Here is a 54,823-nt window from a genome sequence, read left to right on the forward strand (position 1 = left end):
ACATCGCCTTGGTCAGCGCCGGCTGAAACCGGAGAACCCGATCACGCTGAGCAAAATCAGCGTGACGTGACGACTACCAGATGACGGCGAGCCCCGCGGCCGTCAGGGCCAGCGCACCCGCGACGTAGAACAGCGGGCGAGGGGCTTCCCCGCCTGACTTGCGCTGCCGAGCCCGGCCGATGCCCAGCACGGCACCGAGGGCGATCAGGATCACCAGCTTGATCTCGATCTTGGGGTAGTTGAGCACCACGCCGGCGGGCCAGGGGGCGGCCAACGCGAGTCCGGTCAGCAGCGACAGCACCACGCCGTAGTCCATCACCGGGGTGAGCTGGAAGCGCCGCGCAACGGCTTCGGCGACCAACGCACCGAAGGTCAACGCGAATCCGACGATGTGCAGCAGAACTATTACGTGCCGTAGTACCTCCACGTCGCTCAGGCTAGCCCCTGGCGGCGGCAAATGGTATTCCTTCGGCGACCTGGTGGTCGCGTCGTTCGCCGACCTGTCGGAGGGGTCTCTACCCTTACCGGCATGACTTCTTCGACAACTCGCCTGGCCGCCGTCGTCGCCGCCACCAGTGACCCGGCTGCCGCCGACCCCGCCGGCTCCCAGGTGGTCTTCCGTGCCTCGGCCGTCGCGCACGACGCAGTGGCCAGCACCATCACCATGGGCCGCTACAGCGTCGAGGTCGATGAACCACCGGCGCTCGGCGGTGAGAACACCGCACCCAACCCGGTCGAGTACTACCTGGGATCCCTGCTGTCCTGCCAGGTGGTCACCTGGCGGTACTGGGCCGAGAAGCTCGGTATCGCGGTCGATGAGATCACCGGGCGCGCCGAGGGCGACCTGGACGTGCGCGGATTCTTCGGCCTGGACGACTCGGTGCGCCCCGGCTTCAAGGAGGTGCGGGTGGTCGTCACGGTGACCGGGCCGGAAACCGAGGAGCGTTACCGCGAACTGCACGAGGTCGTCGAAAAGCACTGCCCGGTGCTGGATTTGACCACCAACGTCACCCCGGTGCGCAGCACGCTGGAAATCGGGTAGCGGCGATGATCTTCATTGTGGTCAAGTTCGCGGTCAAGCCGGAGTGGGCCGAGCGCTGGCCGCAGCTGGTGGCCGGCTTCACCGAGGCCACCCGTGCCGAGCCGGGCAACCTGTGGTTCGACTGGTCGCGCAGCCTGGAGGATCCGAACGAGTACGTGCTCGTCGAGGCCTTCCGCGATGGCGACGCCGGCAGTGCGCACGTCAACAGCGACCACTTCCAGCAGGCCATGTCCGACATGCCGCAGGCGCTGGTGTCGACGCCGAAGATCATCAGCCAGCAGATCGACGCGACGGACTGGTCGGAGATGGGCGAGCTGACGGTCTAGCGATTTCGGCGCGATAACTCCCACTGAGCGGGCGAAACCGCGCCGAAATCGCCTAACGCACGACGACGATCTCCCGGCCCAGCTGATAACCCGGGGTCAACGGCAAGATGTCGCCGCTCCAGAACGACCCGGGGTCGAACCAGTTCGAATTCTTGTCGGTCGACAGCAGTCCCATCTCCTCATAGGTGATGGCCACCGTCTCGGCGCAGTACGCGGTCTGCAACGCGACTTTGCTGTTGCGGGCCTTACGCCGCTGGCTGATCTCGTGAACCTTGCGGTCCAGGAACGGGATACCGCGGGTCCAGTCGCTGGCGGTCGGCAGCCGCCCCCGCAGCCACCGGCCGGTCAGCCGTGCGGTGGTGGGAAACGCGGTGCCGTCCATCCGCGCGATCGCCTGCAGCAGGTGGTTCTCCTGCTTGCGGGTGATGGTCCCGCTGAGCTGGCGAAACCAGCAGCGCTGCTCGTAGCGGCCCATCCACTGTTCGACGGCGGCCCGGGCGTCGTTGAGCTGCACTCCGCGGTGGTTGGTGCCGGTCCAGAAGTCGTGCAGCTTGTCGCCGAGCTCGGCATGCCAGATCAGCGGCGGCAGGTCATCGAGGGCCACCGTCATCCCGACGTGGTTCACCGGAGAGTTGGACAGCGTTTGGATGGCGCGGTCTGGGCCGGAGCGGCCCCGGAACAGCCAGATGTCGCCGGTGCGCGTCTCAGCCAGCGCCCGCTCCAAAGTCACGGTGTGTTCGTCCACGCTCAGCACCATAAAGTGTGAGCGTGCGCAGCATCTGGAAATGGATCGGCCTGGCGGGCGTGGTCGGGGTTGCCGCCGGGGGAGTGCTGGTGGCGCGGGACCAGCGACGGCGACGGGCCTACACGCCCGACGAAATCCGTGCCCGGCTGCATGAGCGGCTGGCCGAGGCCGGCGGCGAGGACTAGCGCGGACTATTCCGTGGTGACGTCGACGGCGTAGAGGCGGTGCGTGCCGGCGAAGCCCTTCAGCTCGGCGTCGCGGCCGGCGCCGACGGTGATGTCGTCGCATTCCTTGACGGCGTCGCGCACCGGTCCACTGATCAGGATCTGGCCGCCCTCGGCGGCCGCGGCCACCCGGGCGGCCATCGCGACGTTGCGTCCGAACAGGTCGTCACCGCGGCGCACCGAGCGGCCCATGTGCACCCCGATGCGGACCCGGATCGGGTGCTGCGGTTTGCGCCCGCGTCGCGAAGCCAGCGCGTGCTGGATGCCGATGGCGCAGCGCACCGCCTGGTCGGGCTGGGCGAAGGCGATCATGAAGCCGTCGCCCTGGCTCTTGACCACATGCCCGCAGTGTTGGGCGACCAATCGTTGCACCATCTCGTCGTGCCGGGCGATCAGCTTCACCCACGCGCGATCGCCGATCCGCTCGTTGAGCGCGGTGGACCCCTCGATGTCGGTGAACAGCACCACCACATGCCCGTTCGGGGTCATCCGGGCCAGATCGGGGCGCTCCACTTCGGCCCAGTCGGCGAGGTCTTCGATCGAACTGCGCACGGCCGCACCAAACCCCTGCTTGCGCACCAGGTTCGCGGTCTGCCACACCGTCTTGACGGCCTCACGTCCGCCGGCCAGCAGAAGGTTGCGGGTGTCGACCCGACCGCGCAGCGCATCGATCTCGGCTTGAGCCGTCCGTAACTGTCGGGTCAACACCGCCAGGGCGACGGCCTCGGTGACCGCCACCGCCGCCAGCACACCGGCCGCCAGCAGCGTCGGCGTCAGCCATCCGATCCCGAACATTCAGCCCGACACGAACTCGACGACGGCTGCGCTGAAGGCATCGTTGTCGTCGCCGGCCGCGGTGTGCCCGGCGTCGGACAACTCGACCAGGCGCGCGCCGGGCACCTTGGACAAGAAGTCGGCGACACCCTCGGCGCTGACCACGTCGGACAACTTGCCGCGGATCAGCAGGATCGGGATCTGCAGCCCCATGGCGGCGGCCTCGATCTTCTCGGTGCGCAGCGCCGGATCGTCGCCGGGTTTGGTCATCAGCGCCGGATCCCAGTGCCAGTACCAGCGGCCGTCGCGGAACCGCAGATTCTTCTTCAGCCCCTCGGGGCTGCGGGGCTTGGCCCGGTGCGGCAGGTACGCGGCCACCGCGTCGGCGGCCTGCTCCAGGGAGTCGAAGCCGTCGATGTGGCCGAACATGAAGTCGCGGATCCGGGCGCTGCCGTCCTTCTCGTAACGCGGCACCACGTCGACCAACACCAACTTGGTCACCCGCTGTGGCCCGGCCTCATCGGCCACCAGGATGCCGGTCAGCCCACCCATACTGGCCCCGATCAGCGCCACCGGCCGGCCGATCGCCTCGATGACGGCGACGGCGTCGGCGGTGAGCGTCTCGATGGCGTAGTCGGCGTTGGGTGCGCGGTCGCTGTCACCGTGGCCGCGGGTGTCGAGCGCGACGACGTGATAACCGCGGTCGGCCAGGATCTGGCCGGTCTTGTGCCAGGAGTGCCGATTCTGTCCACCGCCGTGCAGCATCACGATCGTCGGATGCTCGGCGGCCTCGGTGGCGCCCCGGTTCCACTCGTCGGCGACCAGCGTTACTCCGCCGACGCCGTCGTACTCGACGGTCTGGGCTGTGCGCATCTCAAGATGGTAGATAGTTTGAACGACAGGGCGGACAGAAACGCCTGCCCGGCCCGGTCTTGGGGGTATGTGATGACTGAACCGCGGTGGATCGACGTGTCTACGCCCGGAGTCGCGCTCAAGGCACTGAGTTGGGGGACACCGGGTGACCCGGTGGCGTTGTGCCTGCACGGGTTTCCTGACACCGCCTACGGGTGGCGCCGGCTGGCCCCGCACCTGGTCGCGGCCGGCTGGCATGTGGTGGCGCCGTTCATGCGGGGCTACGCGCCGTCGTCGATTCCCACCGACGGCAGCTACCACATCGGCGCGCTGATGGACGACGCACTGCGGGTGCACGCCGCCGTCGGCGGGACCGGTCGCGACGTGGTGATCGGTCATGACTGGGGCGCGATGGCCGCCACCGGGCTGGCCGCGTTGCCGGACAGTCCGTTCACCAAGGCGGTGATCATGTCGGTGCCGCCGCCGGCATCGCTGCGGGCGGTCCGCGGGAAAGACCGACTGACCCTGGCCGGCTATCTGCCGGCGCAACTGCTGCGCAGCTGGTACATCAGCTACTTCCAACTGCCGTGGCTGCCGGATCGGTCCGCCTCGTGGGTGCTGCCGCTGTTGTGGCGGCGGTGGTCGCCGGGGTATGCCGCCGAAGAGGATCTGCGGCACGTCGACGCGGCCATCGGAACGCCGGAGGGCTGGCGCGCCGCACTCGGTCCGTACCGGGCGCTGCGCAGTCTGCGGGCTCCCGATCGCTACGCCGACCTGCACCGGTACTGGCTGCAGCTCCCGCGGTTGCAGACCCTGTACCTGCACGGGCGCACCGATGGCTGCATGTCGCCGGGATTCACGCAGTGGGTGCAGCCGGCGTTGCCCGCAGGCAGTGCGGTGGCCGTCATCGAGAATGCCGGTCATTTCCTGCAACTCGAGCAGCCCGACGAGGTCGCCGATCGGGTGCTGCCCTTTCTGTCCCGATGAGCGGGGTTTGACCTGATGCGCGGACGCCCCATGACCGCGATCGACGCGCAGTTCTACTGGATGTCCGCGAAGATCCCCAGCGACCAGTTCCTGCTCTACGCCTTCGCCGGGGTACCGGCCGACCTCGACGACGCGATCGCAGACGTACTCGACCGATCCCGAACGATCCCGGACCTGGCCATCCGAGTCGCCGACGCCGGTGCGCTGCGCTACCCGCGGTGGGTGCCGCTCACCGAGCTCAGCGAGGACTTAGCCGCGACCCGGGCCCCCGGTGACAATTGGGCCGGTTGCCTGGATGCCGTCGCGCGCCTGACCGACGACCAGCTTGACGTCCGGGCGGCACCCTGGCGGTTGCACGTGTTCGCGCCGGTCCACGGCATTCCCGGGCACCGCGGTGCGGGCACGGTGTTGGTGCTGCAAGTGGCGCATGCCCTCGCCGACGGCGGGCGGGCTTCAGCGTTGGCCGCCTGGCTGTTCGGCCGGGCCGCACCGGTGCCCGCGGTGCAAACACCGGGCCGTGGCTTTCTGCCGTGGCGTGCGGTCGCCGCGGCGCGGGCCCACCGCAAGCGGGTCGAGGACACTGCGGCGGGACTCCTGCCGCCTCCAGTCGGCGACCGCCCGGCGCTGGCCACCAACAACCGGCCGGCCGGTGGCCGGACAGTGCGCACCCTGGTGCGGCAGCGACAGGAACTGCGCGGGCCGACGGTCACCGTGGCGGTGCTGTCAGCGGTGTCGGCGGCGCTGTCGGAGTATCTCGACGAACCCTGCGAGGATCTGGGCGCCGAAGTGCCGATGGCCAAAGCCGGTGAGCGCCAGGCCCACAACCACTTCGGCAGTATTCCGGTTGGCCTGTACCCGCATCTGGGCCCCGACACCCGCTGCGAACGGATCGCCGCCGACATCGCCGGAGGCCGGCTGCGCGGTCGCCACCCGGCCGCGGCCGCGGCCGATCGGGCCTTCGCCGCGACACCCGCGGCGCTGCTGCGCTGGGGCATCGACAATTTCGACCCCGACGCCCGGCCGGAGCGGGTCACCGGCAACACCGTGGTCTCCAGCGTGCACCGCGGCGCCAAAGACCTGCGTTTCGGTGCGGCACCGGTACTGCTGACCGCGGGGTTCCCGTCGTTGTCCCCGGCGATGGGCCTGACCCACGGGGTACACGGCATCGGCGACACCGTGGTGATCAGCGTGCATGCCGCCCAGTCGGCGGTCCGGGATATCGAGGTATATCTGCGATTGCTGGACGCTGCGTTGTAGTTTGAGCAGATGGTCACTGCTGCTGATGTCGCATTGCTGCTCCTGCGCCTGGTTCTCGGCCTGACTATGGCGGCGCACGGGTTCAACAAGTTCTTCGGCGGAGGCCGAATCCCCGGCACCGCGGGCTGGTTCGAAAGCATCGGGATGAAGTACGGCAAGTTCCAGGCGGTGACGGCTGCTACCGCGGAGATCGCCGCCGGGCTGGGCCTGGCGGTGGGTCTGCTGACCCCGATCGCCGCCGCCGGATTCGTGGCTCTGATGGCGGTGGCGGTGTGGACCGTGCACCGCGCGAACGGCTTCTTCGTGCTGACCAACGGCTGGGAGTACAACCTGGTGCTGGCCACCGGCGCCGTCGTGGTGGCGATGCTCGGGCCGGGCTACCTCAGCGTGGACCACCAGATGTTCTGCCATTGCTGGAAGAACGGCTGGCCGGGCCTGTGGATCTCGGTCGGTCTCGGGCTGGCGGGCGCCGTCGGCCAGCTGGCGCTGTTCTACCGTCCGGGTGCAGTCGACACGACCGGCGAGTAGGGCAGCCCGCTGCCGGCGTTCTCGTCGACGACCACTCGCCGGCCCAGAAACGGAAATGCCCGCTGCGGGCACGCCTCGCGTTCGCAGATCTTGCAACCCGCACCGATCGGTACCACGGTGGCGGCGTCACCCAGGGCGACGCCGGTGGAGTACACCAGCTTGTCGGCATGCGCCAGATCGCACCCCAGTCCGACGGCGAAAGTCTTGTGCTGCCCCAGATAGCCGCGCCCCTCGGGCGGCGTGGTGGTGGCGATCCAGAAGTACTTGCGGCCGTCGGGCATCTGCGCCACCTGAGTGATGATCCGGCCGGGTTGGCTGAACGCGTCGTGCACCACCCACAGCGGACAGCTGCCACCGACCCGGCTGAAGTGAAACGCGGTGGCTGACTGACGCTTCGAGATGTTTCCCGCCTTGTCGGTACGCACGAAGATGAACGGCACCCCGCGTCGTCCGGGCTGTTGCAGGGTCGAGAGCCGATGGCACACCGTCTCGAACCCGACCTCGAAGCGGCGTCCCAGCAGGTCGATGTCGTAGCGCAGGTCGGTTGCGGAACGCTGAAACTGCCGATACGGCAGCAGGAAAGCGCCGGCGAAGTAGTTGGCCAGCCCGATTTTGGCGACTTCGCGGGACTCCGGGCTCAACGATTGGTCTTGCGCCACGATGTCCGACATCAGCTGCTGTTGGGTGAGCAGTGCCAGTTGGGTGGCGATCTGGAAGGCCCGTTGCCCCGCCAGCAGCCAATGCGCGATGCGCAGCACCCGAGTCGCCGGGTCGAAGACCCGCTTGGTGCCCGCCGGCAGGTCGTCGACGATCGCGACGGTGATGTCGAATCGCTCGGCCATCAGCGTCGACAGCTGAATGTCCAAGCCGCCGAAGCGCATCCCGGTCTCGACGAACAGTTTCTCGGCGGCGTTGTCGAGTTCGCCGATGTAGTTGTTGCGGTCGTAGAAGAAGTCGCGGACCTCCTCGAACGGCATGGGCCGGGCCACCGACTGTGCCGAGTCGCCGGAGATCTGTGACCGGTACGACTCCAATTCCTCGGTGGCACCGCGCAGCTGGCGATGCATGGTCAGCAGGCTGTTGCCGATATCGGGCATCCGCGCGACGAGTTCCTCGATCTGGCTGTCGCTGGCGGCGTGTTCGCCGGCGGTTGCGGTGAACATGTCACGCAGGTCGGCCACCAGCCGGGCATCGGCGTCCCCGGAGAAGTACTGGGCGGGCAGGCTGAATCGGTCGGTGAGCGCCAGCAATACCGGCACGGTGATCGGCCGCTGGTCGTTCTCGAGCTGGTTGACGTAGCTGGTCGACAGGTTCAGCGCGCGTGCCAGTGCCACCTGGGTCAGTCCGCGCTCCTCGCGCAGGCGTCGCAGCCGGGCCCCGGCGAAGGTCCGGGTTGTGGTGGGTGCCATGTCGTGGAGCGTAACCTGCGGATGCATTCGCGAGGTTCGCAATTCTGGCCAACTTAGGACGCATTAATACGCATTTCCCATGCATATCGGTGTTTACCGGTCGTGCGTAGGGTGTGGAACATGCAGCTACATGACGTGAAGACCCGCCGCAGTGCCGATGACTTCCCCCGCTCCGAGCACCTCGCCTGGAAGATCGCACAGGTGGCCGCCGACCCGGTGGCCGTTCCCGACGACACCGCGGCAATGGTGATCAACCGGATCATCGACAACGCGTCGGTCAGTGCTGCCTCGGTACTGCGTCGGCCGGTGACGGTGGCCCGCCGGCAGGCTCAGGCGCACCCGTCGAAGCCAGGTGCCGCGGTCTTCGGTATCGAGGGCACCTACTCCGCCGAGTGGGCGGCCTGGGCCAACGGCACCGCGGTGCGCGAACTGGACTTCCACGACACCTTCCTGGCCGCGGAGTACTCGCACCCCGGCGACAACATCCCGCCGCTGGTAGCGGTCGCCCAGCAGCTCGGCCTCTCCGGCGCCGACCTGATCCGCGGCCTGGCCACCGCTTACGAGATCCAGGTCGACCTGGTCAAGGGCATCTGCCTGCACGAGCACAAGATCGACCACGTCGCGCACCTCGGCCCGTCGGTGGCCGCCGGGATCGGCACCATGCTGCGGCTGGACCCCGAGGTCATCTACCAGGCGGTCGGCCAGGCGCTGCACCTGACCACCGCCACCCGCCAGTCCCGCAAGGGCCTGATCTCGAGCTGGAAGGCCTACGCGCCGGCCTGGGCCGGCAAGGTCGGCATCGAGGCCGTGGACCGGGCGATGCGCGGTGAGGGCGCACCGGCTCCGATCTGGGAGGGCGAGGACGGCGTCATCGCCTGGATGCTGTCCGGCAAGGACCACACCTACCAGGTGCCGCTGCCCGGCCCCGGCGAGGCCAAGCGCGCCATCCTGGACACCTACACCAAGGAATACTCCGCGGAATACCAGAGCCAGGCGCTGATCGACCTGGCCAAGCGGCTGCGGGAGCGGGTCGGTGACCTGAGCCAGGTGGCCACGATCAAGTTGCACACCAGCCACCACACCCACTACGTGATCGGAACCGGCTCCGGCGACCCGCAGAAGTTCGACCCGGACGCCTCGCGGGAGACCCTGGACCACTCGGTGATGTACATCTTCGCCGTCGCCCTGGAGGACGGCAGCTGGCACCACGTGCGGTCGTACTCCCCGGAGCGTGCGCACCGGCCCGAGACCATCGCGTTGTGGCGCAAGATCTCCACCGTCGAGGACCCGGAGTGGACCCGGCGCTACCACTCGACCGACCCCAATGAGAAGGCCTTCGGGGCGCGCGCCGAGATCACTTTGGCCAGTGGGGAAGTCATCACCGACGAGCTCGCGATCGCCGACGCGCACCCGCTGGGGGCGCGGCCGTTCGAACGCAAGCAGTACATCGCCAAGTTCACCGAGCTCGCCGAGGGCGTGGTGACGCCTGCCGAGCAGGAACGGTTCCTCGCCGCCGCAGAAGGTCTGGCGGGGCTTTCCGGTGCTCAGCTCGGCGAACTCAACATCGTGGTCGAGCCCGCGGTGCTGAGCCAGTCGCCGGCGACGCCCGACGGGATCTTCCGGTGAGTGGGTTGCTCGGGGCCGCCGCGGTCCCGGCGGACAAGCGGGCGGACTTTCGGGCCGGACTGCAATCCGGTCGGCTGCAACGGTTCCCGGGGGCGTTCTCGCCCCTGGTCGCCAAGTTGGTTGCCGAGATCGGCTTCGAGGGCGTCTACGTCTCCGGTGCGGTGCTCTCGGCCGATCTGGGGCTGCCGGACATCGGGCTGACCACGCTGACCGAGGTGGCCGGGCGCGGCGCGCAGATCGCGGCCGCCACCGACCTACCGACTTTCATCGACGCCGACACCGGCTTCGGCGAGCCGATGAGTGCCGCCCGCACCATCACGGCGCTCGAAGACGCCGGGCTGGCCGGCTGTCACCTCGAGGATCAGGTCAACCCCAAGCGGTGCGGGCACCTCGACGGCAAGGCCGTGGTGCCGGCAGGCGAGATGGTCAAGCGCCTGCGGGCCGCGGTCGCCGCACGCCGGGACCCGAACTTCATCATCTGCGCCCGCACCGATGCCGCGGGCATCGAAGGGCTTTCGTCCGCGATCGACCGGGCCAAGGCCTACGCCGACGCCGGAGCGGACCTGATCTTCACCGAAGCGCTACGCGGGCCGGCCGATTTCGAACAGTTCCGCGCCGCGGTCGATGTTCCGCTGCTGGCCAACATGACCGAGTTCGGCAAATCGGAGCTGCTGACCGCCGCTCAACTGACCGACCTCGGCTACAACGCGGTCATCTATCCCGTCACCACCCTGCGGCTGGCCATGTTCGCCGTCGAAGTCGGGCTGCGGGAGATCGACACGGCCGGAACGCAATCCGGGCTTCTGGATCAGATGCAGCACCGCAGTCGGCTCTACGAGCTGCTGCGGTACGCCGAGTACAGCCAGTTCGACGACGACATCTTCAACTTCACGTTAGGAGCGTCCCAATGACGATCGCCCCCTCCGACGCCGCCTCAGCACCGGAAATCCGCAAGGGACTCGCGGGCGTCGTCGTCGACACCACCTCGATCTCCAAGGTGGTGCCGGAGACCAACTCGCTGACCTACCGCGGCTATCCCGTGCAGGACCTGGCCGCGCACTGCAGCTTCGAGCAGGTCGCCTACCTGCTCTGGCACGGTGAGCTGCCGACCGACGCCGAACTGGCACTGTTCTGCCAGCGCGAGCGGGCGGCCCGGCGGGCGGACCGGTCGCTGTTGTCGCTGGTGGAAAAGCTCCCGGAGAACTGTCACCCGATGGACGTGGTGCGTACCGCGATCAGCTACCTGGGTGCCGAGGACGCGGAAGAGGACGACCCGTCCGAGTCGGCGAACTTCGCCAAGGCGCTGCGGATGTTCGCGGTGCTGCCGACCATCGTGGCCGCGGACATGCGCCGCCGGCGCGGTCTGGACCCGATCGCGCCGCACAGCCATCTCGGCTACTCGGAGAACTTCCTGCGGATGTGCTTCGGTGAGGTGCCCGAGCCGGTGATCGTGCAGGCGTTCGAGCAGTCCATGACCCTCTACGCCGAGCACAGCTTCAACGCGTCCACCTTCGCCGCGCGGGTGGTCACCTCCACCCAGTCCGACATCTACAGCGCGGTCACCGCGGCCATCGGCGCGCTCAAGGGCTCGCTGCACGGTGGAGCCAACGAGGCGGTCATGCACGACATGATCGAGATCGGTGAGCCAGAGAAGGCCGCAGAGTGGCTGCACGGCAAGCTGTCTCGCAAGGACAAGGTGATGGGCTTCGGTCACCGGGTGTACAAGCACGGTGACTCCCGGGTGCCGACCATGAAGGCGGCGCTGGAACGGGTGGTGGCGGCCCGCGGCGGCCAGCGCTGGTTGGACATCTACCAGATCCTGGAGGCCGAGATGTTCGCGGCCACCGGGATCAAGCCCAACCTGGACTTCCCGACCGGGCCGGCCTACTACCTGATGGGCTTCGACATCCCGATGTTCACCCCGCTGTTCGTGATGAGCCGCATCACCGGGTGGACCGCGCACATCATCGAGCAGACTGCGTCCAATGCGCTGATCCGCCCGCTGAGTGCCTATTCGGGAAGTCCGCAGCGCGTCGTCGGCGCGGTCTGAGGTTCGCCCAGGGGGCTACCATCCGGGGATGTCGCAACTGTTCCCCGATTACCGCCCGCTTTGGGAGACCGACCAGCACCGCGAACTGCGCAAGCACGCCGCGGAGTTCCTGCGCAAGGAGGCCACCCCGCATCAGGAGCGCTGGGTCGCCCAACACGGCGTGGACCGCGAGTTCTGGAACAAGGCCGGTGACGCCGGTCTGCTGGGACTGGATCTGCCCGAGGAGTTCGGCGGAGCCGGCGGCGACTACGCCATGCACTCGGTGGTCCAGGAAGAACTGGTCTACGCCCACGACCAGTGCTTCGGCTTCTCGGTGCATTCGCCGATCGTGGCGCATTACCTGTACGCCTACGGCAACGACGAGCAGCGCAAACGCTGGCTGCCCAAGGTCATCAGCGGCGAGGCGGTGCTGGCGATCGCGATGACCGAGCCGGGCACCGGCTCGGATCTGCAGTCGGTGCGCACCACCGCGGTGCGCGACGGCGACCACTACATCATCAACGGCTCGAAGACGTTCATCTCCAACGGGACCCACTGCGATCTGCTGGTGATCGTCGCCAAGACCGACCCGTCCCAGGGGGCGGCGGGGGTGTCGCTGATCGTCGCCGAGACCAACGGACTGGCCGGCTTCGAGCGTGGTCGGGTGCTGCAGAAGATCGGCCAGCACGGCCAGGACACCCGGGAGCTGTACTTCACCGACATGCGGGTGCCGGTCGCCAACCTGCTCGGGGAGAAGGAAGGCCTGGGCTTCTACCAGCTGATGGACCAGCTGGCCCGGGAGCGGCTGATCATCGGGACGCTGTGCGCGGCGCTGGCCGAGGCCGCCGTACTGGAGGCCATCCGGTACTCCAAGGAGCGCGAGGCGTTCGGCCGGCCCATCGGCAACTTTCAGCACACCAAATTCGTGCTGGCCGAATGCAAGACGGACACGCTCGCGATCAAGACCCTGGTCGACTACGCGATCAGCCAGTACGTCGGCGGCAAGAACGACCCGATGACCGCGTCGATGGCCAAACTGTTCGCCGCGGAGAAATCCGATCAGGTGGTCGACAAGTGCCTGCAGATCTTCGGCGGCTACGGCTACATGGCCGAATACCCGATCGCCAACATGTACACCGGTTCGCGGGTGAACCGGATCTACGGCGGCACCAGCGAGATCATGAAGGAGATCATCAGCCGATCGCTGTGAGCTCCAGGTGCTCGAGCCGGCGCACCAGCAGGCTGGGCAACCAACGGCTGGCCTCCGCGACGGCGATGTGTGCGGTGCGTGCCAGCAGTTCGCCGATCACGATTCTGGCCTCCAGGCGCGCCAGGGCGGCGCCGACGCAGAAATGCGCGCCCTTGCCGAAGGCAAGGTGACTTTGCGGCGGCCGGTCTAAGCGGAAGTCGTTCGGCTCGGCGTAGCGCGACGGGTCCCGGTTGGCCGCCCCCCACAGCAGCAGCAGGCGTGATCCGGCCGGCAGGTCCACCCCGCCGAGGCTGGTGTCGCGGCGGACGTGCCGGTAGTGACCGCGAAACGGCGACTCGCACCGCAGCACCTCTTCGAGGAACGGGCCGATCAGCTCCGGTGACTCGCGAACCCGACGCTGAATCTCCGGGCGCGTCGCCAAAGTCCAGGCGGCCGAACCGATCAGCGATGCCGTCGATTCGCCGCCGGCGCTGAACAGGGTGATCATCATGACCTGGGCGGTGAGGGTGTCGAGGGCGCCGGAGGCGCAGGCGGTGGCCAGGTCGCCGAGCAGGTTGTCGCGCGGATCGTGCGCGGCCCGCCCGAAGTGGTCGCTGATATAGCCCGCGAGCTCCATGACGGCGACACCCGCGCTGGCGAGCTGGTCGGCGTCGACCAGCCCCTCCACCACTTGGGTGCCGGCGTAACCCCATGCCGCCAGCTGATCCACGTCCTCGTCGGGCACACCGATCAGCCGTGCCACGATCATCATCGGCAGCCGGTTGGCGACGGTGCTCATCCACTCGATGCGCCCATCGCGGACGCCGTCGTGCCATAGCTGGTCCAACGTCTCGGAGATGAACGGTTCCAAGGCACGAATCCGCTTGGCCGCCAGCTGCGGCACCAGCATCTTGCGGTGCGCGGCGTGTGCCGGGTCGTCGGCGGTGGCCAGCACATGGGTGGGGTCGCCGAGTCCGGGCATCGGGAACGTGGCCACCGTGCCGTCGGGTTGATAGAGCATCGTCCCGGTCAGGTTCGAGGAGAAGTCCTGCACTCGCGCCACGGCCTCGGTGACCGCATCCCAGCCGCACACGAGATAGAAGCCGGAATCACCGACCGGGTGGACGGGCGACTGCGTGATCATCCGCTCATAGAGCGGATACGGGTCCTGAATGCACGCGTCGTCGAACAGGCGCAGGCCCATCGGGTCTATTCGTACTGGCATGGCTCTAGGCTGCTCAGGGCGTGCTACCTGCGTCAATGCGCCGCGCAAAGTTGAAAGCCGCCGACGGAGCCGACCGCCGGGAATCGTCTCAGAGCGCGTCGCGGACCTGCAGACCCGGTGAGAATTCAGTCGTTTTCTGTCTCACGCTGAGATAAAGTTTCCAGGCGGAGGGAGCTTGCGATGGCGGGGCATGACTGGCTGGTGGGCGAGGACCGCCGTACCGCCGGCGCCGAACGCATCTACACCGCCGCGATGGACCTGGTGATTCGCGATGGGCTGGATGCCCTCGATATCGACGTCTTGGCCGCCCGGGTGCACTGCTCGCGGGCCACCATCTATCGGCATGCCGGCGGCAAGGCCGAGATTCGCGATGCCGTGCTGGCCCGGGCGGCCGCACGCATCGTGGACACCGTGCGGCAGGCGGTCGCCGGGCGCAGCGGGGCCGAACGGGTGGTGGCCGCGATAGCGGCGGCACTGCAGCGCATCCGCTCGGATCCGCTCGTCCAACCGATGGTCGGCTCGGTGCGCGGCGCACAGGAGATGACTCGACTGGCCGCATCGCCCATGGTCGCCGGTTTCGCCCGCGATCTGAGCGGCCTGAGCGAGGACGATCGACAGGCCGCGCAGTGGGTCGTGCGGGTGGTGCTGTCGCTGTTGTGTTGGCCCATCGGCGATGCCGAGGCCGAGCAGCAGATTCTGGAGCGCTTCGTCGCGCCGGCGTTCGCGGGGGACGGTTTCGCCGCGCAGACCTAGAACACGTTCTAGTCTGGCCGTCATGGGATTTCTCAAACCTGAACTGCCCGTTGTCGACTTCGCCGAATGGAGCAAGGGCACGCGCAGCGAGAAGATCCGGCCGATGGCCCGGCACTGGGCCGAGGTGGGTTTCGGCACGCCGGTGGTGCTGCACCTGTTCTACGTGCTCAAGATCGGCCTCTACGTGCTGGGCGCGTGGCTGTTCGCGTTGAGCACCGCCGGTGTCGACGGCTTCACCGAGGTGCGGCAGTGGTGGAGCGAACCGATCGTCTTCGAGAAGGTCGTGCTCTACACGATGTTGTTCGAGGTGATCGGCCTGGGCTGCGGCTTCGGTCCCCTCAACAACCGCTTCTTCCCGCCGATGGGCTCGATCCTGTACTGGTTGCGGCCCGGCACCATTCGGCTGCCACCGTGGCCGCGGCGCATTCCGCTGACCAGCGGCACCGGCCGCACCCCGGCGGACGCCGCGCTGTACGCGGCATTACTGGTGATGCTGCTGGTCGCACTGGTCTCGGACGGGACCGGCCCCATCGCCGCGCTGCACACCGAAGTCGGGGTGTTGCCGCACTGGCAGATCCTGACGATTCTGGGCATCCTGGCGGCGATCGGCCTACGGGACAAGGTGATCTTCCTGGCCGCGCGCGGCGAGGTCTATGCGCCGCTGGCGGCGGCGTTCCTGTTCACCGGTGTGGACATGATCATCGCGGCAAAGGCGATCTTCATGGTGATCTGGATGGGCGCGGCGACCTCAAAACTCAACCGGCATTTCCCGTTCGTGATCTCGACGATGATGAGCAACAACCCGCTGATTCGGCCGAAGGCACTCAAGCGCGCCTTCTTCAAGAATTTCCCCGAAGACCTGCGCCCCGGTGGGCCGTCGAAGGCGCTGGCGCATCTGAGCACGGCGATCGAGATGCTGGTTCCGCTACCGCTGTTCTTCTGCCACGGCGGCCTGCCCACCGCGATCGCCGCCTTCGTCATGGTCTGTTTCCACCTCGGCATCCTGGCGGCGATCCCGATGGGGGTGCCGCTGGAGTGGAACGTGTTCATGATCTTCGGGGTGCTGTCGCTGTTCGTCGCGCACGCCGATCTCGGACTGTCGGACCTCAACAACCCGCTGGCGGTGGCGCTGCTGTTCGCTGTCAGCGCGGGCACGGTGGTGCTGGGCAACCTGTTCCCGCACAAGGTTTCGTTCCTTCCCGGCATGCGGTACTACGCCGGCAACTGGGACACCACGCTGTGGTGCTTAAAGCCGTCGGCCGAAGAGAAGATCGCGCGCGGCGTCCTCGCGATCGCCAGCATGCCGGCCGCGCAGCTGGAACGGTTCTACGGCAGCGCGGAGGCCGCGCAGATTCCGATCTACATGGGATATGCGTTCCGCGGCTTCAACACCCACGGCCGGGCGCTGTTCAGCCTGGCGCATCGGGCGATGGCCGACGGCGACGAGAGCGACTACTCGCTGACCGATGGCGAGCGGATCTGTTCTACGGCGGTCGGCTGGAACTTCGGTGATGGCCACATGACCAACGAGCAGCTGATCGAGGCGTTGCAGCAGCGCTGCGGCTTCGAACCGGGGGAGGTGCGCGTGGTGATTCTCGACGCGCAGCCGATCCACCGCCAGACCCAGGCCTATCGGCTAGTGGACGCCGCCACCGGTGAGTTCGAACGCGGCCACGTCAACGTGGCGGACATGGTGGAGCGCCAGCCCTGGCAGGACGACCTGCCGATCTACGTCGAGGCGGGTGCGTGACTACAGTGCCGAGGGGTAAGAAAACGGAGTGAAGTCATCACGTGAGGCGTGAAAGCCCTTGGCCGACATGTGGTCCAGGCAGACCATACCGTGGGTAAAGCTCCCGCATTCCAGCCGCGGTGCCTCGCCAGACGGGCTCTTCAGGTGTGAAAGCACCAATTTGGTGTCATACGGCAGCGGATTGGCTTCGAGGGCAACGCTGGGCTGGCCGACGAAATTACCGATCGTCCAGCCCTGGTCGCCCTGACGGATGTCGCTCGCATGCCATTGGCTATGCGGCTCAGGCGGTCGCGTAGGCAGGGTGAATTGCGCATTGCGTACCGCACAATTGAACGTCCCATGGGCCGGCGCGTCGAATGCGGTGCAGAACACCGCGCCAGCCGGGGTGCGGAACGATGTTGAGTTCGGGAAGTACCACAGGCAGTTGGCGTCGTCCTTGTCGCAGGTGGGGTAGTCAACGATGGAATTCGTCGTCGCGCCGCGCATCTGTGTCAGCCAGCCCCTGATTTGGGGGCTCGGGTCGGGATTGGGCACCGACACATCGTCGGTCGAGGGTGCCGCGACCGCGTCGTGGCGACACCCTGCCAGGAGCGCGGTGCTGGCCAGCAGCGCGGCGGCCGCGATCAACTGTGTGCGCATCGCCCCATTGTGCGCCGCCGCGATGTGATCCAGATAACTGGTACAACCAGTTGACCAGTGGGGCGGGGTGCCTGACCATGTAGACCATGGACCTGGCGCCCATCTCCCGCACCGCACTCTCCGACACGATCTTCGTGCGGCTTGTCGAAGAGATATTGACCGGACGCCTGCCTGCCGGCGAGCCGCTGCCATCGGAACGCGAACTGGCGCTGACCCTGCAGGTCAACCGGCACGCGGTCCGCGAAGCGCTCAAGCGGCTGCAGCAGGCGGGACTGGTCCGGATCAGTCACGGCGGAAAGACCCGGGTGCTGGACTGGCGCCAAAGCGCCGGCCTGGACGCCCTGACCGGATTGGCCGTCGCCGGGGCGATCCCGGCACGCCAGATCATCGGCGACGTGGCTGTTATGCGGCGCTCGATCGCCGCGGACGCCGCACGCCTGTGCGCGCGGAACGCCTCAGAACAGCAGCGGTCCGCGATCACCGCTGCCGCCGCGGAATACCCGCCCGCCGGGGATCTCGCGGCGATCAGCGATGCCGACCTGGCGTTCTGGGTCGCCGTAATTGACGGATCCGGCAATATCGCTTATCGGCTGGCTCTCAACACCTTGGTCGCCGCCTACGACGAGATCGGCCGCGAGGCCATCTACGCGCTGGGAGCCGCCGAGTTCGCCGACCGAAGCGCACACATCGACCTGGCCGCCGCGATCGCCGCCGCCGACGAGGATACGGCGTACCGCCTCGCCGACGAGTTGCTGACCCGGTTCGTCACGGCGTGCCAGGCCGGCGCCGAGGAAGAGGAATAGCCGCATGTTCGACCTCATCGCGCACGCCATCCCGGTCTTCGTGCTCTGCCTGATCCTGGAGGCCGTGTCGTTCGTCGTGCGGCCCGACGACGACGAGCGCGGCTACGAACTGCGGGACACCCGGACCAGCCTGACGATGGGCATCGGCAATGTGGTCATCAACATCGGCTGGAAGCTGGTGGTGCTGGCGGTCTTCAGCGGGGTCTACCTGCTGGCCCCGGTGCACCTGCCGGCCGGCAACCCGCTGACCTGGATCGCGCTGTTCGTCGCAGACGACGTCGCCTACTACTGGTATCACCGCACCCACCACACCATCCGGGTGTTCTGGGCCAGCCACGTCGTGCACCACTCCAGTCAGCACTACAACCTGTCCACCGCCCTGCGCCAGACCTGGACGCCGTTCACCGCGGTGCCGTTCTGGATCCTGTTGGCGTTCGCCGGTTTCGCCCCGTGGATGATCCTGCTGCAGCAGTCGGTCAGCCTGCTCTACCAGTTCTTCATCCACACCGAGCGCGTCGGCAAGCTCTGGCGGCCAATCGAATTCATCTTCAACACCCCATCGCACCACCGAGTGCACCACGGGGCGAACGCCCAGTACCTCGACAAGAACTACGGGGGAATCCTCATCGTCTGGGACCGGCTGTTCGGCACCTTCCAGCCCGAAGACGAGCGCGTGGTCTACGGCTTGACCAAGAACATCGACACGTTCAATCCGGTGCGGGTGGCCACCCACGAGTACGTCGCGATCTGGCGTGACATCCGTGCGGCGCGCAGTTGGCGTGCCGCGCTGGGTCACCTGTTTCGCGGCCCGGGATGGCAGCCGGCCGGCTAGGCACGCGACAAGAACCGCGGTGCGATGCTCGCCGCGGTGGTGGCGACCGCCGCCGATCCCAGCGCCTGAGTCCAGCCGATCGGGCCCAGCGGTGTGCAGCCCAGGAACTGGCTGACCCCCGGTGTGCTGATCAGGATCGCCAGCGCCGCGAACGAACCGCCCGCAGTGACTGCTACCAGCGGTGAGCGTGACTCCAACAGGGTCTGGCTCAGCTGGGTGGTGACGAACGCGACCAGAGCCACCGTGGCGGCACGCCGGGGAAAGCCGGTGAGCCGCGCCATCATCCACGCCGCGATGGTGGCGCCGGCGGTGGTCGTGCCACGCAGCGCCACCGCGCGCATCAGCGCCTTCTCGTCGGGCCCACGCCCCCCGAACGGTATGGGGCGACGCGGTTGGCTGATCGCCAGCGCGGTGGCGGGAAATGCGTCGATCGCCATGTTCACCAGCAGCAACTGGCGGGTGTTCAGTGGAGCCCGGCCGGTCAGCGCGCAGCCAAGGAGCGCGAATGCCGCGCCGCTGGCGTTGCCGCCCAACAGCACCGCCACTGCCGCCTGTACCCGCTGCCATAGTTGGCTGCCCTCGTTGAGGGCGTCCAGCAGCGTCTCGATCCGGCCGTCGAGCAGCACCACGTCGGCGGCGGTGTGGGCGGCGTCGCTGCCCTGGGCGACGATGCCGATCCCGACGGTGGCGGCGCGGATGGCCGCGGCGTCGTTGGCGCCGTCTCCGACCATCGCCGACACCTTGCCGCTGCGTTCCAGGGCCTGGACGACCTGCACCTTGTTCGCCGGTGACATGCGGGCGAAGACCACCCGTTCGGCCACCGCGAGCTCCTGCTCCTTGCCCGACAGGGCCTCCCACTCCATGCCGGTGATGACCTGCTCGGCGTTGACCTGCAGGCCCATCTTGCGGGCGATCGCACGACCGGTGGTCGGGTGATCGCCGGTGATCATCCGAACCGGCACCTCCCGCAGGGACAGCTCGGCCAGCAGGCCCGCCGACCCGGCGCGCGGGGTATCGGAGATGCCGACGAACCCGACCAGAGTCAGCCCCCCGGTACACAGCGCAGCCATGGCAGCCAGCTGAGCGTCGGGATCGTCAGGGCCTTCCGAAAGCGACTGCGCCTGTTCGAGGCTGAGCTCGCGCCGGGCAACCGCCAGGACCCGCAGTCCTTCGGCCGCGAGCTGCTCGACCAGGTCATAGACGTCGGCTGCAACATCTGTGCAAGCGGCGAGCAGTACCTCGGGGGCGCCCTTGATGGTCAGTTCGGTCCCGATCACCGACGCCGAGAACGGCCTCCCGGAACGGAACGGCAGATGAATGTCAGCACCATCCGGTTCGGCGGCACCGATCACCGGCTCCGCCGCCGCCACGATCGCGGCGTCGGTGGCGTCGACGTGGCTCTGCCCCTTGGCCGACGGGGTCGCGCGCACCGCGCACCGCAGCACCTCGTCACGGGAATGATCGGCTGCCGTGCGCACCTCGGTGACCCGCAACCGGTTCTCGCTGAGGGTCCCGGTCTTGTCAAAACAGACCACGTCGACCCGGCCGAGGGCTTCTACCGAGCGCGGGACCCGCACCAGTACACCGGACTTGGTGAGTCGACGTGCAGACGCCTGCTGTGCCAGCGTCGCCACCACCGGCATGCCCTCGGGGACGGCGGCGACGGCCACGGAAACACCGTCGGTCGCTGTCTGGTGCAACCCGGTACCACGCAACAACCCGAATGCGCTGACCAAGCCGCCGGCCACCAGGCTCAGCGGCCAAATCCGGGTGGTGATCTGGCCGAGCTGATGACCGAGCCCGATATCGTGATGCCGGCTGGTGACCAGGTCGGCGGCGCGGCGTACCTCGGTGTCGGGACCCACCGCGGTCACCAACGCCAGGCCCGTTCCGGCCGCCACGATGGTGCCGGCGAAAAGCATGCAGCGCCGCTCAGCCAGCTCGGCGCCCGGGGTGGCATCGATCTGCTTGGTCACCGGCAACGACTCACCGGTCAGCGATGCTTCGTCGATCTCCAACTTCTCCTGCTCGACCAGGCGGGCATCGGTAGGCACCACATCATTGGCCCCCACTTCGATCAGGTCACCACACTGCAGCTCGTCGGGCAGCACCTGTACGCGTTCGCGGGTGCCGTCGGGCCGGATGGTCACCTTCCATGCAGGCGGGATCTGCTCGGCCAGTAGCCGATCCAGCCGTAGCTCGGTACTCAGGCGTTGCCCGGCAGCCAGGAACGCGTTACTGACCAATACCGAGCAGACCAGGGCGGCGTCGATCGGCGAGCCCAGGATCGCAGTGGCCGTGGCACCCAGCCCCAGTATCGGAGTCAGCGGGTCTGACAATTCCTCACGCACCGCCTCGACGAATTGCCAGATCATGTGGCGCGGCGCCGCGTCCGCGGCGAGCCCAGCGGATGCGGGGTCCGACGATGAAGCCAACGTGGCACGAACCCGTTCGACCGACATGGCATGCCACTCATCGACGGGAACCGGCCGGGGCAGCGGTGCATTGATCACCGCGCGCGCCAACCGGTATCCGGACCACAGGCCCGCAGCCGCGCCCACGACGACCGCTTCTGGGCCGCGACCCTGGACGGTCGGAATCAGCATGAGCGAACCCATCGCCGAAGCGCCGATGGACAACTCGATACCCCGTTTGCTGGCGGCTTTGGCTGCGGGGATCGCATGCAGCACCCGCCACACCCCGGCGAGATCATCGACGATCAGGTCCGCGCTCCACGGCTGGGTCTCGGCGGCACCGTCGGGCAGGATGCCCACCCCGAGATCGGCGGCCGCCAGCGCCCGGTTGGCCGTCGAGGAGATCACTGCGACGCTGTGACCGTCCTGCTGATGGCGACGCACAGCGTCGAGCAGGGTGTTGTCGATCGAGTTGCCCGTCGCCGGTGCGATCTCATCGAACGCCGGCCTCAACTCACCCAACCCGGCGGGGTCGTCCACCGAAACCACCCGCACGTCAGCTCGTTGTGTCTCGGCGAGCGTCGAGGCCGCCAGCGGATGGTGCGCCGGTGCGAAGAGCGCCTCCGTGCCGTTCCACCCGTTGTTGCGGTGCGTGCCGGCCACTGAGTGCCAGCCTGGCTGCAGGTCGCCCGCCGCCAGCATGGCCTGAGCGCGCTCCCACATGGTCAGATCCTTGTCGCCGGCGCCGCGAAGCCGCACCAGGCGCAACTTGTCGCTGCGGAGCACCCGCGGATCGAGGATCACCACGTCGATTCGGTCCAGCTGACGTAAGGCGTCCGTGTGCAGCTGTAAGGCCTCGTCGTTGTCGGCCAAGCCGCGGACCAAAGTCGCCGCGAATGATTCCTGTGTGGACCGGACGGCCTTGGGTACGGCAACCAGCGCGGCGTTTCCGGCCAGGTTCGGGTCGCGGCTGACGGCACCGACCACGGCCGCGCCGATCGCCTGAATCCAACTGCCGCGCAGCAAGTGTCGTTCGACTGGTCCAGTCGGCCGGATATCGGTGGCGGGGTCCGGCAGTTCGTGGGGCCGGCCGGTCAGGCGGGTCAATTGCGGTTCACGTCGAGTCCGTGCCCGTTCTTCGGCCCGTGCTTCGGCAGCCTTGAAGGAGTTGATTGCCAGGTCCACTGCCACCATCGACGGTGCTGCGGCGAGCGCGTTGGCGGCAGTGGTCGCCAGCCCCAATGCAGTGTCGGTGGCGCGCTTGCCGATTCGCTCCTCGATCAGGCGGCGCAACCGCGGCTGATGATCCAAGGCGACCACGGCGCCTTGGATGCTGGCCGGCAGACGGTGGATCCGCAGGGCGCGGCCGGCCAGTGCGATGCCCATGCCGACGGCGGTGATACCCGCCATCGCTGCGCTGCTGACCGCGATCAACCCGTCGCCGGGTTCGGGGGTGGAGCGGGTGGTGGGTCGCCCCTCGGTGACGTCGTACAGGTCGCCGAGGGGCGGTGGATTATCGGGGTCGTCGTCGGGTTCGGCCTCGTAGAGCGCGTCCAGTGCCGGGATGAGGTCTTCGGCGAGAACAGGCATCGCGGGGGGCATCGGTCTCCTTTGCTTGGCGACCGAATCTGCCGGGCGAAAACTTCGGTCGACATGGCCAATCGTCCGAAGGTCTGGCTCGCGGTGTGTCAGAGGTCCGCTGAATGACCGGGTGGGGCGGGCCCACCGGATTGACGACCATTCACATCCGCCACGGGTGCGGCGGGTAGGAGTTACTCCCCTTCGCGGCCGACGCTAGAACCGCTTGGCGGCGGTCGGCTGAACGTCCGCGAGATTTGACTTGAAGTTCCGGTGAATGCTTTACCTAGCACCGGGTCTGGTGATGCCTAGTGCTTGCCGACCCACTCGTCGTAGAACGGCGGCATGGCCGAGGCCCGCGCGGTGAATTGCGCGTCGCGCTTCTCCAGGAAGGCCCGCACCCCGTCGGCGCCGTCGCCGATGCTGGTGTAGAACATCGCCAGCGAGTCCACCCGGTGCGCCTCGACCGGGTCGGGTTGCGCGGAGTTGCGGTAGAGCATCTGGCGGATCAACGCGAACGAAACCGGCGAGCGGCCCTTGGTCCACGCGTCGGCCAGCGCCCGAGCCTGCGTCAGCAGTGTCTCTGGTTCGTGGATGGACTGGGCGATCCCACAGGCGCGCGCCCCCTCGGCGTCGAGGATGTCGGCGCGGTATAGCAGGTCCAAAGCCGTTGGGACACCGACGATACGGGGCAGGAACCACGTCGAGCACGCCTCCGGGGTGATGCCCAGCTTCCCGAACACCAGACCGAAACGCGCCTTGGTCGAGAACAGCCGCGCGTCCATCGCCAGCATCATGGTGGCGCCGATCCCGACCGCCGCACCGTTGACCGCGGCGATCACCGGCTTGCGACAGCCATAGATCGCCAGCGTCACCCGCCCGCCGGTGTCGCGCACCCGGGCCAGCTCGGGATCATCGAGGTCGGCCATGGCGGCCAGCGACGGCGACTTGGACTCGTCGAGCCCGAACACATTGCCCGAGCTGGACAGGTCCATGCCCGCACAGAACGCGCGTCCGGAGCCGGTGACGATCACCGCGCGAACGGCATCGTCGTCGTTGACCTCGACGAATGTGCGCTCCAGCTCCTCGGCCATTTCGACGGTGAACGCGTTGAGATTGTCCGGTCGGTCCAGGTAGACGGTGAGAATGCCGTCTTCGACCTCGTGGCGCAGCGTGTTGAACTCCATCTCCCGAGGCTAGTTGCACCGACCTGTTGACTCTGCCCCCGGGGGAGCTTCGACACTGGAGCGCATGACGACACTGTTGCCCATCGGGGACTTCTCCCGGATGACCTATCTGACCGTCAAGGCGTTGCGGCTCTACCACGAGCGCGGCCTGCTGGCACCCGTGCAGGTGGACCCGTCGTCGGGGTACCGCTACTACAGCCCGGACCAGGTGCCGATCGCCCAAGTCATCCGCCGGCTGCGCGATCTGGGCATGCCGCTGGACGAGCTGACCGAAGTGGTCCGCGCCGAGCAGGTCACCGACCGCAACCGGGCCATCGTGGCTCACCTGCAACGGCTCCAAGACCGCCTGGCGCAAACCCAGGCCAGCGTGGAATCGCTGCGGGCGCTGCTCGAAGACTCCGGCGACGCCTGCGACGTCACTTACCGGTCGGTGCCGGCCACGTCGGCGGCCGCGGTCGTCGACCAGGTGGCGATGGCAGACATCGATGACTGGTGGGCGCAGGCGTTCTCCGAGCTCGATGCCGCGGTCGCCGATGACGCCCCCGGGGTTCGCGCTGCGTTGTACTCGGCGGAGTTCTTCGAAGCCGGCGGGGGAGAGGTGATCGCGTTCCGGCCGGCGAGCGCCGCGACGGCCCGGGGCAGGGTGCGCACGCTGGAGATTCCTGCAGCGGAACTGGCGGTCGCGGTGCACCGCGGGGCGTTCGGCGAGCTGGACCGCACCTACGGCGCGCTGGGCACCCATGTTGCCGAACGCGAACTGGGTGTCGACGGACCGATCCGCGAGTACTACCGGGTGTCCGGCTACGACACCGACGACGAGACAGCGCATCGCACCGAGGTGTGCTGGCCGATCTTTCGCACCAAATCCTGACCCACGACAAGGAGTTCTCCCATGGACATCACGCTGCACACCGTCACCTTCGACTGCGCCGACGCCGGCAAGCTGGCGCGATTCTGGTCGCAGCTGCTGGCCCGACCGGTCGACGAGGGAGCCAGCGCCGAGATCGCCTCAATCGGCATCTCAGCGCAGACGCCTCCACGCCTGGTGTTCGTGCAGGTGCCAGAAGCCAAGCAGGTCAAGAACCGAATCCATCTCGACCTGGTCGCGGCGGACCTGACCGCCGCAGTCGAACGGGCCCTGGAACTGGGCGCCGCCCGGTTGGCCGATCATGCCGAGGGCGGTTACCGGTGGACCACACTGACAGACCCCGAGGGCAACGAGTTCGACCTCGTGGCGGCCTGACATGTCCTTGCTGACAAACGCATTGGTCGCCGCCGGACCGACCGCCGAACATCGGGACGCGATGGCCCTCTACGGGTGGTTGGTCGGTGGCCGCTGGGATCTTGACATCACCTGGTTCGGCGACGAGGGCACCCGGCACGTCGCGGGTTGGATGGTCGCGGACTGGGTGCTCGACGGACGGGCCGTCCAGGACGTCTGGCACGCCGAAGGACTCTTTCACGGGTCGACGCTGCGCATCTTTGACCCGGCTATCGATGCCTGGCACATCCAGTGGACGGAACCGCAACTGGGACTTCGGCTGCACCAACTGGGCAAGGCCGACGCGGACGGGATCGTGCAGGACGGCACGCTGCCGGATGGCTCCGCCATCCGATGGAGCTTCCGCGACATCGGCCCGGACTCGTTTCGCTGGCGCGATGAACGCAGCGACGACGGGCGCACCTGGGTGCTCAAGCAGGAGTATCTCGCCCGCCGCCGCTGAATCCGGTGTCAGGCGGTGACAGCGTCTTTCGCCTCGGTACGCGAGAGGAACCGGGGTGCGATGCCCGCCGCGGTGGTCGCGATCGCCGCCGATCCCAATGCCTGGGTCCAGCCGATCGGGCCCAGCGGCGTGCATCCCATGAACTGGCTGATCCCCGGGATGCTGATCAGCAGTGCCATCGCCGCGAACGAGCCGGCCGCGGTAGCCACCAGCACCGGCGAGCGTGACTCCAACAGGGTCTGTCCCAGCTGAGTGGTCACCAGCGCGACCAGTGCCACGGTGGAGGCGCGTCGGGGAAAGCCGGTGAGCCGGGCCATCATCCATGCCGCGATCGTGGCACCGGCGGTGGTCGAGCCACGCAGCGCCACCGCGCGCAATAACGCCTTCTCGTCGGGCCCGCGTCCCCCGAAGGGCATCGGGCGCCGCGGTTGGCTGATCGCCAGCGCGGTGGCCGGGAACGCGTCGGTCACGATGTTGACCAGCAGCAGTTGCCGGGTGCTCAACGGCGACTGACCCGTCAGCGCGCTGCCGATGATCGCGAACAGTGCGCCGCTGGCGTTACCGCCCAGCAGCACCGCCACCGCCGCCTGCACCCGCTGCCACAGTTGGCTGCCCTCGTTGAGGGCGTCCAGCAGGGTCTCGATCTTGCCGTCGAGCAGCACCACGTCGGCGGCCGTGTGCGCGGCGTCGCTGCCGTGCGCGACGATGCCGATCCCGACCGTGGCGGCCCGGATTGCGGCGGCGTCGTTGGCGCCGTCGCCGACCATCGCCGACACCTTGCCGCTGCGTTCCAGCGCCTGCACCACCTGCACCTTGTTCGCCGGCGACATGCGGGCGAACACCACCCGCTCGGCCACCGCACGTTCCTGCTCCTTACCCGAGAGGGTTTCCCATTCCGAGCCGGTGATGACCTGATCGGGAGACAGCTGCACGCCCATCTTGCGGGCGATGGCCCGGCCGGTGGTCGGGTGATCGCCGGTGATCATCCGAACCGGCACCTGGCGGCGGTGCAGCTCGGCGAGCAGGCCGGCCGACCCGGCGCGCGGAGTGTCGGAGATGCCGACGAAACCGACCAGGGTCAAACCGTCGGCGCATTGGCGGGCCATGGCGGCAAGCTGGGCTTCGGCGTCGTCGGGATCAGCCGAAAGCGATTGCACTTGAGCCGGACTGAGCTCGCGTCGGGCAACCGCGAGAACCCGCAGTCCTTCGTCGGCCAGCTGCTCCACCACGTCGTTGATATCGGCCGGGACGCTGTCGCAGGCGGCGAGCACCACCTCGGGTGCTCCCTTGATGGTCAATTCGGTACCGAACACCGATGCCGCGAAGGGCCGACCGGAGCGGAACGGCAGATGGGCGTCGGCGGCCCCCGGCGCGACGGCGCCGGACACCGGTGCCGCCGCCGCCACGATCGCGGCGTCGGTGGCGTCGACGTGGCTCTGCCCCTTGGCCGACGGGGTTGCGCGCACCGCGCACCGCAGCACCTCGTCACGGGAATGATCGGCTGCCGTGCGCACCTCAGTGACCCGCAACCGGTTCTCGCTTAGGGTCCCGGTCTTGTCGAAGCACACCACGTCGACGCGGCCCAGGGCCTCCACGGAGCGGGGGACCCGCACCAGCACTCCGGATTTGGTGAGGCGCTGGGCTGAGGCGTGCTGAGCCAGCGTCGCCACCACCGGCAGGCCCTCGGGGACAGCGGCGACGGCCACCGACACTCCGTTGGCCACCGCCTGCTGCAGCCGGGTGGCCCGCAACACCCCGAGCACGCTGACCAGACCGCCGGCCATCAGACTCAGCGGCCAGGTCCGGCTGGTGATCTGTCCGAGCTGATGGGTCAGGCCGATATCCCCATGCCGGCTGGTGACAAGGTCGGCGGCGCGCCGCACCTCAGTGTCGGGACCCACCGCGGTCACCAACGCCAGACCGGTCCCGGAGGCCACGGTGGTGCCCGCGAACAGCATGCAGCGCCGCTCGGCCAGCTCGGCGCCCGGAGTGGCGTCGATCTGCTTGGTCACCGGCAACGACTCACCGGTCAGTGAGGCCTCGTCGACCTCCAACTTCTCCAGTTCGATCACACGGGCGTCGGCGGGCACCACATCGTCGGGACCCACCTCGATCAGATCGCCACGCTGCAGCTGTTCGGGGAGCACCTGAACCCGGTCGCGGGTGCCATCGGGCCGGATCGTCACCTTCCAGGCGGGCGGGATCTGCTCGGCCAGTAGCCGATCCAGCCGCAGCTCGGCGCTCAACCGTTGACCGGCCGCCAGGACGGCGTTGCTGACCAGGACAGAGCCCACCATGAGCGCGTCGATTGGTGCGCCCAGCAGCGCGGTGGCAGTGGCACCCAGCCCGAGCACGGGCGTCAGCGGGTCGGACAGTTCGTCACGCACCGCGTCGAGGAACTGCCAGACCACGTGCCGGGTGGCGGTGCCGGCGTCCGGTGCGAAGTCGGGCTGCGACGGCGAGGCCAAGGCGTCACGCACCTGTTCGACCGACATCGCATGCCATTCGTCGACGGGGACCGGTCGGGGCAGCGGCGCCGTGATCACTTGACGGGCCGACCAGTAGCCGGACACCAGACCCACAGCCGCGCCCAGCGCGACCGGTTCGGGACCGCGTCCTCGCACCGTGGGAATGAGCAGCATCGAACCCAATGCTGAAGCGCCGGTGGATAATGCGATACCAAGGCGGGTGGCCGACTGGGCTGCGGGCAGGGCATGCAGTACTCGCCATACCCCGGACAGGTCATCGACGATCAGATCCGCCACCGGCTCGCTAGCGTCGGGCAGGATGCCGACCCCGAGGTCGGCCGCCGACAGCGCCTGGGCGGCCGTCGAGGAGATCACCGCGACGGTGTGGCCTCTTTGTTGGTAGTCACGCACCGCGTCGAGCAGCGCGTCGTCGATCGAATCGCCTGTCATTGGAGCGATTTCGTCGAATGCGGGCCGCAGTACTCCTAGGCCGGTGGAGTCGTCCACGGTGACTGTTTGCACCTGGGCGCGCTGTGTCTCAGCGAGCGTAGCGGCCGCCAGCGGATGCGGCGCCGGAGCAAACAGCGCCTCGGTGCCGGGGCGGCCGGTGACGGGATGCCAACCTGGCCGCAGGTCGCCTTCCGCAAGCATCGCCCGGGCGCTCTCCCAGGCGGTCAGATCCTTCTCGTCGGCGCCGCGAAGTCGCGTCAAGCGCAACGATTCGGTCCGCAGCACCCGCGGATCGAGGATCACCACGTCGATGCGGTCCAGTCGACGCAGGCTGTCAGGGTCGATCTGCAGTGCCTCGTCCCGGTTGGCCAGCCCGCGGCCCAACGTGGCTGCGAACGACTCGTGAGTGGCTCGGGCAGCTTTGGGCACCGCGACCAATGCGGCATTACCGGCCAGTTCGGGGTCGCGACTGGTCGCGGCGACGACGGCTGCGCCGATCGCCTGAATCCAGGTCCCGCGTTGTAGGTGTTGGTCGACCGGGCTCTCCGGGGATTCCGCCGTGCGCCGGGCCGATGAGGCGACCGGGCGGGCCAGCTCCGGCTCTCGCCGCGCCCAGGCCCGGGTGTCCGCGCGCGCTTCGGCGGCCCTGATGGTGTTGATCGCCAGGTCCACCGCCAGCATCGACGGCGCCGCACCGAGTGCGTTGACCGCGGTGGTCGCCATCCCCAACGCAGTGGCGGTGGCGCGCTTGCCGATTCGTTCCTCCAGCAGGCGGCGCAGTTGCGGCTGGTGGTCCAGGGTGATTACAGCGCCCTGGAGACTGGAGGGCAACCGGCGAAACCGCAGAACGCGACTGGCAACTGCGAGACCCAGGCCGACGGCGTTGATGCCGGCCATCGCGGCGCTGCTGACCGCTATCAAACCGTCGCCGGGTTCGGGGGCCGCGCGAAGGTGTCGCTGTGGGCGATCAGCCTCCGCCGGTGGGCCGGCAACCACGTCATAGCCGGGTTCGGCATCGTCGATCAGGGCGGGTATCGAGGGGGGCATCGGTCTCCTTCGCTCGGCGACCGAAGCCTCAGAGACAGCCTGCGGAACCTTCGGTCGACATGGTGAATCGTCCGAAGGTCTCGCTCGCGAAAGTCCTGGGTCCGCTGAATGACCGGGCGAGGCGACTCGCCGTATTGACGACCATTCACATCCGCCACCGGTGTGGCGGGTAGGAACTACTCCCCTTCACGCTCGAAGGTAGGACCGGTAGGCAGCGTCCAGCTGAACACCGGCGAGACCCTACTTGAAATGCCGGTGAATGCTCTGCGTTGCAGACGGTTTCGGGCCGGGTTCAGGCCCGCGGCGACCAATAGGCGAGCATCTCTGCGAAGGTGTCGAATGCCGGTTTCGAAATACCGTAGGGAGCCTCGAAGTGCAGGCTCAACGGGAAGCCCAACTCGGCCACGCCGTCGATGACCCGCTTGTACAGATCGAGCAACTGGCGGCGTTTGACGTCGGGTTCGCCCGCGGCCAGTGTCCGCACGAAGGCCTGCTCGGCGGCGACGGCTTCGTTGCCCGGGTCCTGGATCAGCCAATCGACCAGTCCGACCTTGGACTCCATCTTCGGCACGAAGCCGAACGACAACAGGACCTCGGGCCGGTGGTCGCTGACTTCGGAGAAGTCGCGGAGGAATCCGACCATCGCATCGGAGTAGAGCAGCTGCGTCATTCCGAAGGTGGCGCCCCGGTCGCATTTGAAGTCGAAGCGTTCGCGCTCGCCGTCCCGGGTCGGGATGAGGATGACGCCCCGGTTATCGACCAGGTCGTCGAACTTCGACAGCGCGTCGGTGGGTGCGACGCCGCCGCCCTCACCGTCGTTCAGCGTGCGGGGGACACCTACGAAGATGATTCCGTCGAACCCGGACTGACGCAGGCCGGTAAGGCGCGTCCGCAGCGCCGCCTCGTCGAGGAATGCGGTTACCTGCGTGCACAGTCCGCGGACGCCGGGCAGTTCGGGGTGGATGATCGACCAGAAGTCGGATACGTCGAGTTTGGGTTTCATCTCGACCGGCCGATCGTCATCCTCGGGGATCAATCCGGGGATCATGACGTGACCGATCCGGCCTGCGATACCCGCTTGTTCGGATAGCTGTAGAACCTTGTATGCCTCTTCGCGGGCGTGCTCAGGCCCGCGATCGGTGTTGGGCGGCACCAATTCCAGTGCGATGGTGTTCAACGGCACCAGGGGACTCCGATCTCATGGAATGGACATGTTGCGCCCCAGAGATCGCTCTGGGGCGCAACATGTCAGACGGTCACAGGCCGGTGCGGGCTTCCTTAGCCGCCGCGACGAGGTTGGCCAGCGAAGCCGTCACCTCGTCGGTTTTGCGGGTCTTCAGGCCGCAGTCCGGGTTGACCCAGAGACGTTGCGCCGGAACGGCATCCAGTGCCTCGCGGAGCGAAGCGGCCATCTCGTCAGTGGACGGCACCCGCGGCGAGTGGATGTCGTAGACACCCGGGCCCACCCCGTTGGAGAAGCCGATCGCGTTGAGGTCGTCGAGCACCTCCATGTGCGAGCGGGCCGCCTCGATCGACGTGACGTCGGCATCCAGATCGGCGATCGCACCGATCACCTCACCGAACTCCGAGTAGCACAGGTGGGTGTGGATCTGCGTCGCGTTCGAGACACCCGAGGTGGACATCCGGAACGATCCGACCGCCCAGTCCAGGTAGGCCGCCTTGTCGGCGTCGCGCACCGGCAACAGCTCACGCAGGGCGGGCTCGTCGACCTGAATCACCGCGATGCCGGCGGATTCCAGATCCACCGTCTCCTCGCGGATCGCCAGCGCCACCTGGTAGGCGGTGTCGGCCAGCGGCTGGTCGTCACGGACGAACGACCAGGCCAGGATGGTGACCGGACCGGTGAGCATGCCCTTGACCGGCTTGTCGGTCAGCGACTGGGCGTAAGTGGCCCAGTCCACCGTCATCGGCTTGGGCCGCGTGACGTCGCCGAACAGCACCGGAGGGCGCACGCAGCGGCTGCCGTAGGACTGCACCCAGCCGTTGCTGGTGGCGAAGAAGCCGTCCAGCTGCTCGGCGAAGTACTGCACCATGTCGTTGCGCTCCGGTTCGCCGTGCACCAGCACATCGAGGCCGAGTTCTTCCTGCAGCTTGATGACCGCGGCGACCTCGGCCTTCATCCGGTTGGTGTACTCCGCGTCGTCGATCTCTCCGGCCACCAGCGCGGCACGGGCCTTGCGGATCTCCACGGTCTGCGGGAAGGAGCCGATCGTGGTGGTGGGCAGCGGCGGCAGGTGCAGACGCTCGTCCTGAGCGGCGCGACGCTCCTCGGCCGAACCGCGCTGGATGCCCGCTTCCTTGATCTTGGAGATCTGGGAGCGCAGCGCCGCGTTGTTCAGTCGCGGGTCGGACTTGCGGGAGGCGACCGCGGCGTTGGACGCGGCGATCTCCGCGGCGACCGCGTCCCGGCCCTCGCGCAGGGCGCGAGCCAGGGCGGCCACCTCGGTCACCTTCTCGGCGCCGAACGCCAGCCAGCTGCGCAGCGCGTCGTCCAGGCCGGTCTCGGGTTCCAGCGAGTAGGGCACGTGCAACGTCGAGCACGACGTCGATACGGCAACAGCCTCCGCACTCCCCAGCAGCGACGCCAGTTTGGCCAGCGCCGCCTGCAGGTCGGTGCGCCAGATGTTGCGGCCGTCGACCACACCCGCAACCAGCGTCTTGGAAGCCAGCTCGGGCACCGACGCGATCTTGGTGTCCGCGCCGTAGACCAGGTCGACGCCGATCGCCTCGACCGGAGTACGGGCCAGGGCGGGCAGCCCCGCGCCCGGGTCACCGAAGTAGGTGGCCACGAAGATCGACGGCCGCTTGCTCAGCCCGCCGAGACGGTTGTAGACCTGCTCGGCCAGCGCGGGGGCGTCGGCGGAGATGTCGGTCACCAGCACCGGCTCGTCGATCTGCACCCACTGCGCGCCGGCGTCGGCCAGCTTGCCCAGCAGCTCGGCGTAGATGTCGGTCAGCTCATCGAGGCGGGCGATCGGTGCGTCCGCACCGTCGACGGCCTTGCTCAGCAGCAGGAAGGTGACCGGCCCGATGATCACCGGACGAGCCACGTTTCCGCCGAAGCCCTGCTCCTGGGCCTCGGCGAGCTCGGAGAGCACCTTGGCCGGGTTCAGCGCGAACTTCGTGTCCGGGCCGATCTCGGGAACGATGTAGTGGTAGTTGGTGTCGAACCACTTCGTCATCTCCAGCGGGGCGATGTCCTTGTTGCCCCGGGCTGCGGCGAAGTAGCGGTCCAGCTCGTCGGCGACGCCGGCCACCCGCGCGGGGAGTGCGCCCAGCAGCACCGCGGTGTCGAGCATCTGGTCGTAGTAGGAGAACGTGTTCACCGGCACCGAGTCCAGCCCGGCGGCGGCCAGCTGGGCCCAGGTGTCGCGGCGCAGGCCGGCGGCCACCGTCTTCAGTTCGTCCTGGCCGATCCGGCCGGCCCAGTAGCTTTCGGTGGCGCGCTTGAGTTCGCGGCGCGGCCCGATACGAGGTGAGCCGAGAACGGTGGCGGTAAAGGGTTGAGCGATCACGATTTGATCCTTCAATTGACGAGGGTGGGTCAACGCCAGCAGTCGCCCAGCTGATCCGGTCCCGTGCCTATATATAAAGCACTATAACCCTCAAAACCAGACGCCCATTCCGCGAGGCGTTGATCCGCCGGGCGCGGCGCGCCCAGCACAACGGGCAGGTATTCGGACTCGCAGGCGCGCACCGAGGTGCTCCTAATGGCCGTCGCTTCCCAGTCGGTGGGCGAACCCGTGACCAGTGCTTTGTGACGGCGGTCGTTCCTGCATACCGCTGCGGGACAGTCCCGGATTCTCACCGGGTTCCCTCTTGCGCTCCGCGGAAAACCGCATTGCGCTCGATGCCGACACCGCCTTACGGCAGCTACGGCAAACCAGTTGCGTAATGAAGATTACCTGGTCAATCGGCTCGAAGCGCCTCCGGGATCGGGGTCGGACCGTCGTTGAATTCGATGGTGCGGCCGATGGTCGAGTTGTCGGCCAGGCAGGCCGCGATCACCTCTGCGACGTTGCCGCGGGAGACCTGCCCCTTGCCGGTCTCGGGGCCGACGGCAATCCGGCCGGTCGCCGGCTCAAGGGTGAGCCGGCTCGGGCCCAGCACCGTCCAGTCCAGATCGGTGGCACGCAGGTGGGCGTCGGCGGCGGCTTTGGCCTGCGCGTACGGAAAGAACGGATCGTCGGCGGGAACACTGTGATCAGGACCTGCACCGAAGTAGGACACCATTACGAAGCGCCGCACACCGGCCTGCTCGGCGGCGTCGACGCTGCGGATGGCGGCATCGCGATCGACGGCGTAGGTGCGTGCCGGGTTGCCGCCGCCGGCTCCGGCGGAGAACACCACCGCGTCGTGGCCGGCCACCAGCCGAGCCAGGCCACCCGTATCGAGTTGCTCGATGTCGGCCACCACCGGGACCGCACCGGTGACCGCGACCTCCTCGGCGTGGTCGGGATTGCGGAACACCGAACTGACCTGGTGGCCGCTATGGGCGAGGACGGGGGCGAGCAGCAGGGCAATCTTGCCGTGGCCGCCGATGATCACGATGCGTGCCATGGATTCGACGGTACGCGGGAGCGTGGAGTGACCCCCGCTGACGCCGGCCGAGCGCGCCAGTCGACAATCGAGGCAACAAGACCCCGAACGAACTAAGGAGCACCCAATGGCTGAAGCCGTCATCGTCGAAGCGGTGCGCGCGCCTGTCGGCAAGCGCAACGGCGGACTGTCCGGGGTACACCCGGCCGAGCTGTCCGCCCAGGTGCTCAACGGGCTGGTCAACCGGGCCGGCGTGGACCCGGCCCTGGTCGACGACGTGATCTGGGGTTGTGTCATGCAGGCCGGTGAGCAGGCCCTGGACATCGGCCGCACGGCGGTGCTGAGTGCGGGATGGCCGGAGAGCGTGCCCGCGGTGACGGTGGACCGCCAGTGTGGATCCAGCCAGCAGTCGGTGCACTTCGCCGCCGCCGGTGTGGTCGCCGGACACTACGACGTCGTGGTCGCCGGTGGTGTGGAGTCGATGTCGCGTACGCCGATGGGTTCCTCGCTGGCCAACGGCGGCCGGCCGTACGGGGATTCCTTCAAGGCGCGCTACAGCCAGACCCCCAACCAGGGCATCGGTGCGGAGATGATGGCCACCCAGTGGGGACTGAGCCGTACCGCGCTCGACGAGTTCGCACTGGCCTCGCACGAAAAGGCCGGCAACGCACAGGATGCCGGCGCCTTCAAGGACGAGATCGTCTCGATCACGGACTCCGAGGGCAACGTGGTCAGCGAAGACGAGGGCATCCGCCGCGGCACCACGCTGGAGAAGATGGCCCAGCTCAAGCCCGCGTTCAAGGAGGACGGCGTGATTCACGCCGGCAACTCCAGCCAGATCTCCGACGGCTCGGCAGCGCTGCTGTTCATGTCGGCGGCCAAGGCCCGCGAACTGGGCCTGACCCCGCTGGCGCGGGTGCACACCGCGACGCTGGCCGGATCTGACCCGGTGATGATGCTGTCCGGTCCGATCCCGGCAACCCAGAAGGCGCTGCAGCGCTCGGGCCTGAGTGTCGACGACATCGGGGTGTTCGAGGTCAACGAGGCTTTCGCCCCGGTTCCCATGGCCTGGCTCGCCGAAATCGGTGCCGACCCGAAGCGGCTCAACCCCAACGGCGGGGCGATCGCGCTGGGTCACCCGCTCGGTGGTTCCGGCGCCCGGATCATGACCACCATGCTTTACCACATGCGCGCCAACGGAATTCGCTACGGACTGCAGACCATGTGCGAAGGCGGCGGCCAGGCCAACGCCACCATCCTGGAGCTGCTGTGAGTGACGCGGCCGTTCTGGTAGAACGGCGCGGAAATGTCCTGCTGATCACGATCAACCGGCCCGACGCGCGCAACGCGATCAATGGGGCCGTCAGTGCCGGCATCGGCGACGCCTTGGCGCAGGCTCAAGACGACGACGAGGTCCGCGCGGTAGTGCTCACCGGCGCCGGCGACAAGTCGTTCAGTGCCGGAGCCGACCTCAAGGCGATCGCCAGCCGGGAGAACATCTACCACCCCGAGCACCCGGAGTGGGGCTTCGCCGGCTTCGTGCAGCACTTCATCGATAAGCCCGTCATCGCGGCGGTCAACGGCACCGCGCTGGGCGGCGGCACCGAGATCGCGCTGGCCAGCGACCTGGTGATCGCCGAGCAGCGTGCCCAATTCGGCCTGCCCGAGGTCAAGCGCGGCCTGATCGCCGGTGCCGGCGGGGTGTTCCGCATCATCGATCAGCTGCCCCGCAAGGTTGCCCTGGAGTTGCTCTACACCGGGGAGCCCATCTCGGCGGCCGACGCGGCCCGCTGGGGACTGGTCAACCGAGTGGTCGAAGACGGCGGCGCGCTGGAGGCAGCCCTGGAGCTGGCCGAACGGATCACCGGTAACGCGCCGCTGTCGGTGCGCGCCAGCAAGCGGATCGCCTACGGCGTCGACGACGGGGCCATCCCCGGCGAAGTGGACGGGTGGGCTCGCACCGGCCGGGAGTTCTCCGCCCTGCTGCGGTCCGAGGACGCCAAGGAGGGACCCCGGGCGTTCGCCGAGAAGCGCGCACCGGTGTGGAAGGCGCGTTGAGCGGCGTGCCGGAGCCGCTTCTGATCTCCATCCGCGGGCGCGCCCCGCAGCTACACCCGGAGGCCTGGGTGGCACCCAACGCCAGCCTGATCGGCCAGGTCAGCCTGGCCGCTCGGGCCAGCGTCTGGTACTCGGCGACGCTGCGCGCCGAGGTCGAGCCGATCGAGATCGGCATCGACACCAACATCCAGGACGGCGTGACCGTCCACGTCGACAAGGAGTTCCCCTGTCGAGTGGGGGCACACGTCAGCGTCGGGCACAACGCGGTGCTGCACGGTTGCACCATTGAGGACGACTGCCTGATCGGCATGGGAGCGATCGTCCTCAATGGTGCCGTCGTGGGGGAGGGCTCGCTGGTCGCGGCGGGTGCCGTCATCCCGCAGGGGATGGTGGTGCCGCCCCGATCGCTGGTGTCGGGGGTGCCGGGCCGGGTACGACGAGACCTGAGCGAGGCCGAGGTCCGCAACAATCGGTACAACGCCGCGGCGTACCGGCGACTGATCGAAGTCCATCGAGCGAACTAACGCATTTGGGCCACCGGCCGCCGTTCGGCCGCTACGTTTTAGGGACGTTGCTCAACCCGCCGCTGAGGGGACGTCCTCCTATGACCCAGATCAGTCCAACCCGCCCCGGCCTGCTGCGTGAGATCACCGACATCATGACCAGGGTCGCCCTGCCCTATCACGAGCCACGGGCCGTGGTGCAGCGGCGGCGTGCCGTCGTCGGAGTGGTCGTGGTGATCGGCGCCGCGGTACTGGCCGCCATGCACAGCAAGCTTCCAGGCGATGCGGCGTTCTACTGGCTGTCGCTGGTCTTGGCCGTGGTGTGGACGGTGGGGGCGGTGGCGGCCGGACCGCTGCACCTGGGTGTGTTGCGGTTCCGCGGACGTAACGAGCGGCCGGTGTTCACCGGCACCGGCGTCGGCCTGGTGCTCGGCGGGGTGTTCCTGCTGGGCGGGCTTGCGGTACAGGACATTCCGCCGTTGGCCGATCAGGTGGTCGCAATCTTGGCCTACACCACCGAAGTCTCCTGGCGGCTGGTGGTGCTGATCGCCCTCGTCAACGCGATCGCCGAGGAGCTGTTCTTCCGTGGTGCACTGTTCAGTGCGTTCGGCCGCCGCTCCCCGCTGGTGTTCTCCACCCTGCTCTACGTCGCGGCGATGATGGCCGCGGGCAACCTCATGGTGGGGGGCGCCGCGCTGGTGCTCGGTACCGTCTGCGCTCTCGAACGGCGCGCTACCGGTGGAGTGCTGGCCCCGGTGCTGACCCACTTGGTGTGGGGGCTGGTGATGGTGCTGGCGCTGCCCCCGATCTTCGGGATGTAGCGGCTCCAAACTTTGCGCGAGCGTGCGTGTTTGCACGGCGACACGCCCTTGAGCGTGGCATTCTGCGCACGCTCGTCGCCGCTTAGGAGTCGGTGAAATTGGGGGAGCGCCGCTCCTGAAACGCGCGGGCGCCTTCGCGGAAGTCGTGGGCGTTCAACAGGATTGACTGCCCGACGTATTCGCGGTCCAGGGTCGCATCCAGCTCGGTCAAGGTCGCGGTGTTGATGGCGTGTTTGGTCTTGGCGAACGCCGCGGCGGGCCCGGCGAGCAAGCCGGCCAGGAGCTTGTCTACCTCGGCGTCGAACTCCTCGGCCGGGTACACCGCGCTGATCAGTCCCCATTCCAGGGCGTCGGCGGCCGACAGTCGTTCGGCCAGCAGTGCCAGCCGCATGGCGCGGGTCCGGCCCACGGCCGCAGCAACCAACGCGGACGCACCGCCGTCGGGCATCAGTCCAATCTTGGTGAACGCCAACAGGAAAAAGGCCTTGTCCGAGGCCACGATCAGGTCGCAGGCCAGTGCCAGGGACACGCCGATACCGGCCGCCGGACCCTGCACAACGGCCACCACCGGCCGCGGCAACGCGACGATCGCCCGGATCGCGCGATTGGCCTCGACGATGATCTCGGTCGGCACTCCTTCGGCCGCGTCGTCGGCACTGATCCCGGCACCGGAGCAGAAGCCGCGCCCCGCGCCGCCGAACCGGACCGCACGGACCCGCGGGTCGCGGGCGGCGGCTTCCATGGCGTCGGCGATACCGGCCAGCACACCGGTGGTCACCGAGTTGAGGCTGTCGGGGCGGTCGATGGTCACCGAGAGCACCCCGTCGGTCAGGGTGACGGACACGCCCGCCACCGGGGCCAGGGTGTCGATGCCGGAGTCGATTGCAGTCATGGCCCTCACCCTAAGATGCAGATCACACAGGCACACGACGAGGAGGCAGATATGGCGGGACCACTGGCGGGGCTGCGGGTCATCGAACTGGCCGGGATCGGGCCGGGACCGCACGCGGCGATGATCCTCGGCGACCTGGGTGCTGATGTGGTCCGCGTGGAGCGGCCGCCGAAATTCGGCGGCGGGGCCAGCAAGGACACCATGTTGCGCAACCGCCGCTCGGTGACCGCTGACCTGAAGTCGCCGGAGGGCCGCGACCTGGTGCTGCAACTGGTCGCCAAGGCCGATGTGCTGATCGAGGGTTTCCGGCCGGGCGTCACCGAGCGGCTCGGCCTGGGCCCGGAGGACTGCGCCAAGGTCAACGAGCGGCTGATCTACGGCCGGATGACCGGCTGGGGGCAGACCGGCCCGCGTGCTCAGCAGGCCGGCCACGACATCAACTACATCTCGCTGAACGGGCTGTTGCACTCCGTCGGGCGCAAGGGCGAGCGCCCCGTACCGCCGCTGAACCTGACCGGTGACTTCGGCGGTGGGTCGATGTTCCTGCTGGTCGGCATCCTGGCCGCGCTGTGGGAGCTGCAGCGTTCCGGTAAGGGGCAGGTGATCGATGCGGCGATGGTCGACGGGGCCAGTGTGCTCTCGGCGATGATGTGGAGCTTCCGCTCGCAGGGGCTGTGGAGCGACGAGCGTGGTGTCAACATGCTCGACACCGGTGCGCCCTACTACGACACCTACGAATGTGCCGACGGGAAGTATGTGTCGGTCGGCTCGATCGAGCCGCAGTTCTACGCCGAACTGCTGGCGAAGCTGGAGCTGGACCCCGCCGAGTTGCCGGCGCAGAACGATGTCAGCGGTTGGCCGGTGCTGCGGGAGAAGCTGACCGCGGCGTTCGCCGCCCACGACCGGGACCACTGGGCCAAGGTGTTCGCCACCTCCGATGCCTGCGTGGCGCCGGTGTTGGCGTTCAACGAGGTGCAGGCCGACTCGCACATCACCGAGCGTGACACCTTCTACGACGTCAACGGCTATCTGCAGCCGATGCCGGCGCCGCGGTTCTCGCGCAGCGTTCCCGACGTCCCGACCCCGCCTGCCGTTCTGGGAGCCGACAACGAGTCCATCCTGAGCGACTGGGTATAGTCCCGACCAACCAGACGGTTGGGATTGAGAGGGGCCAAGAGAGTGCAGATCAAGGACGCGGTAGCCGTTGTCACCGGCGGTGCCTCCGGGTTGGGATTGGCGACGGCAAAACGCCTGCTGGACGCCGGTGGCCAGGTCGTGGTGATCGACCTCAAGGGCGAGGACGTGGTCTCCGAGCTCGGTGACCGGGCCCGCTTCGTGGAGGCCAACGTGGCCGACCCCGAGGCGGTCGGCGCGGCTCTGGACGTCGCGGAATCTCTTGGCCCCGTGCGGATCAACGTCAACTGCGCCGGTATCGGCAACGCGATCAAGACGCTGAGCAAGGACGGCGCGTTCCCACTGGATGCCTTCACCAAGATCATCCAGGTCAACCTGATCGGCACGTTCAACGTGCTGCGGCTCTCGGCCGAGCGGATCGCCAAGACCGAGCCGATCAACGGCGAGCGTGGCGTGATCATCAACACCGCCTCGGTGGCGGCGTTCGAGGGCCAGATCGGGCAGGCCGCCTACTCGGCGTCCAAGGGCGGCGTGGTCGGTATGACGCTGCCGATCGCCCGGGATCTGTCCCGTGACCTGATCCGGGTCTGCACCATCGCGCCGGGCCTGTTCAAGACGCCGCTGCTGGGCTCGCTGCCCGAGGAGGCGCAGAAGTCGCTGGGTGCGCAGGTGCCGCACCCGTCGCGGCTCGGTGACCCCGACGAGTACGGCGCGCTGGCCGAGCACATCATCAACAACCCGATGCTCAACGGCGAGGTCATCCGCCTCGACGGTGCGATCCGGATGGCCCCCAGGTAGGAGAGACGATGGCTATTACAACGAAGTTCACCGAGACATTCGGGGTCGAGCACCCCATCGCCCAAGGCGGCATGCAGTGGGTGGGTCGTGCGGAGCTGGTGGCCGCGGTCGCCAACGCCGGGGCGCTGGGTTTCCTCACCGCGCTCACGCAGCCGACGCCGGCCGACCTGGCCAATGAGATCGCCAAGACCCGGGATCTCACCGACAAGCCGTTCGGGGTGAACCTGACCATCCTGCCGGCGATCAACCCGCCGCCCTACGACGAATACCGCCAGGTGATCGTCGACGCCGGCATCAAGATCGTCGAGACCGCCGGCTCCAACCCGGCGCCGCACCTGCCGATGTTTCACGACAACGGAATCAAGGTGCTGCACAAGTGCACCTCGGTGCGGCACGCGGTCAAGGCGCAGAGCCTGGGTGTGGACGGCATCAGCATCGATGGGTTCGAATGTGCCGGGCACCCGGGTGAGGACGACATCCCGGGTCTGGTGCTGATCCCGGCTGCCGCGGCGCAGATCGAGATCCCGATGATCGCCTCCGGCGGTTTCGCCGACGCCCGCGGCCTGGTCGCGGCGCTGGCCCTGGGCGCCGACGGCGTCAACATGGGCTCGCGGTTCATGTGCACCGTGGAGTCCTGCATCCACCAGAACGTCAAGGAAGCCATCGTGGCCGGCGACGAGCGCGGCACCGAGCTGATCTTCCGCTCGCTGCACAACACCGCTCGGGTGGCCAGCAACGCGGTGTCCCGCGAGGTCGTGGAGATCCTCAAGAACGGCGGTCAGTTCCCCGACGTCCAAGAGCTGGTGGCCGGTGTGCGCGGCCGCCGCGTCTTCGACGAAGGCGACGTCGACGCCGGGATCTGGACCGTGGGCACCGCGATGGGGCTGATCAACGACATCCCGACCTGCGACGAACTGGTGTCGCGGATGGTGTCTGAGGCCGAGGAGATCATCCTGGGCCGCCTGGGCAACATGGTCGAGGACGAGGACGAGGAGAACGTCGCCTGACGGCGGTGTTTTAGGTCGTCGGCCTGACGCTTACCAGCGCCGAACGTGCGATCAGACCGGAAAATCCGCGGATTCTCCGGTCTGGTTGCACGTTCGGCGTTTGGCGTTGAAGGACCCGGCGAGAGTGCTGACTGGCGGCCACACTCGGGGCTCGGCTAGGGCGACCGCGGGGCTCAACCTGAATACTAGAGAAATGGATTGGCTCACAGATGGCGTCCTACCCGGATGGGGGCGGCCGCCGTCGCGTCATTACGCGGCATTGAAAGGCGCCGCTGTCGCGGCGCCGATCAATCAGCTGGCCAGCGAATGCAGGCCGTCGAACTGCTCCGAGGTGTCGCCCTCGACGAGGAAATCGCCGTGGTAGAGGGCCTCGAAGTCAACCTTGATGACGTCGGCACTTGAGTCGTCGATCCACATGCCCCTGAGCTTATTGGTCACTATTAAGGAATCATTGAGTCACGTTTCGGGAAATGGTGGCAATACTACTGACCGGTAGCCTTTGCGGGGCCTGTGCTCGGGGACGTGCCGGTGACCCGCTCCGCCCAGCTAGGGTGGCTCCCATGAGCGCACCGGACACCCTGGACAACCCGCTGTTCGCCCGGATCTGGACCTTCATGTCCAGCCGCGAGACCGACTGGTTGCGGGACCGTCGCCGAGAGAACCTGGAGGGTCTGTCCGGGCGGGTGCTGGAGATCGGAGCCGGCACCGGAAGCAACTTCGGCTTCTACCCGGGCACCGTGACCGAGGTGGTGGCCGCCGAGCCCGAGTCACGGCTGCGGGATACCGCCGTATCTGTCGCGGCGGCGGCTCCGGTGCCCATCACCGTGGTGGCGAGCACCGTGGAGGCCCTGGACGCCGGGGAACCCTTCGACGCGATCGTGTGCTCGCTGGTCTTGTGTTCAGTCGACCAGCCGGAGGAAGTGCTGCGCCAGCTGTTCGCATTGCTGAAGCCCGGCGGCGAGCTGCGCTACTTCGAGCATGTCGCCAGCGCCGGGGTGCGCGGCGGACTGCAACGGCTGGCCGACGCCACCTTCTGGCCCCGACTGTTCGGCAACTGCCACACCCACCGCGAGACCGAGCAGATGATCACCGCCGCAGGCTTCGTCGTCGGCAAATCGCGGCGCGGGCACCAATTCCCGGCATGGGCCCCGGTGCCGGTGTCGGAATTCGCACTGGGCTCGGCCAACCGCCCGGCCTGATACCGAGTCAGCCCAGCAGGAACGGCAACCGCTGTGCCATTCCCGGCAGCGCCGCCGACGCAGTGGTTTGCAGAAAAACCGTGGCCCGCTCCGACAGCGGTGTCGGTTCCGGATTCACCTGGATGACGGTCTTGCCCAGCTCCAGCGCCCGCTCGGGCAGGCTGGCCGCCGGATAGACCACGCCAGATGTGCCAACCACGATCACCGCGTCGGCGGCATCGATGGCATCGACCGCTGCGTTCCACGGCTCGTCGGGTAGCTGTTCGCCGAACCACACCACGTCCGGGCGGATCAAGCCGCCGCACTCGCACTGCGGGGGCATGATTTCGAGCACGGGCTCCGCCAGCTCCGGCAGCTGCGTGTCGTGCGGTTGCTCGCAGTCCGAGCAGCGGAACGTGAACATCCGGCCGTGCAGATGGTGAACCGTCGAACTGCCGCCGCGCTCGTGCAGATTGTCGACGTTCTGGGTGATGACCTGGACGTCGGCGTGCTGTTCCCAGTCCGCAATCGCGGTATGGCCCAGGTTCGGCTCATAGCGGCGTGCCAGCTGGCAGCGCCACACATACCAGCCCCAGACCAGTTCCGGCTGCCGATTCCAGCCGTCGATACTGGACACCTCATAGGGGTCGTACTGCGACCAGAGCCCCTTCTCGTCGTCGCGGAAGGTAGGTATCCCGCTCTCCGCCGAGATCCCTGCACCGCTGAACACCACCACCCGCACGCCACCAAGATAGCGGGATACTGGCCCAATGGACTTCGCGGACCTGCTGAAAACCGACGCGCATGCCGACGTGCCGCTGTTCGATCAGATCAGGGTTGCGCTGATCGCGGCGGTCCGGGCCGGGGCACTGCCCGCGGGAACCCGGCTGCCGACGGTGCGCGAACTGGCGAGTCAGCTGGGACTGGCGGTCAACACCGTCGCGCGCGCCTACCGCGAGCTGGAGGCCGGCGGCGTCGTCGAAACGCGGGGCCGGTTCGGCACTTTCGTGGCGAGCAGTGACCCAGCAGATGCGGCCATGACGCAGGCGGCCGGCGCTTTCGCGGCCGCGGCCCGCGCGGTCGGTTTGGGCAAGGCCGATGCGCTGCGCTACCTCGACGCGGCCTTCGGCAGCGCCGACGCTACCTAGCCGAATTCCAGCAGGGTCAGTGACGGACGGACCGGGTCGAGGAAGCGCAGCCGATAGGCGCTCGAGAGCAGGGTGTTGAACAGCCAGCCGCGCCCGGCCGGCAACGGCAGATCGCGAACGGCCCGGATGCCGGGCATGGTGTTCACCAGATCGGCGGCCTCGCTCACCGACAGGTTGAACGGCATCGGCGGAGCCTTGTAGCGCAGCGAGGTCCACACCCCGCGGCGAATCAGCATCGCCATCAACGGCGGCGGTACATCGAAGAGCAGCCGCCCACCCGGGAATCGGCGGGCACACTCGGCGATCAGTGCCAGCGACTGCTCGGGCTGCAGGTACATCAGCAGGCCCTCGGCGCTGATGAACACGCCGTTGTCCGGATCGACCCGCTCCATCCAGCTGTAGTCCAAGGCGGATTGGGCACACACCGAAACCTGCGGCGACGCCGGCAGCAGCCGGGTGCGGATGTCGACGATCGGCGGGAGATCGACGGTGAGCCAGCGGAACGCGGCCTCGGGAACGCTCGCGCTCACCCGCCAGAAGCTGGTCTGCAGGCCCTCGGCCAGGGCCACCACGGTGCCCGACGGGTGCTGATCCAGAAACTGCCGGGTCTGCTCGTCGAAGGCCAAGGCGCGCAGGGCGATGTCCTGGCGCGTCGGCCCGAACTTCGCGAAATCGAAGTCGATCGAATCGGCGAGGCGGATCGCCATCGGGTCGTCGATGATCCCGTCGGAGCGGCGGGCTTCTGTCGCCCGAGCGTTCAACGTCAGCAACGCGGTTTCGGAGACCCCGGTCAGGGTGACTTTCTGTGCCTGGCTCACGCCTGCGACCTTACCGGTGCGCGCATCAGCGCAGCATTTTGTTCAGAGTGCGCAGGTTGCGGGTGGTGGTGGCGGACTTGTACCGCTTGTTGCCCATCGTCTTTCCCACCGTGCTGGTCAGGGTGTCGCCCTTGGGGATCTGCCAGTAGATCACCCCGTCACCGAGGGTGATCTTCTCCTCGGCATCGGCTGCGAGCCCAGACAGTTCGGTCAGCGCCGCGTCGTCGGCGACGAACGTGACATAGGAGTGCTGGTCGGGGACCTCGGGTTCGAAGGGATAGGCAGCCACGATGTCGCGCACCGTCTCCACGTCGTAGACCAGCACCCAGGCCTCATAGCCGAAGCGCTCCCGCAACGCCGCCTCGGCGGTGGCACGCACCTTCGCGGCATTGGCGGGCGAGTCCAGCAGCACGTTGCCGCTGGCAAGCAGGGTGCGGACCTCGGAGAATCCGGCGGCGGTCAGCGTGGCGGCGACCTCGGCCATCTTGAGGTTGACTCCGCCGACGTTCACGCCGCGCAGAAACAGTGCATACCGGGTCATGAGACGACTCCAATCGGTGGAAGAACAATGGCAATAGCCGGACGCGTCGGTAGGCTTCGATCATGGGACGCCAGGTATTCGACGACAAGTTGCTTGCCTTGATCAGCGGGAACTCACTCGGTGTCTTGGCCACCCTCAAACGCGACGGGCGCCCGCAGCTGTCGAACGTGCAGTACTACTTCGATCCGCGGTCTCTGGTGGTGCAGGTCTCGGTCACCGAACCGCGAGCCAAGACCCGCAACCTGCGCCGTGATCCCAGGGCGTCGCTGCTGGTCGATTCCGACGACGGCTGGTCCTATGCCGTCGCCGAGGGGGATGCCCAGTTGACGCCGCCGGCCGCCGCGCCCGATGACGACACCGTCGAGGCGTTGATTACGTTGTACCGCAACATCGCCGGGGAACACCCGGACTGGGACGAGTACCGCCAGGCCATGGTGACCGACCGTCGCGTGCTGCTGACGCTGCCCATCCATCACCTTTACGGCATGCCGCCGGGCGTGCGCTGAGCATCTGCCACCGGTAGGCCATGCGCTGGGCTAGGCTCCGGGGTATGCCCGAATCAGATTCCGCCGCAGACGAGAACAAGCGCAAGTTCCGGGAGGCGCTGGAGCGTAAGAAGGCGAAGTCGGCGGGCGGCTCCGACCACAAGGACGGCGGCGCCAAGCAGTCACGGTCGCACGGGCCGCTGGAGAGCCGCCGGGAATTCCGCCGCAAGAGCGGGTAGCTACTGCACCGGGCAGGCGTACTTGCGTGCCACGTCCATCACCCGCTGGTTCGCGCCGGGCCCGACGACCCCCTGTGCAGCGAGTTCCAACCCGATATAGCCCGGAAGTCCGCCTTCGCATGCCTGGTGGGCCAGGCGCCAGGCGGTGTCCGGATTCAGGTTGAACCCGTTGCGTTCCAGGCCCTCCATGTAGGTGTCGAATTCCGGGGTGCCCTGGTCCGGTATTGCGCCGGCCGTGGCGGCCAAGGCAAGCGCGGAAACCGCCGCTGCAATCAGCGCTGCCGCTACACGTCTCATGGTCCTTCTCCTGGAGATGCGTCCGCTCGTGGTGTCGTTACACGGTTGCACACTCCACCGACACAGACCTGCGGAACTCTTTAGTTGGCCGGGGTAGAGCGCTGCGGGGTGGTCGCGGGTGGTTCTAGACTGGCCGGGTGCCGAAGCTGCAGCTGGTCGGGGACCCTCCTGTCGACGCGTTGCTGAGCGCAGATCCGTTCGCGCTGCTGGTCGGAATGCTGCTCGATCAGCAGATCCCGATGGAGGTCGCGTTCGCCGGACCGAAGAAGATCGCCGACCGGATGGGTGGGCTGGATCCGCACGACATCGCCGAGCGTGATCCGGACGAGTTCGCAGCGTTGTTCGCTGAAACGCCTGCGGTGCACCGGTTTCCGGGTTCGATGGCGGGTCGTGTTCAAGCCCTGGCCAAAGCTGTGTTGGATCAGTACGGCGGCGACACGACCGCATTGTGGACGGTCGGTGATCCCGATGGCGCCGAGGTGCTCAAGCGCCTCAAGGCACTGCCCGGCTACGGCGAGCAGAAGGCCCGGATCTTTCTGGCCCTGCTCGGCAAGCAATACGGCGTGACCCCGTCGGGATGGCGGGAGGCTGCCGGGGCATACGGTGAGCCCGGAACACACCTGTCGATCGCCGACGTCGTGGATGCGTCGTCGCTGCAGCAGGTGCGATCCACCAAGAAGGCCCAGAAATTGGCTGCGAAGCAGGCCCGAGAGAGTAAGGGAAAGGCGACGAAGTGAAAACTCACCTGAACTGTCCGTGTGGCGAGGCGATGACGGGCAAAGACGAGGACGAACTCGTCGTAGTGGTGCAAAAGCACCTCGCCGATGTGCACCCCGGTATGGAGTACGACCGGGACGCCATCTTGTTCATGGCCTACTGACGCGGCCGGCGGGTCCTGCGGCGCAGGACCACCACGACGCCGGTGATCACCACGATCACCGGTAGCCAGGGCAGTAGGAAACCCGCGATCGAGATCAGGCCGTGGGTGAACGACAGCAGGGCGTGCCAGCCGTGGCGAACCGACGTGAGGAATCCGGGGGCGGACGACTCGAACTCGGAGGCCAGCGAAACGGTGAGCGTCGCGTAGCTGATCTGGTCGCCGAGCTGGGTGCGCTGCGCGCGCAGGCTGTCGAGGTCGGCCTGCCGCGACGCCAGCTCCTTCTCGGCCTGCAGCAGATCGGCCGTGGTGGAGGCCGACTTCATCAGCGCGGTCAACCGGTCCACCGACGCCTGCAACGCGGCGACCCGCGCATCGAGGTCGACACGCTGGCCGGTGACGTCGTCGTGCCGCAACGCGATCGACGAGACGTCGCCCAGTTGCTTTGCGTCGTCGAGGAATTCATCGACCTTGGGGGAGGGGATGCGCACCGTCAGCTCGGCGGTGTGGGAACGTCCCGCTGCCGTGCTTTCGGTGCGGTCATCGACGCGGCCACCCAGTTCGGTGGTCAGGTCGGTGAGCCGTTCCACCGATGCGCCGACGTCGGTCACCGCGATATTGAGGCTGCCGGTGGTCACGACATCGCGTTGCAGCTGCTGAGTCGGCGGGCTCATCGGCGCCGGCGCGGAAACCGCGTCCGCGGATGGCGACCGTTCCGGCGACGGCCGTTCGCCGGCGCAACCGCTGATCGCCAGGAGCAACATCGCAGCCAGGCCGATCAACAACGTCCAAGGTGCCGACGTGCGGGGGACGGTCATGGCCGTCAGGGCACCACTGTCGAGCCGATGGTGGGCAGGAAGTTGCACTGGTGGTCCTTGGTGCTGACCTGACCGAAGATCGTCGACATGATGCTGCCCGAACCGGTGTCGACGATCGCCGTCAGCGTCGTCGGCCCTTCGGGGTTGATGTCGGTGCGCGGCTGCAGGGTGGCGCTACCGGACTTGCCGGTGGTCAGGTTCACCCACGTGACGTTCAGCGGCAGCTTCTGCGTCTCGGCCGGGCCGGGGGTTCCCATGGCGGTGAACACGTAGGCGGTCTGGCCGGGCTTGGGGCCGGGGGTCGGAATCGTGGCCGGGCCGGCCACCGACAGCGCAGTGGCGATGACGTTGCCGCCGTCGGCCTGGCAGTTCTGGCCGATGGACGGGTACATGAAGTCCTGGGTCGGTGGGGCGTCCGGGCCGAAGCCGGGGGTGGCCGCCGTCGCCGCGTCGGGTGCCGCGACGGTCGAGGCGGCTTCGGGAGCTGCCGGGGCCGCCTCGGGGAGGGCTTCGGCGGGCGCGGGCAGGGCTTCGGGTGCGTTGATGGCGGCCTGCGGGAGCGGGCCCACCGACTTGGCCGGGTCGATGCCGCTGGGCAGGTGGGCCACCAGCCCGGGTTCCGAGCCGGCCGTCGGTACGTGATTGCTCGGCAGTGCCTCCGGCGGCGCCTGCACGAACTGCGCCACCGAGTCGGCCACCTGCCGCGAGCTTGCGGGCGTGTTGGAGTTTCCGGTGAATGCGGCGGCCGCGGCCATCAGCAGCGAGGTCGCGCCGGCGGGGTCGGCGGCGGCCTGCTGGATCACCGGGCTCAACTGCTCGATGGCGGGCAGCCCGGGAAATCCCGCGGTGGGCAGCGGCAGTGCCGGCATGGCCGGGTCTGCTGTGGCCACCCCGCCGACGGCGCCGAGGACCAGCACGGCCGATGATCCGGCTGCGACGGCAGCTTTGGCGGCGGTGGCGCGTGTGGTGGTGATCAGCGTCTGGAGGCGCGACATGACTTCCCCAATCGTCGGCGATGGCTTCCTGAAAACTGAAGCTAGCCTGTTGCTGGTGAGGCTCAAGTGACACGTGTGTCATTTATGGAACCGTTACGGACCCGAACCGCGACGGTGATCTGGCGGCCGTTCGCTAGAGTCGTGCCGGTAGACACCACCTTGAACACCGGGGCCACCTTGCCTGCGCGTTCCCTGACGACTCGCCTGACTGCGTGGGCCCCGTGGCTGCTGGTGCTCAGCATCGCGGCGCGACTCGCCTGGACCTACCTGACCCCGCACGGCGCCAACTTCGTCGACCTGCACGTCTACATCAGTGGCGCGGCGGCGCTGGCCCAGCCCGGCGCGCTGTATGACTACGTCTACGCCGACCAAACCCCGGACTTCCCGCTGCCGTTCACCTACCCGCCGTTCGCCGCGGTGGTGTTCTACCCGCTGCATTTCCTGCCGTTCGGTCTGGTTGCGCTCGGATGGCAGATCGGCACGATGGCCGCCCTGTATGGCGTGGTGCGGTTGTGCCAGCGCCTCCTCGGCGGAGCCTTGCCGAACCGCTCGGCTGATGCGGCGGTCCCAGCTTCGCCTCTCCTTCGTCGAGCCTCGCTGAACCGCCGGGTCGCGATGTTGTGGACGGCCGCGGGGATCTGGTCCGAACCGTTGCGCAGCACCTTCGACTACGGCCAGATCAATGTGATCCTGGTGCTGGCGGTGCTCTACGCGGTCTACAGCCGGCGGTGGTGGGTGTCGGGGCTGTTGGTCGGGCTGGCCGCCGGGGTGAAGCTGACCCCGGCGATCGCCGGGGTCTATCTGGCCGCGGCACGGCGCTGGGCCGCAGCGGTGTTCTCGGCCGTCGTCTTCGCCGGCACCATTGCGGTGTCGGTTTGGGCCACCGGCGATCAGGCTCGGCGCTACTTCACCGAGCTTCTCGGTGACGCTCACCGGGTAGGGCCGATCGGAACCTCGTTCAACCAGTCCTGGCGGGGCGGGATCTCTCGCATCCTCGGACACGACGCCGGTTACAGCCCGCCGGTGCTGATCGCGATCGGCGTCACCGCGGTGCTGGCCGTACTGGCCTGGCGGGCGCTGAACAGTACTCCCGCCCGCCCCGACCCCCTGGGGTCGTTACTGGTGGTCGAGCTCTTCGGGCTGCTGGCCTCGCCGATCTCCTGGACCCATCACTGGGTGTGGCTGCTGCCGCTGATGATCTGGCTGTTCTACGGACCGTGCGCGGATCGCCCGGGCGCCCGAATCCTGGGCTGGATGTGGCTGACGCTCACCCTTATCGGGGTGCCGTGGTTGCTGAGCTTCTTCCAGCCGACGATCTGGCAGGACGGCAGGCCCTGGTACCTGGCGTGGGCCGGCCTGGTCTACATCGTCGGCGCCGTGGTCACCTTGGGCTGGATGGCGACCACGCGGGTCACGCCGCGAGAAGCTGGTTGATCTCACCGGCCATCGCCACGTCCTTGTCGGTGATCCCGCCTTCGGAGTGCGTCACCAGCACGAAAGTCACGGTGCGCCAGCGAATATCGATATCCGGGTGGTGATCGGCCGCTTCGGCACGTTCGGCGACTCGACGCACGGCATCGATCCCGGCCAGAAACGAGCCGAACTTGACCGAGCGCCGCAGCGCTCCCTCGGCGTGCTCCCAGCCATCGAGGTCGGGCAGCGCCGCGTTTACCTGGTCGTCAGTCAACAAAGCCATACCCGACGGTAGGACGGTATAGCCTCACACGCCATGTCACCCCAGATCGTCGTCGCCGGAGCCGTCATCGCCGAATCGGCGGCCGGGCGAACGGTGCTGATCGCGCAGCGGCTCCGCCCGCCGGAGCTGGCCGGTCGCTGGGAACTGCCCGGCGGCAAGGTCAAGCCCGGGGAGAGCGAACTAGCAGCCCTGGCCCGCGAACTCGGCGAAGAGTTGGGCCTGGACGCCGGGGCGATCACGGTGGGGGAGCGCCTCGGTGCCGATGTGGTGCTGAACCCGGACATGACCCTGCGCGCCTACCTGGTCAGCCTGACCGGCGGCGAACCTCATCCCCATGACCATCAGGCACTCCGCTGGGTGACGGCTGTGCAACTGGCCGACGTTGACTGGGTACCTGCTGATCGAGCTTGGCTGCCGGAGCTGGCTCAGGCACTCTGGTGAAAAGGCTCTGTTAAATCTTCCCGACGGATTGGGTCGTTGGGCGATATATCCCGCTACGCTGGTGTTTCGGGCCTGATAGGGCGTGCGGCGGTGGCTCCGGCCTACGTGAAGTCCGTCGGAGCGCGCCGACCCGCCGAAGGAGAATCGGAAATGACACGCGCAGCGCGACCGCCCACCACCGGGTTCCTACGGCGGTCCCGGCTTCCCCTCGCCTCCGCCGGCCCGGGGGCCGACTCCGGCGAGCCTCGCCGAACCACCGGGGTCGGTGGTCCCCTCGAAGAACTACTGGAACGCAGCGGCCGGTTCTTCACCCGGGGACAGGTCTCCCCGGACCTGCGCACCGTCACCCACCGGGGCGGGCGCGAGGCCGACATCTTCTACCGGGACCGCTGGAGCCACGACAAGGTGGTCCGGTCCACGCACGGGGTGAACTGCACCGGGTCGTGTTCCTGGAAGATCTTCGTCAAGGACGGCATCATCACCTGGGAGAACCAGGCCACCGACTATCCCTCGGTGGGCCCGGACCGTCCCGAGTACGAGCCGCGAGGCTGCCCGCGCGGCGCCTCGTTCTCCTGGTACTCCTACTCGCCGACTCGGGTGCGTTACCCCTACGCGCGCGGGGTACTGGTCGAGATGTTCCGGGAGGCCAAGGCGCGCCTGGGCGACCCGGTGCTGGCCTGGGCGGACATCCAGGCCGACCCCGAACGTCGCCGGCGCTACCAGCAGGCCCGCGGCATGGGCGGGCTGGTTCGGGTGACCTGGGCCGAAGCCACCGAGATGATCGCCGCCGCCCACGTGCACACCATCAAGACCTACGGCCCGGACCGGGTCGCGGGGTTCTCCCCGATTCCGGCGATGTCGATGGTGTCGTTCGCCGCAGGCTCCCGATTCATCCAGATGCTCGGCGGGGTGATGACGTCGTTCTACGACTGGTACGCCGACCTGCCGGTCGCCTCGCCCCAGGTGTTCGGCGACCAGACCGACGTCCCGGAATCCGGGGACTGGTGGGACGCCGCCTATCTGATGATGTGGGGCTCCAACGTCCCGATCACCCGCACGCCCGACGCGCACTGGATGGCCGAGGTGCGATACCGCGGCACCAAGGTGGTCACCGTCAGCCCGGACTACGCCGACAACACCAAGTTCGCCGACGAGTGGATGCCGTGTGCGGCCGGCACCGACGGCGCATTGGCAATGGCGATGGGCCACGTCATCCTCACCGAGTGCTACGTCAAGCAGGAGGTGCCGTTCTTCACCGACTACGTGCGCCGCTACACCGACCTGCCGTTCCTGATCAAGCTGGAGGAGCGTGACGGCCGCCTGATTCCGGGCAAGAACCTGACCGCCGCCGACCTGGGCGGAGATCTGGCGGACACCGAGAACTCGGCGTTCAAGCCGGCCCTGCTCGATGAGGTCACCGACAGTGTCGTTGTGCCGCACGGCTCGCTGGGCTTCCGCTGGGGCGACGAGGGCATGGGCAAGTGGAACCTGGACCTCGGTGACGTGCGGCCGGCGTTGAGCGTCCGGAACCCGAAATTCCGCAACGGCGATCAGCCCGCGGCGCTGGTCTCGCTGCCCGGCTTCGATGCCGTGACCGGCCACGGCACCGTCGTCGAGCGCGGGGTGCCGGTGCGACAGGTCGGCGAGCACCTGGTCTGCACCGTGTTCGACCTGATGCTGGCCAACTACTCGGTGCGCCGGCCCTGGCTGCCCGGCGAGTGGCCGACCGGTTATGACGACGGCACGCAGGTCAACACCCCGGCGTGGCAGGAATCGATAACCGGGGTCTCCGCGGCGCAGGCGATCCGGGTCGCGCGCGAATTCGCCCGCAACGCAGAAGAATCCGGCGGCCGGTCGATGATCATCATGGGCAGTGGCATCTGCCAGTGGTTCCACGGCGACGCCACCTACCGCGCGGTGCTCGCGCTGCTGATGCTCACCGGCTCGATGGGCCGCAACGGCGGCGGCTGGGCGCACTACGTCGGTCAGGAGAAGGTGCGCCCGCTGACCGGGTGGGCCACGATGGCCGCGGGCAGCGATTGGACGCGGCCGGCGCGACAGGTGCCGGGCACCTCCTACTGGTATGCCCACACCGACCAATGGCGCTACGACGCCTACGGGGCGGAGAAGCTGACCACGCCGCTCGGGCGCGGCCGATTCGACGGCCGACACACCATGGACATCCTGGCGTCGGCCACCGCGATGGGCTGGAGCCCGTTCTATCCGCAGTTCGACCGCTCCAGCCTGGAGGTGGCCGATGAGGCCGAGGCCGCCGGCCGTGATGCGGGGGAGTACGTCGCAGAGAAACTCGCCGCCGGCGACTTGAAGCTGTCGGTCACCGATCCGGACAACCCGGTGAACTGGCCGCGCGTGCTCACGGTGTGGCGGGCCAACCTCATCGGCGCGTCCGGCAAGGGCGGTGAGTACTTCCTCAAGCACCTGCTGGGCACCGATGCCAGCGTGATCGGCGAGCCGCCCGCCGGCGGGGTGAAACCGGCCGATGTGCGCTGGGACCGCGACATTCCCGAGGGCAAGCTCGATCTGCTCATGTCGATCGATTTTCGGATGACCTCGACCACGCTGATGTCCGATGTCGTGCTGCCGGCGGCCACCTGGTACGAGAAGGCCGACCTGTCGTCGACCGACATGCACCCCTACGTGCACTCGTTCAGCGCGGCGATCGACCCGCCCTGGGAGACCCGCAGCGACTTTGACGCTTTCGGCGCGATCGCCCGGACGTTCAGCACCCTGGCGGCCAAGCACCTCGGCGTCCGCAACGACGTCGTGCTCACCGCGATGCAGCACGACACCGCGGATGCGATGGCCTATCCCGACGGCACCGAGCGCGACTGGCTGCGCAGCGGCGAGACGCCGGTTCCCGGCAAGACTATGCCCAAAGTCACTGTGGTGGAGCGTGATTACTCCGCTATCGGTGACAAATGGCAGACGTTGGGCCCGCTGGTGGACACCCTGGGGCTGACCACCAAGGGCTACACGGTGTTTCCGCACGAAGAGGTCGAGGACCTGGCCGCCAGATTCGGGGTGATGAAGTCCGGTGCCGGGACCGGGCGCCCCGCGCTCACCACCGCGACGCGGATGGCCGACACCGTGCTGGCACTGTCGGGCACCACCAATGGCCGGATCGCGACGGAGGGCTTCCGGGAGCTGGAGAAGCGCACCGGCCAGCGGCTGGCGCACCTGTCCGAGGGCAGCGAGGAGAAGCGGATCACCTACGCCGACACCCAGGCGCGGCCGGTGCCGGTGGTCACCAGCCCGGAATGGTCTGGCAGTGAGACCGGAGGACGGCGCTACGCCCCGTTCACGATCAACATCGAATGTCTCAAGCCGTTCCACACCCTGACCGGCCGGATGCACTTCTACACCGCGCATGACTGGATCGAGGAGCTCGGCGAACATCTGCCGGTCTACCGCCCGCCACTGGACATGGCGAGGCTGTTCGATGCCCCCGAACTCGGCGAGACCGGGGACGGCATCGGGATCACCGTGCGCTACCTGACCCCGCATTCGAAGTGGTCGTTCCACTCCACCTACCAAGACAACCTCTACATGCTGTCGCTGTCGCGCGGCGGCCCCACCATGTGGATGAGCCCGGGCGATGCGGCGAAAATCGGTGTCAAGGACAACGATTGGATCGAGGC

At 68.0% G+C, this 54,823-nt stretch carries 56 protein-coding genes and 1 riboswitch (2 of these 57 running past the window's edge); of the genes, 34 read left to right on the forward strand and 22 right to left on the reverse strand.

Annotated elements, in window-relative coordinates; all coding sequences use genetic code 11:
• On the forward strand, nucleotides 1–26 hold the 3' end of the coding sequence (locus tag ACJH71_RS14685; RefSeq protein ID WP_406758738.1) for a hypothetical protein. 301 nt of this gene lie to the left of the window's left edge; only the last 26 of its 327 coding nucleotides appear in the window; the start codon falls outside the window, past its left edge; its stop codon occupies nucleotides 24–26.
• 47 nt (nucleotides 27–73) lie between these two features.
• Here ACJH71_RS14685 and ACJH71_RS14690 read toward each other — a convergent pair whose 3' ends face one another.
• Nucleotides 74–427, reverse strand: a complete 354-nt coding sequence (locus tag ACJH71_RS14690) for a Fe-S protein (RefSeq protein WP_406758739.1) — start codon at nucleotides 425–427, stop codon at nucleotides 74–76.
• A gap of 102 nt (nucleotides 428–529) precedes the next feature.
• Between ACJH71_RS14690 and ACJH71_RS14695 the strand changes: the two genes are divergently transcribed.
• On the forward strand, nucleotides 530–1,042 hold the full coding sequence (locus ACJH71_RS14695) for an OsmC family protein (RefSeq protein ID WP_046283855.1): 513 nt from the start codon (nucleotides 530–532) through the stop codon (nucleotides 1,040–1,042).
• 5 nt (nucleotides 1,043–1,047) lie between these two features.
• The gene (locus ACJH71_RS14700) at nucleotides 1,048–1,368 is read left to right on the forward strand and encodes a putative quinol monooxygenase (protein ID WP_406758740.1); all 321 of its coding nucleotides are present in this window, start codon (nucleotides 1,048–1,050) and stop codon (nucleotides 1,366–1,368) included.
• A gap of 52 nt (nucleotides 1,369–1,420) precedes the next feature.
• Here ACJH71_RS14700 and ACJH71_RS14705 read toward each other — a convergent pair whose 3' ends face one another.
• Entirely contained in the window at nucleotides 1,421–2,125 is a 705-nt protein-coding gene (locus tag ACJH71_RS14705) for a guanylate cyclase (protein WP_192830881.1), read from the reverse strand.
• A gap of 11 nt (nucleotides 2,126–2,136) precedes the next feature.
• Here ACJH71_RS14705 and ACJH71_RS14710 point away from each other — a divergent pair, with 11 nt between their 5' ends.
• A complete protein-coding gene (locus ACJH71_RS14710) occupies nucleotides 2,137–2,298 on the forward strand; it encodes a hypothetical protein (RefSeq protein WP_109519456.1) in 162 nt (53 codons plus the stop codon).
• A 6-nt stretch (nucleotides 2,299–2,304) separates the two neighbouring features.
• On the opposite strand, the gene ACJH71_RS14715 is transcribed toward ACJH71_RS14710, so the two are convergent.
• Together ACJH71_RS14715 and ACJH71_RS14720 are read right to left on the reverse strand one after the other, a co-directional pair.
• Complete coding sequence (locus ACJH71_RS14715; protein ID WP_406758741.1) at nucleotides 2,305–3,132, reverse strand: adenylate/guanylate cyclase domain-containing protein; 828 nt, start codon at nucleotides 3,130–3,132, stop codon at nucleotides 2,305–2,307.
• Nucleotides 3,133–3,984, reverse strand: coding sequence for an alpha/beta fold hydrolase (locus ACJH71_RS14720; RefSeq protein WP_406758742.1), 852 nt, complete (start codon nucleotides 3,982–3,984; stop codon nucleotides 3,133–3,135).
• Nucleotides 3,985–4,056: 72 nt separating this feature from the next.
• On the opposite strand from ACJH71_RS14720, the gene ACJH71_RS14725 reads away from it, so the two are divergent.
• From ACJH71_RS14725 to ACJH71_RS14735, 3 genes are read left to right on the forward strand one after another with little or no spacing between them, the layout of a single operon-like run.
• Nucleotides 4,057–4,950, forward strand: a complete 894-nt coding sequence (locus ACJH71_RS14725) for an alpha/beta fold hydrolase (protein WP_406758743.1) — start codon at nucleotides 4,057–4,059, stop codon at nucleotides 4,948–4,950.
• Between the two features lie 15 nt (nucleotides 4,951–4,965).
• Entirely contained in the window at nucleotides 4,966–6,207 is a 1,242-nt protein-coding gene (locus ACJH71_RS14730) for a DUF1298 domain-containing protein (protein WP_406758744.1), read from the forward strand.
• Nucleotides 6,208–6,216: 9 nt separating this feature from the next.
• Nucleotides 6,217–6,735: a DoxX family protein gene (locus ACJH71_RS14735; protein WP_406758745.1), complete on the forward strand. Its 519-nt coding sequence runs from the start codon at nucleotides 6,217–6,219 to the stop codon at nucleotides 6,733–6,735.
• On the opposite strand, the gene ACJH71_RS14740 is transcribed toward ACJH71_RS14735, so the two are convergent.
• Nucleotides 6,699–8,144 (reverse strand): short-chain fatty acyl-CoA regulator family protein, encoded by a 1,446-nt coding sequence (locus ACJH71_RS14740; protein ID WP_406758746.1) that lies wholly within the window; start codon nucleotides 8,142–8,144, stop codon nucleotides 6,699–6,701. The two genes, ACJH71_RS14735 and ACJH71_RS14740, sit on opposite strands and share 37 nt — an antisense overlap.
• A 120-nt stretch (nucleotides 8,145–8,264) precedes the next feature.
• On the opposite strand from ACJH71_RS14740, the gene prpD reads away from it, so the two are divergent.
• Genes prpD through ACJH71_RS14760 form a run of 4 tightly spaced genes read left to right on the forward strand, consistent with a single transcriptional unit; the run spans nucleotide 8,265 to nucleotide 13,009 of the window.
• A complete protein-coding gene (gene prpD / locus ACJH71_RS14745; protein ID WP_406758747.1) occupies nucleotides 8,265–9,770 on the forward strand; it encodes a 2-methylcitrate dehydratase PrpD in 1,506 nt (501 codons plus the stop codon).
• Nucleotides 9,767–10,681, forward strand: coding sequence for a methylisocitrate lyase (gene prpB / locus ACJH71_RS14750; protein WP_406758748.1), 915 nt, complete (start codon nucleotides 9,767–9,769; stop codon nucleotides 10,679–10,681). Before prpD ends, prpB begins: the two co-directional genes overlap by 4 nt.
• A complete protein-coding gene (locus tag ACJH71_RS14755; protein ID WP_406758749.1) occupies nucleotides 10,678–11,820 on the forward strand; it encodes a bifunctional 2-methylcitrate synthase/citrate synthase in 1,143 nt (380 codons plus the stop codon). The genes prpB and ACJH71_RS14755 overlap by 4 nt, the downstream gene beginning before the upstream one ends.
• Nucleotides 11,821–11,848: 28 nt before the next feature.
• On the forward strand, nucleotides 11,849–13,009 hold the full coding sequence (locus ACJH71_RS14760) for an acyl-CoA dehydrogenase family protein (protein ID WP_406758750.1): 1,161 nt from the start codon (nucleotides 11,849–11,851) through the stop codon (nucleotides 13,007–13,009).
• Here ACJH71_RS14760 and ACJH71_RS14765 read toward each other — a convergent pair.
• The gene (locus tag ACJH71_RS14765; protein ID WP_406758751.1) at nucleotides 12,993–14,213 is read right to left on the reverse strand and encodes a cytochrome P450; all 1,221 of its coding nucleotides are present in this window, start codon (nucleotides 14,211–14,213) and stop codon (nucleotides 12,993–12,995) included. The two genes, ACJH71_RS14760 and ACJH71_RS14765, sit on opposite strands and share 17 nt — an antisense overlap.
• A 180-nt stretch (nucleotides 14,214–14,393) precedes the next feature.
• Between ACJH71_RS14765 and ACJH71_RS14770 the strand changes: the two genes are divergently transcribed.
• Entirely contained in the window at nucleotides 14,394–14,966 is a 573-nt protein-coding gene (locus ACJH71_RS14770; RefSeq protein WP_406758752.1) for a TetR/AcrR family transcriptional regulator, read from the forward strand.
• Between the two features lie 22 nt (nucleotides 14,967–14,988).
• Nucleotides 14,989–16,716, forward strand: a complete 1,728-nt coding sequence (locus ACJH71_RS14775; RefSeq protein WP_406758753.1) for a DUF3556 domain-containing protein — start codon at nucleotides 14,989–14,991, stop codon at nucleotides 16,714–16,716.
• On the opposite strand, the gene ACJH71_RS14780 is transcribed toward ACJH71_RS14775, so the two are convergent.
• Entirely contained in the window at nucleotides 16,717–17,355 is a 639-nt protein-coding gene (locus ACJH71_RS14780; protein WP_406758754.1) for a hypothetical protein, read from the reverse strand.
• Nucleotides 17,356–17,441: 86 nt separating this feature from the next.
• Between ACJH71_RS14780 and ACJH71_RS14785 the strand changes: the two genes are divergently transcribed.
• Nucleotides 17,442–18,158, forward strand: a complete 717-nt coding sequence (locus tag ACJH71_RS14785) for a FadR/GntR family transcriptional regulator (protein WP_406758755.1) — start codon at nucleotides 17,442–17,444, stop codon at nucleotides 18,156–18,158.
• A gap of 4 nt (nucleotides 18,159–18,162) precedes the next feature.
• Nucleotides 18,163–18,990 (forward strand): sterol desaturase family protein, encoded by an 828-nt coding sequence (locus ACJH71_RS14790; RefSeq protein ID WP_406758756.1) that lies wholly within the window; start codon nucleotides 18,163–18,165, stop codon nucleotides 18,988–18,990.
• Here the strand turns inward: ACJH71_RS14790 and ACJH71_RS14795 are convergent.
• On the reverse strand, nucleotides 18,987–23,006 hold the full coding sequence (locus tag ACJH71_RS14795; RefSeq protein WP_406758757.1) for an HAD-IC family P-type ATPase: 4,020 nt from the start codon (nucleotides 23,004–23,006) through the stop codon (nucleotides 18,987–18,989). The two genes, ACJH71_RS14790 and ACJH71_RS14795, sit on opposite strands and share 4 nt — an antisense overlap.
• 284 nt (nucleotides 23,007–23,290) lie before the next feature.
• Nucleotides 23,291–24,169, reverse strand: a complete 879-nt coding sequence (locus ACJH71_RS14800) for a crotonase/enoyl-CoA hydratase family protein (protein WP_406758758.1) — start codon at nucleotides 24,167–24,169, stop codon at nucleotides 23,291–23,293.
• Nucleotides 24,170–24,233: 64 nt separating this feature from the next.
• On the opposite strand from ACJH71_RS14800, the gene ACJH71_RS14805 reads away from it, so the two are divergent.
• The 3 genes from ACJH71_RS14805 to ACJH71_RS14815 are packed head-to-tail and all read left to right on the forward strand — an operon-like array spanning nucleotide 24,234 to nucleotide 25,893.
• Complete coding sequence (locus tag ACJH71_RS14805) at nucleotides 24,234–25,040, forward strand: MerR family transcriptional regulator (protein ID WP_406758759.1); 807 nt, start codon at nucleotides 24,234–24,236, stop codon at nucleotides 25,038–25,040.
• Nucleotides 25,041–25,061: 21 nt separating this feature from the next.
• The gene (locus ACJH71_RS14810; protein WP_406758760.1) at nucleotides 25,062–25,412 is read left to right on the forward strand and encodes a VOC family protein; all 351 of its coding nucleotides are present in this window, start codon (nucleotides 25,062–25,064) and stop codon (nucleotides 25,410–25,412) included.
• A 1-nt stretch (nucleotide 25,413) separates the two neighbouring features.
• The gene (locus tag ACJH71_RS14815) at nucleotides 25,414–25,893 is read left to right on the forward strand and encodes a hypothetical protein (protein WP_406758761.1); all 480 of its coding nucleotides are present in this window, start codon (nucleotides 25,414–25,416) and stop codon (nucleotides 25,891–25,893) included.
• Nucleotides 25,894–25,901: 8 nt separating this feature from the next.
• Here the strand turns inward: ACJH71_RS14815 and ACJH71_RS14820 are convergent, their stop codons facing one another.
• The 4 genes from ACJH71_RS14820 to ACJH71_RS14835 form a co-directional block, all read right to left on the reverse strand.
• A complete protein-coding gene (locus tag ACJH71_RS14820) occupies nucleotides 25,902–29,858 on the reverse strand; it encodes an HAD-IC family P-type ATPase (RefSeq protein WP_406758762.1) in 3,957 nt (1,318 codons plus the stop codon).
• A 292-nt stretch (nucleotides 29,859–30,150) separates the two neighbouring features.
• The gene (locus ACJH71_RS14825) at nucleotides 30,151–31,041 is read right to left on the reverse strand and encodes a mycobacterial-type methylenetetrahydrofolate reductase (RefSeq protein ID WP_406758763.1); all 891 of its coding nucleotides are present in this window, start codon (nucleotides 31,039–31,041) and stop codon (nucleotides 30,151–30,153) included.
• Nucleotides 31,042–31,114: 73 nt separating this feature from the next.
• A complete protein-coding gene (metE, locus tag ACJH71_RS14830) occupies nucleotides 31,115–33,409 on the reverse strand; it encodes a 5-methyltetrahydropteroyltriglutamate--homocysteine S-methyltransferase (RefSeq protein WP_406758764.1) in 2,295 nt (764 codons plus the stop codon).
• 120 nt (nucleotides 33,410–33,529) lie between these two features.
• A riboswitch (cobalamin riboswitch) is annotated at nucleotides 33,530–33,734 on the reverse strand.
• A 54-nt stretch (nucleotides 33,735–33,788) separates the two neighbouring features.
• Nucleotides 33,789–34,439 carry an SDR family oxidoreductase gene (locus ACJH71_RS14835; protein ID WP_406758765.1) on the reverse strand — a complete coding sequence of 217 codons (651 nt, stop codon included), beginning with the start codon at nucleotides 34,437–34,439 and terminating at the stop codon, nucleotides 33,789–33,791.
• Nucleotides 34,440–34,545: 106 nt separating this feature from the next.
• Between ACJH71_RS14835 and ACJH71_RS14840 the strand changes: the two genes are divergently transcribed.
• The 4 genes from ACJH71_RS14840 to ACJH71_RS14855 all read left to right on the forward strand — a co-directional run bounded on the left by ACJH71_RS14840 (nucleotide 34,546) and on the right by ACJH71_RS14855 (nucleotide 37,800).
• Nucleotides 34,546–35,691: a thiolase family protein gene (locus ACJH71_RS14840; protein WP_406758766.1), complete on the forward strand. Its 1,146-nt coding sequence runs from the start codon at nucleotides 34,546–34,548 to the stop codon at nucleotides 35,689–35,691.
• Nucleotides 35,688–36,476, forward strand: coding sequence for a crotonase/enoyl-CoA hydratase family protein (locus tag ACJH71_RS14845; protein ID WP_406758767.1), 789 nt, complete (start codon nucleotides 35,688–35,690; stop codon nucleotides 36,474–36,476). The genes ACJH71_RS14840 and ACJH71_RS14845 overlap by 4 nt, the downstream gene beginning before the upstream one ends.
• A 5-nt stretch (nucleotides 36,477–36,481) precedes the next feature.
• Nucleotides 36,482–37,000: a gamma carbonic anhydrase family protein gene (locus ACJH71_RS14850; RefSeq protein ID WP_047317638.1), complete on the forward strand. Its 519-nt coding sequence runs from the start codon at nucleotides 36,482–36,484 to the stop codon at nucleotides 36,998–37,000.
• Nucleotides 37,001–37,080: 80 nt separating this feature from the next.
• Complete coding sequence (locus tag ACJH71_RS14855) at nucleotides 37,081–37,800, forward strand: lysostaphin resistance A-like protein (protein WP_406758768.1); 720 nt, start codon at nucleotides 37,081–37,083, stop codon at nucleotides 37,798–37,800.
• 82 nt (nucleotides 37,801–37,882) lie between these two features.
• Here ACJH71_RS14855 and ACJH71_RS14860 read toward each other — a convergent pair whose 3' ends face one another.
• Nucleotides 37,883–38,692 (reverse strand): enoyl-CoA hydratase, encoded by an 810-nt coding sequence (locus ACJH71_RS14860; protein WP_406758769.1) that lies wholly within the window; start codon nucleotides 38,690–38,692, stop codon nucleotides 37,883–37,885.
• Nucleotides 38,693–38,743: 51 nt separating this feature from the next.
• Here ACJH71_RS14860 and ACJH71_RS14865 point away from each other — a divergent pair, with 51 nt between their 5' ends.
• The 3 genes from ACJH71_RS14865 to ACJH71_RS14875 are packed head-to-tail and all read left to right on the forward strand — an operon-like array spanning nucleotide 38,744 to nucleotide 41,631.
• Nucleotides 38,744–39,829, forward strand: a complete 1,086-nt coding sequence (locus ACJH71_RS14865; RefSeq protein WP_406758770.1) for a CaiB/BaiF CoA transferase family protein — start codon at nucleotides 38,744–38,746, stop codon at nucleotides 39,827–39,829.
• Nucleotides 39,830–39,871: 42 nt separating this feature from the next.
• Nucleotides 39,872–40,624, forward strand: coding sequence for a 3-hydroxyacyl-CoA dehydrogenase (locus ACJH71_RS14870; protein WP_406758771.1), 753 nt, complete (start codon nucleotides 39,872–39,874; stop codon nucleotides 40,622–40,624).
• 8 nt (nucleotides 40,625–40,632) lie between these two features.
• A complete protein-coding gene (locus ACJH71_RS14875) occupies nucleotides 40,633–41,631 on the forward strand; it encodes a nitronate monooxygenase family protein (protein ID WP_406758772.1) in 999 nt (332 codons plus the stop codon).
• Nucleotides 41,632–41,922: 291 nt separating this feature from the next.
• Here the strand turns inward: ACJH71_RS14875 and ACJH71_RS14880 are convergent, their stop codons facing one another.
• On the reverse strand, nucleotides 41,923–42,048 hold the full coding sequence (locus ACJH71_RS14880; protein ID WP_096867583.1) for a hypothetical protein: 126 nt from the start codon (nucleotides 42,046–42,048) through the stop codon (nucleotides 41,923–41,925).
• Between the two features lie 143 nt (nucleotides 42,049–42,191).
• Here ACJH71_RS14880 and ACJH71_RS14885 point away from each other — a divergent pair, with 143 nt between their 5' ends.
• Nucleotides 42,192–42,830 carry a class I SAM-dependent methyltransferase gene (locus tag ACJH71_RS14885; RefSeq protein WP_406758773.1) on the forward strand — a complete coding sequence of 213 codons (639 nt, stop codon included), beginning with the start codon at nucleotides 42,192–42,194 and terminating at the stop codon, nucleotides 42,828–42,830.
• Between the two features lie 7 nt (nucleotides 42,831–42,837).
• Here the strand turns inward: ACJH71_RS14885 and ACJH71_RS14890 are convergent, their stop codons facing one another.
• Nucleotides 42,838–43,551, reverse strand: a complete 714-nt coding sequence (locus ACJH71_RS14890) for an SIR2 family NAD-dependent protein deacylase (protein WP_406758774.1) — start codon at nucleotides 43,549–43,551, stop codon at nucleotides 42,838–42,840.
• A gap of 28 nt (nucleotides 43,552–43,579) precedes the next feature.
• On the opposite strand from ACJH71_RS14890, the gene ACJH71_RS14895 reads away from it, so the two are divergent.
• Nucleotides 43,580–43,957 (forward strand): GntR family transcriptional regulator, encoded by a 378-nt coding sequence (locus tag ACJH71_RS14895; RefSeq protein WP_406758775.1) that lies wholly within the window; start codon nucleotides 43,580–43,582, stop codon nucleotides 43,955–43,957.
• On the opposite strand, the gene ACJH71_RS14900 is transcribed toward ACJH71_RS14895, so the two are convergent.
• Together ACJH71_RS14900 and ACJH71_RS14905 are read right to left on the reverse strand one after the other, a co-directional pair.
• Nucleotides 43,954–44,775 carry a class I SAM-dependent methyltransferase gene (locus tag ACJH71_RS14900; RefSeq protein ID WP_406758776.1) on the reverse strand — a complete coding sequence of 274 codons (822 nt, stop codon included), beginning with the start codon at nucleotides 44,773–44,775 and terminating at the stop codon, nucleotides 43,954–43,956. The genes ACJH71_RS14895 and ACJH71_RS14900 overlap by 4 nt on opposite strands.
• Nucleotides 44,776–44,800: 25 nt before the next feature.
• Nucleotides 44,801–45,316, reverse strand: coding sequence for a DUF1697 domain-containing protein (locus ACJH71_RS14905; protein WP_406758777.1), 516 nt, complete (start codon nucleotides 45,314–45,316; stop codon nucleotides 44,801–44,803).
• Nucleotides 45,317–45,378: 62 nt separating this feature from the next.
• On the opposite strand from ACJH71_RS14905, the gene ACJH71_RS14910 reads away from it, so the two are divergent.
• Nucleotides 45,379–45,822: a PPOX class F420-dependent oxidoreductase gene (locus ACJH71_RS14910; protein WP_406758778.1), complete on the forward strand. Its 444-nt coding sequence runs from the start codon at nucleotides 45,379–45,381 to the stop codon at nucleotides 45,820–45,822.
• Between the two features lie 44 nt (nucleotides 45,823–45,866).
• On the forward strand, nucleotides 45,867–46,040 hold the full coding sequence (locus tag ACJH71_RS14915; protein WP_308486005.1) for a DUF5302 domain-containing protein: 174 nt from the start codon (nucleotides 45,867–45,869) through the stop codon (nucleotides 46,038–46,040).
• Here the strand turns inward: ACJH71_RS14915 and ACJH71_RS14920 are convergent, their stop codons facing one another.
• On the reverse strand, nucleotides 46,041–46,337 hold the full coding sequence (locus ACJH71_RS14920) for a DUF732 domain-containing protein (RefSeq protein ID WP_406758779.1): 297 nt from the start codon (nucleotides 46,335–46,337) through the stop codon (nucleotides 46,041–46,043). It lies immediately after the preceding gene.
• Between the two features lie 137 nt (nucleotides 46,338–46,474).
• On the opposite strand from ACJH71_RS14920, the gene ACJH71_RS14925 reads away from it, so the two are divergent.
• Nucleotides 46,475–47,074: an HhH-GPD-type base excision DNA repair protein gene (locus tag ACJH71_RS14925; protein WP_406758780.1), complete on the forward strand. Its 600-nt coding sequence runs from the start codon at nucleotides 46,475–46,477 to the stop codon at nucleotides 47,072–47,074.
• Nucleotides 47,071–47,217, forward strand: a complete 147-nt coding sequence (locus ACJH71_RS14930) for a DUF1059 domain-containing protein (RefSeq protein ID WP_308486008.1) — start codon at nucleotides 47,071–47,073, stop codon at nucleotides 47,215–47,217. Before ACJH71_RS14925 ends, ACJH71_RS14930 begins: the two co-directional genes overlap by 4 nt.
• On the opposite strand, the gene ACJH71_RS14935 is transcribed toward ACJH71_RS14930, so the two are convergent.
• The gene (locus ACJH71_RS14935) at nucleotides 47,211–48,080 is read right to left on the reverse strand and encodes a DUF4349 domain-containing protein (RefSeq protein WP_406758781.1); all 870 of its coding nucleotides are present in this window, start codon (nucleotides 48,078–48,080) and stop codon (nucleotides 47,211–47,213) included. The two genes, ACJH71_RS14930 and ACJH71_RS14935, sit on opposite strands and share 7 nt — an antisense overlap.
• Nucleotides 48,038–49,027, reverse strand: coding sequence for a hypothetical protein (locus tag ACJH71_RS14940; RefSeq protein WP_406758782.1), 990 nt, complete (start codon nucleotides 49,025–49,027; stop codon nucleotides 48,038–48,040). Before ACJH71_RS14940 ends, ACJH71_RS14935 begins: the two co-directional genes overlap by 43 nt.
• Before the next feature lie 84 nt (nucleotides 49,028–49,111).
• On the opposite strand from ACJH71_RS14940, the gene ACJH71_RS14945 reads away from it, so the two are divergent.
• Complete coding sequence (locus ACJH71_RS14945) at nucleotides 49,112–50,461, forward strand: mannosyltransferase (RefSeq protein WP_406758783.1); 1,350 nt, start codon at nucleotides 49,112–49,114, stop codon at nucleotides 50,459–50,461.
• Here the strand turns inward: ACJH71_RS14945 and ACJH71_RS14950 are convergent.
• Complete coding sequence (locus ACJH71_RS14950) at nucleotides 50,439–50,723, reverse strand: 4a-hydroxytetrahydrobiopterin dehydratase (RefSeq protein WP_406758784.1); 285 nt, start codon at nucleotides 50,721–50,723, stop codon at nucleotides 50,439–50,441. The genes ACJH71_RS14945 and ACJH71_RS14950 overlap by 23 nt on opposite strands.
• Before the next feature lie 33 nt (nucleotides 50,724–50,756).
• Between ACJH71_RS14950 and ACJH71_RS14955 the strand changes: the two genes are divergently transcribed.
• Together ACJH71_RS14955 and ACJH71_RS14960 are read left to right on the forward strand one after the other, a co-directional pair.
• Entirely contained in the window at nucleotides 50,757–51,164 is a 408-nt protein-coding gene (locus tag ACJH71_RS14955; RefSeq protein WP_406758785.1) for a (deoxy)nucleoside triphosphate pyrophosphohydrolase, read from the forward strand.
• Nucleotides 51,165–51,314: 150 nt separating this feature from the next.
• Nucleotides 51,315–54,823, forward strand: partial view of a nitrate reductase subunit alpha gene (locus tag ACJH71_RS14960; protein WP_406758786.1) — the 5' portion only. 292 nt of this gene lie beyond the right edge of the window; only the first 3,509 of its 3,801 coding nucleotides appear in the window; the start codon lies at nucleotides 51,315–51,317; its stop codon lies beyond the right edge, outside the window.

Source organism: Mycobacterium sp. SMC-15, assembly GCF_045310925.1.
In the GTDB taxonomy this organism is placed as follows: domain Bacteria; phylum Actinomycetota; class Actinomycetes; order Mycobacteriales; family Mycobacteriaceae; genus Mycobacterium.

Excerpts from the sequence above, each read along its gene's own strand:
- ACJH71_RS14840 (WP_406758766.1), top strand. The coding sequence starts at position 34,546 with ATGGCTGAAGCCGTCATCGTCGAAGCGGTGCGCGCGCCTGTCGGCAAG.
- prpD (WP_406758747.1), top strand. The coding sequence starts at position 8,265 with ATGCAGCTACATGACGTGAAGACCCGCCGCAGTGCCGATGACTTCCCC.
- ACJH71_RS14770 (WP_406758752.1), top strand. The coding sequence starts at position 14,394 with ATGGCGGGGCATGACTGGCTGGTGGGCGAGGACCGCCGTACCGCCGGC.
- ACJH71_RS14855 (WP_406758768.1), top strand. The coding sequence starts at position 37,081 with ATGACCCAGATCAGTCCAACCCGCCCCGGCCTGCTGCGTGAGATCACC.
- ACJH71_RS14915 (WP_308486005.1), top strand. The coding sequence starts at position 45,867 with ATGCCCGAATCAGATTCCGCCGCAGACGAGAACAAGCGCAAGTTCCGG.
- ACJH71_RS14905 (WP_406758777.1), bottom strand. The coding sequence starts at position 45,316 with ATGACCCGGTATGCACTGTTTCTGCGCGGCGTGAACGTCGGCGGAGTC.
- ACJH71_RS14725 (WP_406758743.1), top strand. The coding sequence starts at position 4,057 with ATGACTGAACCGCGGTGGATCGACGTGTCTACGCCCGGAGTCGCGCTC.
- ACJH71_RS14820 (WP_406758762.1), bottom strand. The coding sequence starts at position 29,858 with ATGCCCCCCTCGATACCCGCCCTGATCGACGATGCCGAACCCGGCTAT.
- ACJH71_RS14885 (WP_406758773.1), top strand. The coding sequence starts at position 42,192 with ATGAGCGCACCGGACACCCTGGACAACCCGCTGTTCGCCCGGATCTGG.
- ACJH71_RS14910 (WP_406758778.1), top strand. The coding sequence starts at position 45,379 with ATGGGACGCCAGGTATTCGACGACAAGTTGCTTGCCTTGATCAGCGGG.
- ACJH71_RS14695 (WP_046283855.1), top strand. The coding sequence starts at position 530 with ATGACTTCTTCGACAACTCGCCTGGCCGCCGTCGTCGCCGCCACCAGT.
- ACJH71_RS14760 (WP_406758750.1), top strand. The coding sequence starts at position 11,849 with ATGTCGCAACTGTTCCCCGATTACCGCCCGCTTTGGGAGACCGACCAG.
- ACJH71_RS14920 (WP_406758779.1), bottom strand. The coding sequence starts at position 46,337 with ATGAGACGTGTAGCGGCAGCGCTGATTGCAGCGGCGGTTTCCGCGCTT.
- ACJH71_RS14955 (WP_406758785.1), top strand. The coding sequence starts at position 50,757 with ATGTCACCCCAGATCGTCGTCGCCGGAGCCGTCATCGCCGAATCGGCG.
- ACJH71_RS14865 (WP_406758770.1), top strand. The coding sequence starts at position 38,744 with ATGGCGGGACCACTGGCGGGGCTGCGGGTCATCGAACTGGCCGGGATC.
- ACJH71_RS14835 (WP_406758765.1), bottom strand. The coding sequence starts at position 34,439 with ATGGCACGCATCGTGATCATCGGCGGCCACGGCAAGATTGCCCTGCTG.
- ACJH71_RS14805 (WP_406758759.1), top strand. The coding sequence starts at position 24,234 with ATGACGACACTGTTGCCCATCGGGGACTTCTCCCGGATGACCTATCTG.
- ACJH71_RS14780 (WP_406758754.1), bottom strand. The coding sequence starts at position 17,355 with ATGCGCACACAGTTGATCGCGGCCGCCGCGCTGCTGGCCAGCACCGCG.
- ACJH71_RS14875 (WP_406758772.1), top strand. The coding sequence starts at position 40,633 with ATGGCTATTACAACGAAGTTCACCGAGACATTCGGGGTCGAGCACCCC.
- ACJH71_RS14895 (WP_406758775.1), top strand. The coding sequence starts at position 43,580 with ATGGACTTCGCGGACCTGCTGAAAACCGACGCGCATGCCGACGTGCCG.
- ACJH71_RS14735 (WP_406758745.1), top strand. The coding sequence starts at position 6,217 with ATGGTCACTGCTGCTGATGTCGCATTGCTGCTCCTGCGCCTGGTTCTC.
- ACJH71_RS14800 (WP_406758758.1), bottom strand. The coding sequence starts at position 24,169 with ATGGAGTTCAACACGCTGCGCCACGAGGTCGAAGACGGCATTCTCACC.
- ACJH71_RS14740 (WP_406758746.1), bottom strand. The coding sequence starts at position 8,144 with ATGGCACCCACCACAACCCGGACCTTCGCCGGGGCCCGGCTGCGACGC.
- ACJH71_RS14810 (WP_406758760.1), top strand. The coding sequence starts at position 25,062 with ATGGACATCACGCTGCACACCGTCACCTTCGACTGCGCCGACGCCGGC.
- ACJH71_RS14765 (WP_406758751.1), bottom strand. The coding sequence starts at position 14,213 with ATGCCAGTACGAATAGACCCGATGGGCCTGCGCCTGTTCGACGACGCG.
- ACJH71_RS14775 (WP_406758753.1), top strand. The coding sequence starts at position 14,989 with ATGGGATTTCTCAAACCTGAACTGCCCGTTGTCGACTTCGCCGAATGG.
- ACJH71_RS14795 (WP_406758757.1), bottom strand. The coding sequence starts at position 23,006 with ATGCCCCCCGCGATGCCTGTTCTCGCCGAAGACCTCATCCCGGCACTG.
- ACJH71_RS14715 (WP_406758741.1), bottom strand. The coding sequence starts at position 3,132 with ATGTTCGGGATCGGATGGCTGACGCCGACGCTGCTGGCGGCCGGTGTG.
- ACJH71_RS14940 (WP_406758782.1), bottom strand. The coding sequence starts at position 49,027 with ATGTCGCGCCTCCAGACGCTGATCACCACCACACGCGCCACCGCCGCC.
- ACJH71_RS14950 (WP_406758784.1), bottom strand. The coding sequence starts at position 50,723 with ATGGCTTTGTTGACTGACGACCAGGTAAACGCGGCGCTGCCCGACCTC.
- ACJH71_RS14755 (WP_406758749.1), top strand. The coding sequence starts at position 10,678 with ATGACGATCGCCCCCTCCGACGCCGCCTCAGCACCGGAAATCCGCAAG.
- ACJH71_RS14815 (WP_406758761.1), top strand. The coding sequence starts at position 25,414 with ATGTCCTTGCTGACAAACGCATTGGTCGCCGCCGGACCGACCGCCGAA.
- ACJH71_RS14880 (WP_096867583.1), bottom strand. The coding sequence starts at position 42,048 with ATGTGGATCGACGACTCAAGTGCCGACGTCATCAAGGTTGACTTCGAG.
- ACJH71_RS14945 (WP_406758783.1), top strand. The coding sequence starts at position 49,112 with ATGGAACCGTTACGGACCCGAACCGCGACGGTGATCTGGCGGCCGTTC.
- ACJH71_RS14860 (WP_406758769.1), bottom strand. The coding sequence starts at position 38,692 with ATGACTGCAATCGACTCCGGCATCGACACCCTGGCCCCGGTGGCGGGC.
- ACJH71_RS14700 (WP_406758740.1), top strand. The coding sequence starts at position 1,048 with ATGATCTTCATTGTGGTCAAGTTCGCGGTCAAGCCGGAGTGGGCCGAG.
- ACJH71_RS14790 (WP_406758756.1), top strand. The coding sequence starts at position 18,163 with ATGTTCGACCTCATCGCGCACGCCATCCCGGTCTTCGTGCTCTGCCTG.
- ACJH71_RS14705 (WP_192830881.1), bottom strand. The coding sequence starts at position 2,125 with ATGGTGCTGAGCGTGGACGAACACACCGTGACTTTGGAGCGGGCGCTG.
- ACJH71_RS14785 (WP_406758755.1), top strand. The coding sequence starts at position 17,442 with ATGGACCTGGCGCCCATCTCCCGCACCGCACTCTCCGACACGATCTTC.
- ACJH71_RS14730 (WP_406758744.1), top strand. The coding sequence starts at position 4,966 with ATGCGCGGACGCCCCATGACCGCGATCGACGCGCAGTTCTACTGGATG.
- ACJH71_RS14720 (WP_406758742.1), bottom strand. The coding sequence starts at position 3,984 with ATGCGCACAGCCCAGACCGTCGAGTACGACGGCGTCGGCGGAGTAACG.